The following is a 56,463-nucleotide window of genomic DNA, read 5'->3' as shown; positions in this document are numbered from 1 at the left end:
CGCCTAGACGAGAAGCTGCGCCTTCAAGCGCTTGCGGTCCAGCTTGCCGACCGCCGTCTTCGGAATGGCCTCGGCGAACACGATGCGGTGCGGTTTCTTGTAGGAGGCGATCCCTGCGGCGACGTGGGCGATCAGTTCGACGTCAGTCGCCGCCTGTCCGGCGCGCAGCACCACGACGGCGGTGACGGCCTCGACCCACTTGTCGTCCGGCAGGCCCACGACCGCGACCTCCAGCACCGCCGGATGGGTGATCAGGGCGTCCTCGACCTCCCGCGGATAGACATTGTAGCCGCCCGAGATGATCATGTCCGAGGTGCGGTCGCGCAGGTGCAGCAGGCCGTTCGCGTCCAATAGGCCGACGTCGCGCGTATGGACCTATCCCTCTGCGTCGAAGGTCTGAGCGCTCAGATCGGGCGCGTTGAAGTAACCGGCCGCAGCGCTGGGCGCGCGCACCAGGATCTCACCGATCTCGCCCGTCGCCACGTCCCGACCGCCCTCGTCCACCAGACGGATCTCGACATCCACAGCCGGTCGCCCGCAGGCCCCCAATTGTTCGCCGTGATGGTCTTCCGGCCGCAGCACGGCGATGCACAGCGGGACCTCGGTCTGGCCGAAAAACTGCCAGAACCGAGCCCGGCCGAAGCGAGCGATGGCCCGCTCGATCACGGCGCGCGGCATCGGCGAGGCGCCGTAGATGATCCGCTCGAGCGACGAGATGTCGAAGTGGTCGATGTCTGGATGCTCCAGCAGCATCTGCATCATCGTCGGCACCAGGTTTATCGCGGTGACCCGATGCTCGGCGATCGCCTGCAAAAAAGCGGCGGGCGCAAAGCCTGGAAGCACGATGTTGCGCCCGCCACGCACCCACAGCGGCAGCACGAACGTGCCGCTCGCATGGATCAGCGAGGCCGAGTGCAGCATGGCGTCGTCGGGACTGGCCGGGAACAGGTTCATGAGGATGTTCCGGCAGATCGCCGCGTAGGAGCCTTGCGTGTGCTGGGCCGCCTTCAGCACACCGGTGGTGCCGGAGGTATAGAGGGTGACGATCACGTCCTCGAGCCGGGCATCGGTCTGCGGCGCGTCGCCCGGCATCGCCTCGGCCATCGCCAGCAGGTCGTCGCCGTCGTCCAGCCGCGCTCCAAGACCCAGGCAGACGAGATCCGGCTTTAGAGCCTTCAGCTCGGCGGCGCGATCCAGAAGATCCGGACCGAACACCAGGACGCTGCATTGGGCCTCCGCGAGCATCCGGGCGTGTTCGCTGGTCGCCAGGCGGGCGTTCAGGGGCACCCGGTTCAGGCACGCCTTCACGCAGGCGAAGTCCAAGGGTACGCTGTGCACACCATTATTGGCGAGCAGCGCCACGCGGCGGTGCGGCGAAAGGCCCGCCGAGCGCATGGCGTGGGCCAGGCGATTAGCTCGCACGTTCACCTCGGCAAAGGTCAGGCTGTGACCCTCGGCGATTACGGCGATGCGGTCGGCGTGCTGGCGCGCGCCGCGTTCGATCAACTCCAGGCAGCTCGGGCCTTGGCTCATGTCGGGATCTTCCTCAATTTCCGAACTGGCCGTGACGGCCCGCGCCGCCCACGAAACGACGCGCCCCCGCGCGTCCCTCCGCCGCCACGATCGGCGCGCCCAAGCGTCCCTCCTGCTTGAGGGCGGCGTCCAGCGGCAGGTCCCATTGAGCATAGGCCGAGTGGCGATCGGCCTTCATGCAGGCCTGCGGGAAGGCGGCGATCTGGCGAGCCAGCGCCTCGGCGGCGACGCGCGCCTGGCCCGGCGCCACGACCCGGTTGGCCAGGCCCATGTCTAAGGCTTCTCGAGCGTCGACCGGGCGGCCGGTCAGGATCATGTCCAGGGCGCGCGACATGCCGATTGCCCGCGGCAGACGCACCGTGCCGCCGTCGATCAGCGGCACACCCCACCGGCGGCAGAAGACTCCGAAAACTGCGGTCTCCTCGACCACTCGCAGGTCGGCCAACAGGGCCAGTTCCAGCCCGCCGGCCACGGCGGGACCGGCCACGGCGGCAATCAGCGGCTTGGACAGGAGAAGACGCGAGGGGCCCATAGGACCGGCGCCGGCGCCGCTGGGGTCCAACTCATGCGCGCGGGTCGGATCCTCCAGGGCCGACAGGTCGGCGCCGGCGCAGAACGCGCCGCCTTCGCCAAACAGCACGGCCACATGCTGGCTCTCATCGGCCTCGAACGCCTGGAACGCCGCGCGCAGAGCTTGCGCCATGGGTCCGTCGACAGCGTTTCGCCGCTCGGGCCGGCAGAGGATAATGGTGGTTATGTCGCCGTCGACCTCGATCCGGACGCCAGCGCCCGGGCGGTCGTGTGCGGAGGTCTCCGCCGCCATCACTTTGTTCTCCCTATCTGGAATATTACAGATCACGACCAAAACATGTCATCAATGGAAACATTCCCTAAGATGCAAACGCGCTAAGGGCTGAAACATGACGCCGGTCGTTCCCCCCGCCACCGATCTCGTGCTCGACTTGCTGACCGCGGCTGACGGAAGTCGCCTGTCGGTCCAGGATCTGTGCCGCGCCGGAGCGGTCCTTGACGTGGGCGAGGGTCAAATGCGCGTGGCCCTGACCCGCCTGGTGCAGCAACGGAAGCTCTGCAAGGCCGAACGCGGGTTGTACGGCTTCCATCCCGCCTACCAGCCGATGGCCGAGGACGTGATGGGCTGGCTTGGCCGGATGTCATGGATGACGCCGTGGGCGGGCAATTGGGTCGCCGTCGTCGACCCAAAGATCTCGACCACCGATCGCACACGTCTGCGGCGGCACCGCCGGGCCCTGAGCCTGCGGGGCTTCCGCACGTGGCGGCCGGGCTTTCACCTCCGTCCCGCTAATCTGGCCGGCGGAGCTGAAAGTCTGCGGCTTCAGCTTCCCCAACTGGGCCTTGCCGATGGCGCCGAGGTGGTTGGCGTGGAGCAGCTCGATGCGGTCCAGTACGCCGAGGTTCAAGGGCTGTGGGCGATCGATGCGTTGCGCGCCAACTATCACCGCTTGCTCCAAGCTCTACTCGAGAGTGAGCGGCGTCTTGACCAGCACGAGCTCGAGGCCGCCGCTCGCGAGAGCTTGCTCGTGGGCCGCGCGGTGATCGCCGAGATCATGCACGACCCCTTGCTGCCTCCCGAATTGACCGGAGGCGGCGAGTTTTCACAGCTCGTCGAGCAGACGCGCCTTTACCAAGAGCGTGGACGGCGCATCTGGGGGCGCCTTCTGGCTGGAGAAACAGTCCGCTAAACGGGGCTACCCTTCACGGTCGATCAGCGCCTCCGGTTCAGAGGCGCGAATGCGCCACAAGCAGACCTTGGCCGCCCTCCGCAATAAGGACATTCGGCCCAGCGCTTGACCCATGCGGTCGGCCAATCGCGACGGGCATGGCATCCCATGGCGAATGACGAAGCTGAGATTTAATCGGACATCGGTCCGTGGTTTCGCTACCATTAGTCAGACAATAGACAGGGCGTTGGGGAATTTGATGATGGGCTGGTGCCTTACTCGCCACGCGGTCGGGACCGCCGTGGGCGCCAGATTCAACGACTCGCGCCCACCAAGAGATAGACGCCGCATGAAGGCGCGTTGGACGATCGCCGTGGCGGCGATCGCCATGTTGGCGGCTGTTCCGGCCGTGGCGGCGCCGCTGTCGCCGCCTACCGGCCTCGACCCGCTGGGCCACTTGCAGGCCTTGAGGCCGGCGACCGACGCGTCGTTCCGCTTCCAGCGGCTGCGCGGCGGCGTGCAGTTCCAGTTGAACGGCGTCACCAAGTCGGTGCTCTTCTATTCGCCGACGATCGTGCGGGTGAACGCCAATCTGGGCCAATCCTATTGGACCGCGCCAAGCCTCGTGGTGATCCGCCAGCCCGAGTCCGTGGCCTTCACAGTGCGCGAGACCCCGGACGCGGTGGAGCTGGTCGGCCAGAAGCTGCACGTCGCGATCGACAAGCACGCCGGCGCCCTGACCTACTATGACGCCGCCGGCCGGCTGCTCACCCGCGAGAAGCCCGATGCGCCGCAATCGATCGACAGGCGCGTCATCAGCGACGCGCCGACCTACGAGGTGGAAAACCGCTTCACGCTCAAGCCGGGCGAAGGAATCTACGGCTTCGGCTTCACGGGCGACGACGACATCAACCGCCGGGGCAAGGATCTGCTGCTCGTCCAGACCAATGTCGGCATCATCATTCCGGTGATGGTCTCCACCGAGCGCTATGGCGTCCTCTGGGACAGCTATTCGCAGATGCGCTTCAAGGACGACGACCAGGGCGCGCGGCTTTGGGCCGAGAGCGCGCCGGGCGGCGTCGACTACTACTTCATGGCCGGCGAGACGATGGACGGCGTGATCGGCGACTATCGGTGGCTGACGGGCGACGCGCCGATGTACCCCAAGCAGGCGTTCGGCCTGTTCATGAGCAAGGAGCGCTATCCGACCCAGGCGCGCCTGCTCGAGGTCGCCAAGACCTTCCGCGAGGAAGGCTTCCCCCTCGATTACATCGTGCAGGATTGGCAGTACTGGGGGAGCGACAAGGACGGCTCCTGGTCGGGCATGACCTGGGATCCGGAACGATTTCCCGATCCCGCGGGCATGACTCGCTCGCTGCACGACCTGCACCTGAAGCTGATGGTCTCGATCTGGCCCTCGGTTGGAAACGACACGGCGCTCGCCCACGAACTGGATCAGCACGATCTGCGGTTCAAGCCGCTGCACTGGATCTCCAAGCAGGCGCGCGTCTACGACGCCTACAGCCCCCTCGGCCGGGAGATCTATTTCAAGCACATCAAGTCGGGTCTGCTCGACAAGGGCGTGGACGCCCTCTGGATGGACGGGACCGAGGTCGAGGTCAGCTCGGCGATGTGGAACCCGGCCGACAACGTCCGCGACACCAAGGCGCTGGGCGGCAACGCAATGGGCGACTTCACCCGGTACCTGAACCCCTACTCCCTGCTGACGACTGAAGGGACCTACAAGGGCCAGCGCGCGACCAGCGACAAGCGCGTCTTCACCCTCACACGGTCAGCCTGGGCCGGCGCGCAGCGCACGGCCGCAGCCTCGTGGTCGGGCGACATCTATGCGAGCTGGAAGACCTTCGCCCAACAGGTCTCCGGCGGCGTCAACGTCACGATCACGGGCAACCCCTATTGGACCCAGGACACCGGCGGCTTCTTCGTCACCGACTTTCCTGGCGGCGAGAAGAACCCCGCCTGGCGCGAGCTCTACGCCCGCTGGTTCCAGTACGCCGCCTTCAACCCGATCATGCGGGTCCACGGCACCAGCGTGGAGCGCGAGCCCTATCTGTTCAAGGCGCTGGACCCGCCGGTCTACAAAGCCCTGCTCGAGGCGACGCAGCTGCGCTACCGCCTGCTGCCTTACATCTACAGCGTCAGCGCCCGGGTCACGGCGGATCGCTACACCCTGATGCGCGCGCTGCCGATGGACTTCCCCAGCGACCCGGCGACGTTCGGCATCAACGACAGTTTCCTGTTCGGGCCCTCGGTTCTGGTCCACCCCGTCACGCGGGCGATGTACAATATCCTCCCCTCCAATCCCACGTTCGTGCCGGCGCAACACCTGCGCGCCGCCGACGGCCGGGCGGGCCTGACGGTGCGGTATTTCGCCGGCGAGAACTTCGAGACGCCGCGCGGCGCGGCGCTCGATACGAAGATCGACCACACCTGGCCCGATCCGCCGCTCGCGGAGCTTCCGCCGGGCCTGACCTCGCTCAGCCACTTCTCGGCGCGCTGGGAGGGCGATCTGATCGCGCCGGAGGACGGCGAATACGAGATCGGGCTGACGGGCAACGACGGAATGCGCCTCGCCCTGGGCGGCGAGACGGTGATCGACGAGTGGACCCGGGCGGCGACCCGCACCCGCCTGGTGCGGCGCGCGCTGAAGGCGGGTGAAAAGCTTCCGGTGCGGCTGGAGTTCTCCCATCCGGAGGGCGGCCGCGTGTTCCGCTTCGTCTGGCGAACGCCCAGCGAGTTGCGGCGGGACGCCGCGGTGGTCAGCGCTCCGCGCGACCTGACCATGCGCACCTATCTGCCCAAGGGCGCGGACTGGTATGATTTCTGGAGCAATCAGCGCCATGCCGGCGGCCAAACCGTCGCGCGCCAGGCGCCGCTCGACATCGTGCCGCTCTATATCAGGGCCGGAGCGATCATCCCCATGGGGCCCGCCTTGCAGTACGCGACCGAGCGCCCTGACGCGCCCTATGAGATCCGCGTCTACCCGGGCGCGGACGGCAAGTTCACTCTCTATGAGGACGACAACGAAACCTACGCCTACGAGAGGGGCCAGTCAGCGCGCTACGAGCTCAGCTGGAACGATGCGCGGCGCACCCTGACCGTCGGCGCGCGGCGCGGCGCCTTCCCCGGCATGGTCAAGCAGCGAACGCTCAAGATCGTGGTGATCGGCGCCGCCAGCGAAAGCGCGCCCACGCCGCCATCGGCCGTTCGGACGATCTCGTACGGCGGGCGAGCCGTGACCGTGCGGTTTTAGGGTCGCCGGCGCGTAGGCAGATCACATAGGGTAAAGGCCACGCCGAGCGTCGGCCAGACTATTGAAGGCGCTCCGTACACTGATCATGTGACGCTCAAGCTCGCCGCGGCAGGGCGAGACGCCGACTTTCTCAACTTCGTCACGTCGGCGCCCCTTGCGGCGCGGCCACTCATGTAACAATTAGTATTACATGAAACGTGATAGCCGCCTGTCCGTCGCCCTCCACGTGCTCCTGCACATGGCTCAGCGCCCGACATCCATGACCTCCGAGGAGATGGCGGCCTGCGCGGGGACCAATCCGGTCGTCATCCGGCGCACCTTCGCGGGCCTGCGCGAGGCCGGGATCGTCGCCTCGACAAAGGGGCACGGCGGCGGCTGGAGCCTGGGTCGGCCGCTATCGCAGATTAGCCTCGCAGAAGTTCAGGACGCGCTGGACGAGCCCATCATCGCTCTGGGCAAGGCCGAGGAATCGCCGGGATGCCTGATTGAACAGGCCGTCAACGCAGCGCTGGACGAAGCGGTCGTGGAAGCGCGCGCCTTGTTGACCAGGCGGTTGGCGACCGTGTCGCTGGCCGACCTGTTCGGCCGCGTCGACACCACCAAGATCCCCCTCTCCAAGGACCATCATCATGTTTGACGCTGTAGTCGTGGGCGGCAGCTTCGCCGGCCTTTCCGCCGCCATGCAGCTGGCCCGCGCGCGTCGCCGAATCCTGCTTGTAGACGCGGGTCTGCCGCGCAACCGCTTCGCCGACGCCTCGCACGGCTTCCTGGGCCAGGACGGCAAGGCTCCGGGACAGATCGTGCGAGAGGCGACCTGTCAGGTCACCGCCTATCCGACGGTGGATTTTGTCCACGGAGAGGTGCTGGACGCCGAGGCGCTCCACGTTGGCTTCAAACTGGCCTTGGCCGGCGGTCGCGTTGTCGAGGCTCGGCGGCTCGTCCTGGCCACCGGGGTCGTCGATGTTCTGCCGGAAGTCGCGGGCTTGAAGGAACGCTGGGGCGCCAGCGTGCTGCACTGTCCCTATTGCCACGGCTATGAGCACCGCGATCGGCCTCTGGGCGTGATGGCGGGACTTCCGATGTCGGCCCATCAGGCCGCGATGATTCCCGACTGGGGTCCGACCACCCTGTTCACCCAGGGCGTGTTCGAACCGGACCACGAACAGCGCGCGCTGCTGGACGCACGTGGGGTCACCATCGAGCGGACGCCGGTCGTCGCCCTACTGGGCCGCGCGCCCGATCTCGAAGCCGTGGCCTTGGCCGACGGACGCACGGTCGCGCTGAACGGCCTCTTCGTCGCGCCCGCCCAGCGCATGGCCAGCCCTTTGGCCCAAAGGCTCGGTTGCGAATTCGACGAAGGGCCGCTGGGACCGATCATCCGAACCGACGCCTGGAAAGCGACTACCGCGCCCGGTGTCTACGCGGCCGGAGACGCCGCCCGCCCAATGCAAAACGCCACCCTAGCCTCGGCCGACGGAGTGCTGGCTGGTGTCGGCGCCCACCAATCGCTGATCCGCGATGCGCTGGCCGCCTAGAGTCCCTTCCAGCCTTCTAGCCCACCAGGGGCGAGTACGCGCCATTTGCTGACGTTGTCGCGCCTCCAGGAACACGACGTTCAAGGGAGGCGCGTCGGATCCTGACCGCAAGCCGGACAGACCTCTAACCGGGCCCCGACCGCAGATACGCCGTCAGCAGCCGCACCAGCTGGTCCTGCAGCCGCGCCTCGAACGCCGGCGAGGCTTCGCCGTCCAGGATCGTGCGCACCGGCCCGACCAGGGCGTGCAGCGCGATGGTCGCGGTCATGGACGGATCCTCAAAGCGCGCGTCGGGCGCCGTGGCGAGCAGGGTCCGCACCGCCGCCTCCATCCGCTTGTAGACCCGCGCGGCCGCCTCGGCGCCGCCGCGCTCGCCGGACACCGCGTACAGCGCCCTCGACTCTTCGGGATTACGCAGCTTGGCGGCCAGGTAGCCCTCGACCAGGGCCTTGGCCATGGAAGCGATCGGTCGCCCATGGTTGTCGCGGCAGACCGCTTCGACGGCCTCGGCGATTCCGGACAGGTGCCGCGCCAGCACCGCCGCGAGCATGGCGTCGCGATTGGGGTAGTACTGGTAGACGCTGCCGACCGACATGCCAGCGCGCTCGGCGATCCGCGTCGTGGTGCAGCGGTTGAGACCCTCGCGCGTCAAAACCTGAATCACGGCGGCGTGCAGCGCTTCGATCGTGGCGGCCGAACGGGCCTGGACCGGCTGTTTCCGGGGCTTGAGAACGGGCGCGGCGCTGGTCATGGAAAGCGAATTCCAAAACTGAAGGATCCTTCAGATACTCCCGTCCGCTCCACAATGGAAGGAACGGAAACCATGATCAGCATCGACACCCCCAAGATCGAACGGGCCGGAACCTTCACGCTCGGCGACCGCGTCATCCGGCGCCTGGGCTACGGCGCCATGCAGTTGGCCGGCCCGCACGTTTTCGGCCCGCCCAGGGACCGCGCCGCCGCCGTGGCCGTGCTGCGCGAGGCCGTCGCCTTGGGCGTCACCCACATCGACACGAGCGACTTCTATGGCCCCCACGTGACGAACGAGATCATCCGCGAAGCGCTGCACCCCTATGCCGACGACCTGACCATCGTCACCAAGGTCGGCGCCCGGCGCGACGAGGAGGGCGCATGGCTGCCATTCTTCGCGCCGGACGAGCTGCGCTCGGCCGTGCACGACAACCTCAAGCGCCTGGGACTGGAGGCGCTGGACGTGGTCAACTTCCGCGCCATGTTCGCCCTCACCCCGACCGAGGGGTCGATCGCCGAGCCGGTGGGCGTGCTGGCCGACCTGAAGCGCGAGGGCCTGGTTCGCCACATCGGCGTCAGCAACGTCACGGCCGCCCAGATCGCCGAGGCGCGCGGCGTCACCGAGATCGTCTGTGTGCAGAATATGTACAACCTGGTCCACCGCGAGGACGACGCCCTGGTCGACGACTTGGCGAAGGACGGTGTCGCCTATGTGCCCTTCTTCCCGCTGGGCGGCTTCTCGCCGCTGCAGTCCTCGGCTCTGTCGGCGGTCGCCGTACGACTGGGCGCGACGCCAATGCAGGTGGCCCTGGCCTGGCTGCTGCGCCGCTCGCCAAACATCCTGCTGATCCCGGGCACCTCGTCGGTGGCGCACCTGCGCGAGAATCTGGCGGCCGCCGAACTGGATTTGTCTGATGCCGTGATGAGCGAACTGGAGACGGTGGCGGCCTAGCTACCCAGCAGGCTTCGAGCGGCGTGATTTCGGAAGAACCGGGCTGGATTAGTGCTTGTCGCCTGTCGGGGCGGGCAATGCGGAGATCAGTTCGGCGGCGGCTGACATGGCGCGATCCAGCCGTTTGGCGTCCGTTGCGCCCTCGAGCCCCAGAAGCACGCGGAAGCTATCGAGTCCCACCAGGCGATCGAGGAAGGCCGCGCTGAGCTCTTGGCGTCGTCTTGCGTCGAGGGACGCGGCTTCATCTCTCTGACCGAGAAAGGCGTCGAGAGCGTCTTGGTGCGCTCCGATCAGGCCGCGATAGGCGATATCCGCCAAGTGTGGAAAGCGGAGGGTCTCAACCATCACCGTTCGGAACAAGGCTGTTGTCGCCGGGCTGGCGATCCGCTCCTGAAACATCACGCCGATGAAAACCAGGATTTCCGGCAGCGGTTTCCGGAGAGACTCATCGATGCGCGCCTGCTCGGCTTGATCGGCTGGATGGCAAGCCTGGGCGATGACGGCCGAGAACAGATCGTCCTTTCCCTCGGCGTGACGGTAGAGGGTCATGATCGAGACGCCGGCGTCCTTGGCGATCCTCTCCATGCTCGCCCCATCATAGCCATCTCTAAGGAAGGCTTCGCGAGCCGCTTCGACGATCGCGGCGCGCTTGCGCGCCATCAGCTTCGCCTTGGGATGATCTGAGGCCCAGTCCTTCACCGCTCATTGACTCCAAACGATAACGGCTATTATCGTTACGCTTGAGGATAAGATAACATCCATTATCACGACGTGTGAGGCTTCGCGAGGCCCGGCGCCCCACGAAGAGAAAGGTGAAACGAGCCATGGCCAGAATCTCAGACAGGCTGGGAGGCGTCGCGAAGACGAGGGTCGCCAAGATCGTCCTGTGGGTCTTCGCTAGCATCGGGACAGCCGCCCTGGTCGCGATCGCCGCCGTGGCGCTGACGTTCATGCCCGCGAAGCTTGAGCTTCCGGACGTCGCCGTAGGCGAACTGCCGGTCGCATCACCGCCGGCCGGCCTGTCGATCAGCGCATTGCCAACCGGAACCTACGACAGTCCGGCCGCCTTGACCTATCGCGGCGGCGCGTGGTCCGAAACGCGTCACCTCGCGGCGACGGCCCTTCTCGTCCGGCATCCCAAAGGAAACCTGCTGATCGACACGGGTTTCGGCCGGAATATTGACGAACACATCAAGCTGATCCCGCCAATGCAGCGGACGCCGCAAACCAAGGGCGTTCCGGCCGTGGATCAGTTGGCGGCCGGCGGCGTCCATCCTGGCGACATCGCCGCGATCATACCCACCCATGGTCATTGGGACCATGTCAGCGGCGTCGGCGACTTCCGTGGCGTTCCGGTCATGGAAACCGCGGCGGGAAGACGCTGGATCGCGTCCAAGGCGGAAGGCACGGAAGTGATCAACAGCCTGAAGGCGATCAACTACAGGCTGTATGACTTCGACGGCGGGCCCTATCTCGGCTTTCCACGAAGCCATGATGTCTTTGGAGACGGTTCGGTGGTCATTGTCCCGGCTCCCGGTCATACGCCGGACTCCGTCGTCGTTTTCGTAAGCCTGCCCTCGGGCGTTCGATACGCCCTGATCGGGGACCTCGTGTTCCAAATGGAAGGCGTTGATATCCCTGCGGAGAAGCCCTGGATGCTTCGCTGGCTGATCGGCGAAAACAACATCGTGGTGCACAAGGATATCGCTCTCGTCAGGGCCATCCGCGAGAAATTCCCTCAAATACATCCGCTCCCGGCGCATGACTCGCGGAGCTTTGGCGCAATTCCGGTCTTCCCCGCATCAGCTCGATAGAAGAGCGCCGCGTTCTCGCGAATACAAACGCGGCGCGGGTCGCCTGGACGGTTCAGGCGTCCGCCAAGGCTCGCTCGCGCATCGCGTCGTACTTTCTGATATCCGCCGAGAGCCGCTGTCCCCATAGCGCCACAAAGGCGACGGTGTCCGCCGCCGCCAGGTGGGCGCTTAGGGCCTGCTGGTCTCGCCAGCGCTCCATCACGAGCAGCCGCCCGCGCGACGCGTCAACCACGGCGGCGTCATAGGACAGGACGCCGTCTCGCTCCCGGGTGGCTTCGGCGAGATCGGCGAGGTCGCGGGTGAAGGCCTCCAGGTCCGAGGGCGGAACCCGCACGTAACCCGTGACGATGATCATGGCGAGCGTCTCCGGAAGCTCGAACAAGGAAAGGAGCCCGCCGCGACGAGCAGGCGCGTCGGCGTCAGACGGCGCTCAGAACGATCTTGCCCTGGATGCCGCCCTCGGCGGCGCGCTGGTGCGCCCGCGAGGCCTCCGACAACGGAAAGACGCTGTCGATGACGACCCGGACGGCCTGCCGGTCGAGTAGCGCCGCAGCCTGCGCCAGCTGCGCGCCGTTGGACCGCACCTGGGTCGACGACACCTTGATCCCCCGGCTCGCCGCGACGTCATGGCCTTCAAAGCCAAGGGGATTGACCAGGAACAGGGCTCCGCCGGGCCTGATCACGTCCAGAAACCGTTCCATCCCAGGACCGCCCACCGCATCGAGCACCAGGTCGACATCCCGGACGACCGTTTCGATGGCGGTTTTTCCGTAATCGATGAACTGGTCGACTCCGAAGTCTCCGAGCATCGCCGCGTTCTTGGCCGAGGCCACGGCGATCACCCGCGCGCCCCGCGCCCTGGCCAGCTGCGTCGCCAGATGGCCGACGCCCCCGCCCGCGCCGTTGATCAGCACCGTCCGGCCTTCAAGCTCGGCCGGCTCATGCGGGAAGTTCTGGAAGGGGTTGGGCGCGTCGTGGCCAAGCTCGATCAGGAACTGCCACGCCGTCAGCAGGGACATCGGCGCGGCCGCGGCCTGCAGATGGTCCAGTCTGGCCGGCTTGTGGGCCAGGTGCGTGGCCGGCGTGCCGACGTACTCGGCATAGGCGCCGCCGGTCATTACGCCATCGGGGAAACGCACCATGCCGAAGACCTCGTCCCCAACCTGGAAGTCGGCGACGTCGGCAGCCGTGGCCTCGACAACGCCGGAGATGTCGGTTCCCAGGATGAGCGGGAAGTCCGCGTCCGGTCGCCACTCGGGGGGCAAGGCGCGATAGCCATCACGCAGGTACCAGTCCGGCGGATTGAGGCCGACGGCCCGGACACGGACCAGCACTTCGCCCGGCCGGATTTCCGGCTTGGGCGCGTCTTCGTACACCAGGACATCAGGTCCGCCGAAGGCGTGCAGACGAACCGCTTTCATCGTCTCGCGCATGATCAATCTCCTCGCACGACGCTTGAAGGCCGATTTAGCGAGTGGCGCTGCGGTTGATAATCAGGTCAAAAATCACTTCAATAGTGCCGCCATGGAACAAATTAGCCTCGACCGCCTTACGGGATTGATCGCCTTCGCGCGGGTCGGCGCGCTGGGCAGCTACACGGCGGCCGCGCGCTCGCTGTCGATCTCCCCCTCGGCCGTGAGCAAGAGCATCCAGCGGCTCGAGCAGCGCCTGGGCGTCTCCCTGTTCACGCGCACGACTCGTTCACTGGCGTTCACGCCAGAGGGCCGCGACCTGCACGAGCGCGCCTTGAACCTGATCCGCCAGGCCGAGGAAATCGAGCAGATGGCGCTGACGGCGCGGTCGGAGCCGCGTGGCACGCTTCGGGTGGCCGCGTCCCTCCCGATCGGCCTGCACGTGATCGCGCCTGCCTTGCCCGCGTTCCGGCGGCGCTTTCCGGATCTGGCGATCGAGCTTCGTCTCGAGGACAGGACGACGGACCTGATCGACGACGGGATCGATGTCGCCATCCGCATCGGTGAAGTCCCGGACAGCCGCCTTTTGTCGCGCAAGCTCGCGCCCTATCGGCTTTGCTGCTTCGCCTCTCCGGACTACCTGGCCGCGCGTGGAGCGCCATCGCATCCAAACGACCTCGAAGCCCACGATACGGTCAATCTACGCTATCAAAGCACCGGTCAGATGTTTCGTTGGCCGTTCAAGATCGCCGATCGTGAAATCGAGATCCTGCCCAGATCCGACATCGTGATCGACGCCAGCGAGGCCTTGATGGCGACGCTGGTGGCGGGCGGCGGGATCGGCATCGGCGCCTCCTTCGTGGCCGCGCCGTATGTGGATCGTGGACAGCTGACGCCGGTCCTTTCCGCTTTCGCGGTGGAACGCCACAACGTCACGGCCCTTTGGCCGGAAAGCCGGCGCAGCAACCCGGCCGTTCGGGCCTTCATTTCCATGCTGAGCGCCACGTTCGACGACCGGATGGCGGCGGCCACTTCCAGCTTGCCATGACACTTTTCCAAGCTGCTCGGGCGGCGAAACTCATCGGCACGGCATCGCCGGTCGAGAGTAATTCAGAAAGTTTCGCTGCCGAGCGTGCGGCGGCGCGCACTGGGGCGGCGGAGCTCCAGGCGACCGCCGACTAAAGTGGCGGTCGCCGAAGTTCGAAGACTAGGTTTCGTCGTGGCTGCCAGGGGCGGGGGCGCCCGGCATCGGCGCCACCGCCATCGGGGGAGCGTCGGCGTCCTCTTCCGGAACGTCCACGATCCCGCGACCCAGGTGGCTCTTGCGATAGCCGTAGAGATAGTAGACCACGACCCCGACGACCGCCCAGCCGACGAACAGGATGATCGTCTCGCGGGAGAGGCTGAAGAACAGATAGACGCAGCCGATCGCCGAGAGCGGGCCCATGATCGCCACTGCTGGCGTGCGGAAGGGGCGCTTGCGTCCGGGATCCGTTCGCCGAAGCACGACAACGGCCAGTGACACCATCGCGAAGGCGAACAAGGTGCCGGAATTGGAGATGTCGGCCAGCACGCCCACTGGGAAGAAGGCCGCGAACAAGGCCACGAAAACGCCCGTGAGGATCGTGATCACGTGTGGCGTGCGATACTTGGGGTGGATCTTCGAGAACAGCGCCGGCAGCAGGCCGTCACGGCTCATGACAAAGAAAATGCGGGTCTGGCCGAACATCATCATCAAGATGACCGACGGCAGCGCCAGACCGGCCGCCAGGCCGATCAGGTTGCCAAGCTGCGGCCAACCGATGTTGCGCAGCGTCCAAGCCAGGGCTTCCTTGGAACAGACCACGGCCGCGTCGTGGATGGACGTACAGGCGCTGCTGAGTTCGGCGCTGCCCGGGCGCAAGCCGGAGCCGTCGGCGGCGAGCATCGGTTGAGCGCCAACGCTGCCGATGACGCCAGCGGCGACGAGGACGTAGAAGATCGTGCAGATGGCGAGCGAGCCGATCAGGCCGATCGGCATGTTCCGTTGCGGATTCTTGGTCTCCTCGGCCGCCGTGGAGACGGCGTCGAAGCCGACGTAGGCGAAGAAGATCGAAGCCGCGGCCGCCGAGATCCCGCCGAAACCCAGCGGGCTGAAGGGGTGGAAGTTCTCCATCTTCATCACCGGCACGGCGAACACGACGAACATCGTCAGGGCGGAGACCTTGATGGCGACCAGCACGGCGTTGACCATCGCGCTCTCCTTGGTGCCGATCACGAGCAGCCAAGTGATCAGCAGGGCGATCGCCGCCGCGGGGAGGTTGACAATCCCGCCATCGAAGGGGCCCCGCACCAGGGAATTGGGGATGTCGATCCCCAGCAGGTGCTCGAAGAGGCCGACAACATATCCGGACCAGCCGACCGAGACCGCGCCGGCCGCCACGGCGTATTCGAGGATGAGCGCCCAGCCGACCATCCAGGCGACGAGTTCGCCCATCACGGCATAGCTGTAGGTGTAGGCCGAGCCCGACACCGGAACCATGGCCGCCATTTCGGCGTAGCAGAGAGCGGCGATAGCGCAGACCACTCCGGCGATGACGAAGCTGACCATCATGCCGGGTCCGGCCTTCTGAGCCGCCTCAGCCGTCAGGACAAAGATACCGGTGCCAATCACCGCGCCGATACCGAGCATGGTCAGTTGGAACGCGCCCAGGGAGCGGTGCAACGACTTCTTCTCGGCTGTGGCCAGGATCGCGTCGAGTGGCTTCACCCGCCGAAAAAACATGAATTCCCCCTCGCTCGTTTCGTAGGTCGTGGATGGGGAAACTAGCTTGTCGGCGATGACGCGCAATGGGCAGTCTTGAAATGTGGGGGAACGCGCACGTCCATGCCAATTACGACGGCTCTGAACGCGCACGAGTTCGCCGTTCTTGATCCCCAGCGGATCCGTCATGCCGACTGGCTGGAGGGCATGTCCTATCGACTCTCCGGCGACGCCTGGGCGACGAACCGGGTGACGAACCGGGTGACGCTGGGCGTCGGCGGTGGGCTGCTGCTTCAGAACGGCTGGGCGCTGGTCCTGGATCTCGGCGGAGAGCTGGCCAAAGGGGCGGTCGTCGGCGACGGCGCGCATGGGGCGTCGAAGCGGTTTTAGTGCTGACTTGCGGCGCGGGGGCCTGGCGCCACCCGCCAGGCCCGTGGTGTGGTGGACAGCCTATCGACCGTCACGCTTGCGAGAAACGCCGACGGCCGCGATCGACCTGCATGCGGTGCGTTCCGGCCAGCTCGGTCGTGGGAGCCTTGATCGTGCGCAGGAACAGCCACTCGCCGGTGACGCGCTGGGGAGTGATCTGGACCATCATGTAGCCGCGCTGGCTGGTGTCGGCCCATTTCAGCTCGGGATTGGCGCCCACGAAGCCCTGGGCGACGATCTTCGGATCCGCGCCCATGTCGCCCTCCATGCCGTTGGAGGTGACGCTGTGGCCGGCGAACTCGACGCCGGCCGGGCGGCCGTCCTCGGTCAGGGCGTAGGCCCAGGCGTTGTGGCTGTCGCCCGACAGCATGACGAGGTCGGCGTCGGCGGCCTGGGCCGACCTGAGCAGGCGCGAACGGGCGGCGGGGTAGCCGTCCCAGCGGTCCATCCACATCGGCAGGCCCCGGGCCGCAGCGCGGATGTCGTCGCGATAGCTGGCGACCTTCTTGTCGGAGACGGTCGGGCGCAGCCAGTCGACGGCGTCCTTGGGCATGACGGTGCGGCCCAGGATGGTGCCCATGCCGACCAGCTGCCAGCCGGCGTTCACCTTCATCTGGTGGGCCAGCCAAGTCTCCTGGGTCGAACCCATCATGGTCGCGGAGGGATCGCGCCACGCGCCGTCGCGGAACGCCTTCAAGGCCGCCTCGGGATCGGCCGCCTTGAAGGCCGCGCCGATGTCGGCCGGGCGGGTGCGGGCCAGCAGGCGCGACTCTGTGCGGTAGAGCGTCGCCAGGGTCCCGATCGGATAGGTCTTCCACGGCTCGTCCGATACCGGCATCCACTCGCGATAGACCTGCATCGCCGCGGCGCGACGGATGTTCCAGCCGCCTTCCTTGTCGGGCTGGTGGTTCTGGGCCCCGCCTTCCCAGCTGTCGTTGGACGACTCGTGATCGTCCCAGAGCGCGACCATCGGCGCCATCTGGTGGAGGCGCTGCAGGTCGGGATCGGCGCGATAGCTGGCGTAGCGCAAGCGATAGTCGGCTATGGCCAGGATCTCGGTCGACGGCTCGGGCAGACGGCCCTGGACCAAGTCGACTTCCTTGATCGACGCCGCGCCGTATTCGTAGATGTAGTCGCCGGTGTGCAGCCACAGATCCAGGTCCGGTCGCGCGGCCGCGTGGGCGTAGGCGTTGAACCAGCCGTAGGGCAGGTTGGAGCAGGAGAAGACAGCCAGGTCGAACCGGTTCACCGGCCCTTGCGGCAAGGTCTTGGTGCGGCCGACGGGCGACTTGGTCCCATCCGGGGCGACGAAGCGGTACCAGTAGACCGTCCCCGGCTTCAGGCCGTCGACCGTCACCTTGGCGGTCCAGTCGCGATAGGGGCCGGTGCGGACGACGCCGCCCGAGACCCTTTTGGAAAATCCGGGATCCAGGGCGACCTCGACGTCGAGGCGCACCACGCCCGCCTCGGCCGAAGGGACATAACGCGTCCACAGCAGCATAGAGTCCGGCGCGGGCTCGCCGCTGGCCACGTTGTGGGTGAAGCCCGTGGCGCCTAGCATCTGACTGGCCAGCGCCCGGCCGGCGGGCAGGGTCAGGCCGGCCAGGCCAAGGCCGCCCGCGATCAGGCTGCGGCGATCGATCCTTGGAAGCATGGAAGGTCCTCGCAAAAGAAAACTCCCGCGGCCGGAAAACCGCGGGAGGTGAAGTTGGTCGGGGAAGTCTAGAAGGAGCCCTTGATCCCGATGTTCCACATCGAGCCGTAGATGCTGTACTGCTGCACGCGGCTTCGGACGTTCGAGTAGATGACGTCAGGCGCGTTGAAGATGTTGCGGCCGGCCAGCATGACCTCGAACTGACTGTTGATCTTGTAGCTGGCGCTGACGTTCCAGAGCTCGCGAGCGGCGTGATAGAGGACGCCGTTCGTCGCGGTGGTGGGCGTGTTGGCGAGCGCGCTGGTCCGATACTTGGACTGGGCGTTGCCGGTCAGCTGGACGTCGAACTTGCCGTAGCTGTAGCGCAGGCCCCAGTTGGCCGAGGTCTTGGGCAGGCTGACGCGCACGCCGTCCGGATCGATCTTGGTGACCGAGGCCCGCAGACCCAGGCCTCGCAGCGCGCCGGGCAGGAAGGTCAGCTGCTGGTCGTATTCCAGCGTCAGGCCCTTGTTGGTGCTGGTTCCCGGCAGGTTCTGGGCGCTGCGGAACGCGTAGCCGGCGTAGTCGGCGGGGTTGTAGCCCACATCCTCGGCGTCGACCGTGACGCCGGTGACCTGCATGTCCTTCACGTCCAGCTGGTAGGCCGAGATCCCGATCACGCCCGACGGCTCGAGGTAGTACTGCAGGCTGGCGAAGTACTTGGTCGAGTGCTCGGGCTTCAGCAGCGGATTGGGCACGGTGACGATCAGGGTGTCGTCGTTGACCGACACCACGCCGCCCAGGTTGCCGTAGTCCGGGCGCAGGATCGACTGGCTGAAGGCCAACTGGCCGACCAGCTTCCTGGTGAAGTCGTACTTGGCCCCGCCGCTCAGGAACCAGTCGTCGTACTCGCCGTGGCGGGTGGCGTAGGTCCCGTTGCGGTACTGGTAGAGCAGGCCGGCGACGGTGCTGGTCGACAGGCCGGCGGCGGTCACTTCCTTGGCCGGACGGATGTCGGCGACACGGGCGTCGGTCTTGGTCTTTTCGTAGCGCAGGCCAAGGTCGAACTGGGCCTTGCCGACGCGTGGCTGGACCTCGAAATAGGCGGCGTTGACCTCCTCGCCGACCTTCTTGTTGTTGTCCAGGCGGCGCTTGGTGTTGCCCACAGTGTCGGGGACGAAGTACTCGGGGTGGGCCTTGTAGATGTCGTAGACGGCGTAGTTGCTGTCGGCGCGCCAGCTCTGGTCGTTCAGGTTGCCGGCGTCGAAGCCCAGGATCTTGAACTGATAGTTCTGGGTCCAGGGGATGACCGCTTCGGGCGCCTTCTGGGTCAGGTCGCCGTTGGGGCCGACATACTGGAACTGCTGGTAGGAGCCCTCGTTGGTCTTCCAGACGTTGGTCCGGTAGGTCGCGCCGGCCAGCACCTTCAGCTGCACCGGGCCGATGTTCAGCTTCTTCTTCAGGTCCAGGTTCAGGCCGTACATCTGGTTGGCCGCGTCGGACTCCGACGTGCGGATGTTGTTGCCGATGTCATCGTCGCGATTGAAGCTGGTCGGGTCGCTCCACGAGCGGCCGGCGGTCTGGCGCAGCGTCCACGCGTTGGAGTCCTCGGACGCCCGATCCAGCGTGAAGCCGATGCGCGTCAGGTAATCGTCCGTACGCTGAAAGAAGCCCTTGGAATTGTCCCGGAAGTTGAACTCCGAGCTGGAATAGCTGCCGCGCAGCTGGGCCTCCCAGGTGTCGCCGCGGTACTCCAGCTTGGGCGCGAACAGCCACGAGGGCGTGCCGGCGTAGCGGTGCGAGTACTGGGTGTGCAGGCGGGTGTTGGTCCCGTTCGGATTGACCACGATGTGCGTCGGGGTCGAGTCCGCCGTGGTCTGCGAGGCGGTGGACGTGCCGAAGATCAGGTAGGTGTACTGGTTGAAGTACTCGACGTCGTAGAACGAATAGGTCGAGCGCAGCGACAGGGCCCACTGGTCGGTCAGCTTGTAATCGACGCTGAGGTTGGCCGCCTTGCGGTGGGTCAGCTTCGGACCCGGGCGCCACATCACCTGGTAGGGCATGACCCGGCCGCTGGCGAGGTAGGACCAGTCGGTCTGGATGCGGTCCTGCTGGACGTAGTTGGCGTTGTAGCTGGCGTTGAAGGCGACGCCCAGGCGGCCGTCCAGGAACACGTCGGCATAGCCTACCTGCGCCGAGGGGTAGATCGTAGAGTGCTTCTTGTCGTCGGGCAGGGACTTGCGCGACAGACTGCTGTCGGACGTGCCGACGCCGCCGAGCTGGAAGCGCAGCAGGCGGCTGGTGCGCTGGAACGCGTACTTGCTGCGCAGGTTGATGGCGCCGCCGGGGCTGTCGGCGTCCATGCTGGCCTGCAGGGTGTTGTTCAGCTCGATCGAGTCGACGCCGGTGATCGACATCTGCTCGAACGAGTTCTGGCGGCCGTTGTTGTTGTTCGAGGTCGCCGTCGCCATGCGGGCGCCGTCGGTCGTGAAGGTCGAGTACTTGGGGTCCAGCCCCCCGATGCGGACGGCGGTGGCGTCGACCTCGGTGTAGTCCAGCGAGACGCCCGGCATGTTCTTCATGAACTCGCCCACGTCGCCCATGGTCAGGGCGCCGAAGTTGTCGGCCGCCACGACGGTTTTGGCGTTGGTCGAGGCGCGGCGCTCCATGATGGCGGCGGCCTGGCCTTCGCGCTTGGCGGTGATGGTCACGGCCTCGACCTGGTCCAGGCTGGACAGCGGGATCAGCGAGACGTCGAGATTGGCCGTCTGGTTCGCCGCGACCGAAACGACCAGCGTCGCCTCCTGCAGGCCCGCGTACTTGATCTTGATGGTGGCGTCGCCGGCCGGCACGCCGGTCAGGCGGAACTCGCCGTCGTCCTCGGAATAGGCGGCGATCGACGCGCCCTCGACGCGGATCTCGGCGTTGCGGACGTATTCGCCGGTGGCGGTGTTGAGGACGCGGCCTCGAACGCTGCCGCTACCGACGCCGCCCTGGGGGCGGAAGGCGCTCACGGTCGAGCGCAGGGTGATGGTCTGTCCGTCGTCGGAATCGATCTGCAGCGGCGTGCCGGCGATCAGGCGACGCAGAGCGGCGCGGACGTCCATCTGGCCCTTGACGGCCGGGGTCTGGACGCCGGCCAACTGGCTGGCGGGGGCCACGATCTGCACCTGGCCTTGGCGGGCCAGTTCGGGAATGGCGCGCACGGCCGGCTGGGCCGGAATATCGAAGACGCGCTCCTGCGCCAGAGCCGGTGCGGCGATCGACATGGCGACGACCGACGCCCCGCAGGCCAGGAGGGAATAGCGAGAAATCATTGGCTGTACGGCCCCCAATCCATCGCGCTGGTCGCGACGTTGCGGGTTGAGAGCCGCCGGGCGGAGGCTTCCGCTATCTGTTGCAAAAACTTCTTATTGCGCTGCAGCAGGAGGTTGCGCGGCGCGGCTCAGCACAACCTTGTCGCCGTCCCTCTGAAGGCGCGCGTCGAACACCTTGGCGACGGCGCGGCCGAAGCCGACGGGATCGCTGGCGGCGAACAGGCCCGTGACCGGCTCGCGCGCCAGATCCGGGTCGCGGATCTCGATGGGGGTGTCGCTGTAGCGCGCGAAGGCCTGGGCCGCCTGGCCCAGAGTCTCGCCTTCGAAGGCCAGCTTGCCGTCGCGCCAGGCCAGCTCGCGCGTGACGGTCTCGGGGGCGACCGCGCGTGGCTGCTCGGCCGCGCGATGGGCGGCGTTGGCCAGGGAGAGGCGCGTATTGGCGCTCACCGCGATCGTGCGCGTGACGCCGAACAGCGGCGAGGCCGAGACCTCGACCTGGCCTTGGCTGACCAGCAGATCGACCGGATCGGCCTCCAGCTTGCGGACGCGGAAGCCGGCCTGGGCCGTGCGCAGCCGGCGGCCGTCCACCTCGACGACGAAGGGCCGCCGCTCGTCGCGGGCCACCGAGAAATAGGCCTCGCCCTTCAGCAGCACGACCTGCCGCTGGCCGTCATCGTAACGGACGCGGATACGGCTTTCGGTGTTCAGGAGCACGGTCGAGCCATCCTTGAGCGGCACCAGGCGGATCTCGCCCCGATCGGTGCTGATCACCGAGCCGGCGGCCGACGTGGCCACGCCCAGGGCGGCCAGCGAGACGGCGGCCACGGCGGCGCCCGACCAGGTCAAGGCCTGGCGACGCGACAGGCGCGCCCGTCTCGGCTCGGCGAAGGCGACGGGGTCGAAGTCGGGGCCCAGCGCCTTGGCCGACTCGCTCATCATCGACAGGGCCTGGGCGCGCAGCAGGGCGCCGCGGCGGCGTGGATCGCCGCTCAGCCAGGCCTGGAGGGCGGCTTCTCCGGTCGACGAGAGCGGCCCGCGATCCATTCGCGCCGCCCAATCGGACGCCGCCTGGTCAATGTCGCGACTGGTGTCTCGTTCGGCCATTTGGCGAGGCGCTCTCCCGGTTCGAGGTCTTAGAGGTTTGGGACCGCTTGTTTCCGCCACGCCCGAACCAATCAATCAGGAAAAGCACGCCTCGGGAGATGTGGGTCTCGACGGTGTTCTCCGAAACTCGCATTCGCGCGGCCACCTCGCGCTGGGGCAGGCCCTTGACGCGACGAAGGATGAAGGCCTCGCGAGTCTTCAGCGGCATGGCGGCGATGGCGCGGGCCAGGTGGCGCAGCTCGTCCCGGTCGATCGTGCGCTGCTCGGGCGAGGCCTCCTCGTCGGGAGGTTCCAGCCGTTCCAGGTCCTCGACGCTGTGGATCGCCACGATCCGCGCGCGCCGCACGTGGCGAGTGATCACCGAGCGGGCGACCTGGAACAGATAGGCGCGGGGATGGCGGATGCCGTCGACCGTCTCGAGCTCGGCCAGGATCGAATAGGCTTCCTGGATGACGTCGTCGGCGTCGATTCCCGGCAGGGCGCCGCGCGACAGCCAGCCCCTCAGCGCCGGCTCGTGCGGCAGGATGTTCCGAAGGAACCAACGCGTTCTTTCCCTGTCCGCGCCGCTCATCCCCGACCCGCTGGCTGCATCCGAGCCCTGCCTAGACGCCATTTGTGACAGGTTGACGTGGCGTTAGCGCGTTCCGACCGCGGACGGGTTGGGCAAGGCGCGCAGGTCGTCGGCGGTGGCGGGGACGAATGGCTTTTCCGCCTCGCCGGTCCAGCGCATCAGGGTGAGGTCGGCGGTCTGTCTTCCGTCGACCTTGGTGTTGACGGCCAGATAAGCGAGCCCGCCGCCGATGGGCTGGAAGCCGACATCGGCCTTCTGGTTCCAGCCTCGAACGCCGGTCGCCGGGTCCTTCAGGCCGTCGTCGGCCAGGGCCAGCACCTGGCCCTTTTCCCAGCCTCGGCCGTTCTGGGCGGGCACGCCGACGAGATCGCCGCGCGCGGGCCGTTCTCCTGCATCCACGGCGAATAGCGCGTAGTTGGGGAAGGCTTCCTTCCTGCCCTGGTAGACGCCCATGAACCAGCGCTTGCGGCTGTCGTCATAGGCCAGGTTCTGGACGCCGTAGCTGGTGTTGCCCGTGCGGACGAAGACCTTGGCGGCGGGCGCGGCGGGCCCCTCGTGGTGCGGAGCGGATTCGGTCAGCGGCCGGGCGTAGCGGCCCCAGTCGGCGACGTCGTACTGCAGCAGCACCTGGTGATCGTTGTCGGTCCGACCGGTGTTTCCGTAGATTCCGTAGGCCACCGTCAGGTAGCGCTTGCCGTCGGTCTGGTCGCTCACTCGGCCACCCCCTCGGCCGAACGCCGGTCCGAACGAGACCCCGTCGATTCCGGAGCAGCCGTAGCGGTGGTCCGCCGTCGTCCCGACGTCGCCGTCGAACTTGCCGTCGCCGTTCATGTCGGCCACGTAGTCCCTGGCCACCTCTGGCAGATAGACGGTGCGGAAGAGTTCGCTCTGGCTGGCTTCGACGCCCACCCGGTCCAGGCGCGCGACGTCGATGACGGCGATGTAGAACGCCTGGTCTTTCTTGTATTCCAGCGAGCCGTAGACCTTGCCATCGGCCGGATTGAAGTCGAGGTCGCCCAGGTGGCCGGTCCAGCCGACCAGCGTGCCGATCAGCCTGCCGTCGAAGTCGTATTTCGCCAGCAGGTTGGTGAACGAGTAATAGATGTAGCCGCCCTTCACATCGACGGCGACGCCCTGCACGTGCCCCGAAGCCCAGGTCCCGCCATTCTGGGTGAGCGGCGGACGCGGCGCCGACACCGCGGGCGAAGCGATCGCCAAAGCGGCGGCGGCGAGCAGGAGCAGGGACGAGCGGCGCATCTTCATCGACCGGGGCAGCGGATAAAGGCGCGCGCTTACCGGCGGTCTATTACAGCTTGAAGACACTGGCCGTCTGAAGACGCTGGCCGCCTGAAGACGCTGGCCGGTCAGCGCGGCGCCCGATGTCTCAGCGCGTCCAGCACGACCGCGAAGGCGGGCGAGGCCTGGCGGCGGCTGGGATAGTAGAGGTGATAACCCTCCCAGTAGGGGGACCAGTCCTCCAGAACCCGGACCAGCCGGCCCTCGCGCAGATGCGGCTCGGCCATGTCCTCGGCCACATAGCCGATGCCGAAGCCCGCCAGGGCCGCATCGAGCACGTGATAGATGCTGCTGAAGGCCAGCTGGCCGTCGACCCGGACCCGAAGCTCCTTGCCGTCCTTCTCGAATTCCCAGGCGTAGAAGCCGCCGTAGGTCGGCAGGCGCAGGTTCAGGCAGTTGTGCTGCACCAGGTCCTGGGGCGTCGACGGGATCGGGCGATCGGCGAAGTAGCTCGGAGCCGCGACGGCGGCGAAGCGGACGTCGGGGCCGATCCGCACCGAGATCATGTCCTTGGCCACTTGCTCCCCGAACCGCACGCCGGCGTCGAAGCGCTGGGCGACGATGTCGGTCAGGCCGTAGTCGGAGACCATCTCGACCTTGATGTCAGGATAGTCGGCCAGAGTGGCGGACAGCTTGGGCCACAGCAGCGACTGGATGACGTGGTCGGTGGCGGTGATGCGGATCGTGCCCGACGGCTTGTCGCGCAGTTCGCTCAGGGCCTCGAGCTCGCTGTCGATCTCGTCGAACCGCGGCCCGATGGCGTGCAGCAGGCGCTCTCCCGCCTCGGTCGGCGAGACGCTGCGGGTGGTCCGGGTCAGCAGCCGCAGGCCAAGGCGCTCCTCCAGGCCGCGCAAGGTGTGGCTGAGCGCCGAGGGCGAGACGCCCAGCTTGGCGGCCGCGCGCGTGAAGCTGCGCTCGCGCGCCACGGTGATGAAGGCGATCAGATCGTTGATGTTGGCGCGCGCCATTCCTGAGCCCTGCTCAAAAGCACATGTCGATTCCAGCATCTAACGGAGATGACCGGAGGGCGATAGGTTGGCGGAGCTTCACGAACGCGAAGGGACGGCGCGCATTGCTGAGCTTGGCTCACAGGCGCATGCGGATTTGCCGCCCTAATCATTCCGTAGCGGAACCGATAGACCACCGACTGGCCGCCCTTCGCGGCGTCCCCGGATTTTTTAGGAGAATACCATGGCCATCAAAGCCTACGGCGCTTTCGCCGCCGACAAGCCGCTGCAAGCCATGGACATCACGCGCCGCGCCGTCGGACCGCACGACGTCCAGATCGAGATCGCCTATTGCGGCGTCTGCCACTCTGACCTCCACACCGTGCGGTCGGAATGGGAAGGCACGATCTTCCCCTGCGTGCCGGGGCACGAGATCGTCGGCCGGGTCTCGGCCGTCGGCGGCCAGGTCAGCCGCTTCAAGGAAGGCGAGGTCGTCGGCGTCGGCTGCATGGTCGGCAGCTGCAAGCATTGCCACGCCTGCGACGAGGGGTTGGAGCAATATTGCGAACACGGCTTCACCGGCACCTACAACGCCCCGATCGAGGACGCGCCGGGCTACACCCTAGGCGGCTATTCGCAGCGCATCGTGGTCAACGACAACTTCGTGCTGAAGATCCGCCATCCGGAGGAACAACTGGCCGCCGTTGCGCCCCTGCTCTGCGCCGGGATCACCACCTATTCGCCGCTGCGCCACTGGAACACGGGGCCGGGCAAGAAGGTCGGGATCGTCGGCATCGGGGGCCTCGGCCACATGGGGGTCAAGCTGGCCCACGCCATGGGCGCCCATACCGTCGCCTTCACCACCTCCGAAGCCAAGCGCCAGGACGCTCTCGACCTGGGCGCCGACGAGGTGGTCGTCTCGCGTAATCCCGAGGAAATGGCCAAGCACGCGGGCAGCTTCGACTTCATCCTGAACACGGTGGCGGCTAGCCACAACCTCGACGTCTTCACCGCCCTGCTGAAGCGCGACGGGACTCTGTGCCTGGTCGGCGTGCCCGAGCATCCGCACCCGGCGCCGACCGTCGGTACGCTGATCTTCGGCCGCAAGGCGATCGCCGGTTCGCTGATCGGCGGGATCGCCGAGACCCAGGAGATGCTGGACTTCTGCGCCGAGCACGGGATCGTCGCCGACATCGAGATGATCGACATCGCCCAGATCGACGAAGCCTATGACCGCATGCAGCGCAGCGACGTGAAGTATCGCTTCGTGATCGACAGCGCCTCGCTCGCGAAGGTCTAGATCTCCCCGCCGATCCGCTCGACCTCTCCGGCCAGGGCCGGGAGGTCGAGGACGTGAAGGGTGCGGCCGGTCTGGCGCACGATGCCCAGGCCGGCCAGGCGGTTCAGCTCCCGCGTCACCGGCTCGCGCTGGCTGCCCAGCAGGGCGGCCAGTTCGGCATGGGTGGGGCAGGGGCTGATCACCGCGCGCTGGCCGTCGCCGCCCGCCACGCCAGCCATCCGCAGCAACTCGATGTCGACCCGGCAGGCCACCGACACGGCGGTCAGCTCGAACAGGCGGTCGGTCAGGGCCCGGGCCAGGCCCGCCATGTCCTCCAGCAGCGCCTTCATGAAGCGCGGCGATTCCTCGAACAGGCGACGGACCAGCGACTGAGGCAGGCGCGCGATGCGCGCATCCTCCAGCGCCACGACGTTGACCGAGCGGGGCAGGCCGTCGATCGCCGAGATCTCGCCGAAATAGCTGCCGGCGGCGATGCGCCGATAGCCGACCTCGCGGCCCGAGCGGGCGTATTGATTGGCCAGCAGGACGCCCTCCAGCAACAGATAGATCCCGCCTTCCTCGTCACGACGCTGAAGGATCATCTCGCCTTTGCCGTAGGTCAGGTGCTCGATCGACGGCCCCAGCGCGCTGATCTCCTCGGGCGACATGTGCCGGAAGATCCGGTTGGCCCGGTGGTCGTTCGGCGAAAGCCCGTCCGCCCCAGTGGACGAAGCGCGCGAGGATGATGGCGAAAACGTTTTCATCGAGTACGCTCCTGCTGTCGGTCGGGGGCGACGCATGGATAGTCGACAGCGGTACAGAGCCTTTATCAGCTATAGTCACCGCGATCTCAAAACCGCTGTTTGGCTGCATCGCGCCTTGGAGGCCTATCGGGCGCCGCGCGGACTGGCCAAGGGCGAGAACGATGGGGGCTGGCGGACGCTGCGCCCGATCTTCCGCGATCGCGACGAACTGAGCGCCTCGCTGGACCTGAACGAGGTGATCCGCAGCGCTCTGGACCGCTCTGACGCCCTGATCGTGCTGTGTTCGCCCGCTTCCGCCGCCTCGCGCTGGGTGGATCAGGAGGTCGACTATTTCCTGAAGACCCGGGACGCTGGCCGGATCATCTGCGTGATCGCGCCGGGACTGCCGGCTGGAACGGCGCTGGACGCGGTGCTGCCGCCCGCCCTCCGCGCTATTTTGCCGCAGGGCGTCGAGCCCCTGGCCGTGGACCTGCGCCGGGACGGCGACGGCCCTCGTCTGGCGCGCCTGAAAATCGCCGCGCAACTGCTGGGCGTGCGCCTGGATCAGCTGGTCCAACGCGACGCGCGCCGACGCCTGCAGGTGATGGCGGCGTTCACCGCCGCGGCTGTTGTCCTGGCGATCGGCATGGGCGCCATGACGGTTGCCACGCTGAAGTCCCGCCAGATCGCCCGGCAACAGCGCGACGAGACCGAGGCGCTGGTGGCCTTCATGCTGGGCGACCTGCGCCAGCAGCTCGAGCCGGTGGGGCGGCTGGATGTGCTGGACGGCGTCAGCGCCAAGGTCCTGGCCTACTACGCCAAGGCGCCGACCGAGCGCCTCGACGACAAGGCGCTCGGCCAGCGCGCCAAGGCTCAGACTTTGCTGGGCACCATCCGCGAGCAGCGCGGCGACCTGGCCGGCGCCCAGGACGCCTTCAGCCAGGCGGCGGCGACGACCCACGCCCTGGTCCAGCGCGATCCGCGCAACGGCGAGCGCATCTTCGACGAGGCCCAGAACGTCTTCTGGCAGGCCTATGTGGAATGGCGGCGCGAGGATGTCGCCGGCGCCGAGCGCGGCTTCAAGCGCTACGGCGACCTGGCCCAGACCTTGGTGGCGATCGATCCCAACCGTCCCGAGTGGCGGGTCGAGGTCGCGTACGCCAAGAACAATCTCGGCACCTTGCTGTTCGAGCAGGATCGGCCGACCGAGGCGTTGGAGGCGTTCCGCGCCGGCCAGGCCGTGTTCGAGGCGGAACGCGCGCGCGCCCCACAGGATCGGACCTTGCTGGAAGGCGCGGCCAATTCGCGGGCCTGGGCCGCCGACTGCCTGCTGCGGCTGGGACGTCCGCGCGAGGCGCTGGCCGAACGCGAGGCCGCGGTGCGCATCCTGTCGCAAGCCATCGCGAAATATCCGGCCGACAAGCGCCTGCGGGTGCGGAGCGTGGGGGCCGAACTGGCGCTGGCCCGGCTGGACCTTGATCTTGGTCGAGGGGCGGAGGCGCGGGCCAGGTCCGAGCGCAACGTCGCGCGGCTCCAAGACCTGGCCGCGCTCGACCCGACCAATGTTCGGTGGCGCGAATTTCTGATGATCGGGCGAATGGACACCCTGGAGCTGGCGATGTGGTCGGGCCGGCTCAAGGAGGCCGAGGCCGCTCGCGCCGACGCGGCCGCGATGCTGGCCCGACTGCGATCCGGCCCCAAGGCCGAGGCCTGGCGCGCCGATCTGGACGGCCGGCTGGACCAGCTTTCGATCATCCTGGCGCGGCGCGGCGGACAGTCCGCTAAGGCTCAACGGATGTCAGAGGCGCTGGCCGCGCGCATGAAGGTCACGAACTGGCGAAAGGAGGCCGATAGCGCCGCGCTCTATGGTTTCGCGGAATGGGCGGCGGGACGTGGCGGCGCCGCCGTCGAGGTCCTGGGCGCGCGTCGGGCCTCGCTCTCGCCCGCCAGCCTGGACATCCTGGCCCGCGCCTATCTCGCGGATGGCCGGGCCGACCAGGCCGCGAGCATCGTCAGCGACCTTGCCAAGCATGGATACGCCCACCCGGGGTTCCTTGCCTTCTGGCGAGACTCCACCGTAGGTGAAGCTTTAGCTCAAGCTCGGGAGGCGCACGAATGACTGAACCCACACCTCGTAAAGTCGTCGAACTGGTCATCGGCCTGGATGACAACTTCAATTTCATGAACTTCGCGGATCCGACGAAGCCGACGCGGCTCAAGCTGGATCTCAGCGAGCGCTGCGAGTTGGTCTTCGTGCTCAGCGACCAACTGATCAAGGCCGGATGGACCTTCCAGCGCCGGCCGATCAAGGTCGCCGACGACTATGGCGTCAACTTCTCCAGCTATGTCTGGGTGACCGAGTGGCCTGGCCGCGCGACGTTCGCCGAGCGCACCTGCTTCAAGGTGATCTACGAATGCGCGCGGATGGGCGTCTACACCTACAGCCTGTTCATGCTGGACGGCCACGAACAGAAGATCGATCTCGATCCTGACGTCGAGAACGGCGCGGGCCGGGTTCCCTGAGCGCAGACCCGCCGTTCGACGGTGAGGCGGTCGCCGCGCTGATCCGGCGCGGCGAAATCCTCGCCGCCTACGACATCGCCCACGCCGCGCTGGAGGGGGGCGAGGCTCCGCGCGCCGCCGCCTATGCGGCGGTGCTGTGCTTGGCGCGGGCGGGCGCCCTTGATTTCGCGCGGTCCGAATATGTCCGTCTGGGCCTGGCCCAGGACGCGGACGCCGACACGGTCGCGCTGGGCGCCCGGCTGCTGAAGGACGTCGCCCTCTCCAGCCGGGGGGCGCGCCGCGCCGCGTTCGCCAAGGCCTCGCGCCGGCGATACGAAGCGTTGTCCGAGCGGTCGGGCGGGACCTATGGCGCCATCAACGCCGCGACCATGACCCTGGTGGCGGGAGACCGCGCGGGCGCGGCGGACCAGGCCCGATCGGTCCTGGCGATGGACACCCCGCCGGGCCTGACAGGCGAGGCGGCCTATTATGTGGCCGCCAGCCTCGCCGAGGCCCGTTTCCTCATCGGCGACCTGGACGGCGCGCGCCAAACCCTGGCGCAGGGCCTGACCCTGGCGCCGCGCGCCTACGCCGCCCACGCCTCGACCCTGCGCCAGCTGGAGATGCTGTGCCACGAGACCGGCCTGGACGCCGCGTGGCTCGCACCGTTTCGTCCGCCGGTCTGCGCCCATTTCACCGGCCACATCCTGGACGTGGCCGACACGGCGTTGCGGGCGCGTATCGACGAGGCGCTGCGGACACAGCGGGTCGGCTTCGGCTATGGCGGTTTGGCCGCGGGCGCCGACATCGTCTTCGCCGAGGCGCTGCTGGACGCCGGCGCCGAGCTGCACGTCGTCCTGCCGGTCAGTCGAGCCTCCTTCGTCGAGGTGTCGGTGGAGCCGTTCGGACCCGATTGGGTCGACCGCTTCGAGCGCTGCCTCGCGCGGGCGACCTCCATCCGCTACGCCTCGCAGGACGCCTATCTCGGCGACGAGCAGGTGTTCGCCTACGCCAGTCAGTTCGCCATGGGCTGCGCGGTGCTGCGGGCCCAGACCCTTTCGACCCAGGCGGTGCAACTGGCGGTGTGGGACGGCCAGGACGCGCCCGGCCCCGCCGGCGTCTCATCCGACCTGGCCTACTGGGCGCGGGGGGATCGCCCGGCGACGGTGATCCCGATCGACCGCCCGACCCCGCGTCCGCCCCGCCTTATCTCGCCGGTCGAGGTCGGCGCGCGGGCGATGAAGGCCATGCTGTTCGCCGACGTCCAGGGTTTCGGCGCTCTGCGAGATCACCAGATCCCGGCCTTCATCGAGGGGGTGATGGGCCGTATCGCCGAGGTCGTCGAGGGGCTGGAGGCGCCGCCACGCCATGTCGAGACCTGGGGCGACGGCCTCTTCCTGGTCTTCGACCAACCGATCGACGCGGCGCTGGCGGCCCTGGCCCTACTGGAGGCGCACCGGGCGCTGGACATGCGAAGCCTTGGGCTGCCGCGGGGGCTGGGGCTGCGGATCGGCGGCCACTACGGACCCGTGCATCTGCGCACCAACCCGCTGACCAAGGCGCCGGCCGTGATCGGCGCCCATGTCGTCGTCGCCGCGCGTATCGAGCCGGACGTCGCGCCCGGCTCGGCCTATGTCAGCGAGGCCTTGGCCGGCGCGCTGGCCACCTTCCACGGCGACCGCGTGCGGTGCGGCTATGTCGGGCGAACCCAAGGGCGCAAGGGCTTTGCGGCGACCCCGATCTTCTCTCTTTCGCGCGCCTGACTGAAGCGCGCCGCCGTCTTCGCGGGGCTCAGGGCGCCTTCAGGGCGTCTTCAGGGCGACTGAGGAAAAACCGTTATTTCTCTTGATGTGAAAATCGGCACATCCAAAAACAGCTTCACCACACATGGTTCAGGCGTCGACCGGACGCGATGAGCCAGTTCCTGACCCAGAGCTTCCGGCCGCGTGAACCGAACTGGGGCCCGGTCACCGCCGGCCGGGTCCACTTTTCAAATCTCCCAAGGGACCCCGCGTCCCGAACCGAGCAGGAGCCGCGCCATGTCCGTGAACGATTTCGCCATGGCCGAAGCCGGGCGCGCGCCGGAGGCCGGCACGACCTTCCTTCGCCACGCCCTTAAGATCTGGGCTCGCGAACAGGGCGTGGCCGAAGACAGTCTGTCCGGGGTGATCGGCGAGGTCTTGGATTTCGCCCTGGCCACGATCGACGACGGCCGACAGCCCAGCGGCTTGAGGGCGTAATCCGCTGCCGTTCGGCGCGCGACCCGGCGCCGGACCCGTTCGCCGCCGCGCGCTCGCGCCAGCAAGTGTTGTTTCAAGAGGTTGTCGCCCCGGTGGGGAAATTGGGGCGGCAAGTCGACGGACTCCAGCGTCTTCAGGACGACTGGACGTCCGTCGTGGAGGACCTGGGCGGCGCGGCCGCTCGGGTCTTCACAGCGTCGCCCGCTAATCCCGGATGTAGAGAAAGACATGGTCGTCCCGCTGAGCCTGACCGACACCCCCGCCGTGATCCTCGCGGCCCAGATCCTGTCGATCGGTTTGCCGGCGGTGGTGGCGTGGCTGGCGACGCGGCTGCTTCGCCTGCGGGCGCGGCTGGCGCGGGTGAGGCGCGAGATGGCCGACCTTTCCGCCGACCGCGACGGTATTCTGGCCGAACTGGCCCAGACTCGCGAGCGCCTGGCCGAGTCGCGCCAGGCCGCGGGGCGGGCCCAGGCGGCCGCCGCCGAGCTGGAGGTCCGCTTCAAGGCCCTGCCGAGGATCGAGCGCCAGTTCGGGGAGAGCCGCTGTGAAACCGCCAACCGGGTGATTGTCGAAGCCCTGCGGGATCGGCCGCAATAAGCCAGGGGCGACGGGTCCGCGAGCCGGTTGTCCGCGCTTGGCGGCTCGTGCCATGCTGGCGAGGGTCGACGCGGGGGGCGTTGGATGTCGTCTGCTCATCAGTCCGCATTGGCCGCCTTCGCGCGGGAGGTCTTCCACTGTCCGGAGGACGTGGCCGGCGGCATCGCCGCGGCGGCGGTCGAGCGCGCCTATCAGCCGGGCGGGGTGATCATCCGCCAGGGCGACCGTTGCGCCGAGACCTACCTGCTGACCCTGGGCCGGGCGCGCGCCGCCGCCGTGGGGCGGACCGGAAACGCGATCCTGCTTTACGACTACGCGCCCGGAGACCTGTTCGGCGCCACCGTGCAGCCCGGCGCGCGCAGCGAGACCGAGGTGACCGCGCTGGAGACGGCCCGCGCGGCGGTGTTCGCGGCCCTGGACTTCCTGCGCCTGCTGGAGCGTCACAGCTGCGTGGGCCTGGCCCTGTCGCGGATGTTGCTGGCCCGACTGCGGGGGTCGACCGAGCGCATCATCGACCGCAACACCCTGAGCGCCGTGGGCCGGATCCATGCCGAGCTGCTGCGGCGCGCCGAACCCCACAACTGGACCATCAGCCCTCCGCCCGTCCTGGCGGCCCTGGCGCTGGACCTGCAGACGACGCGCGAGACCGTGTCGCGCGCGGTCAGCGCGCTGGAGCGGCGAGGGGTGATCAGGCGCACCGCCCAGGCCTTGATCATCGTCGCGCCCAAGCGATTGGAAGGCCTGATCGAATAGGGGGCGCTAGGGGCGAAGGGCGTAGGGACCCAGGGCGTCGCCGGTCAGGTTCATGATCTTGCCGACTAGGTCCGGCGGGGCGTCGACGCAGAGGGCGGCGGCGAACGGCAGGTCCAGATAGACCGCGCCGGGCGGCGTCACCGCGAGATAGGCGGTCACGATCTCGGCCCCCCGACCGATGGCGATGGTCCCGTGGCCGACGGGGCTGGCCGCCAGCCGCGCCAGACCATGGGCGCCCGCCAGCCGAGCCCGTGGGCCCAGCGCCGCGCGCAAGGCGGCCGCCGCCTGGGCCGCCTGGCCGGGCGTGGCGTAGGCGAGCAGCAATTGGCGGCCGGTCCAGGCGGGCGCGGCGACGCCGGCGGGCGCGGCGGCGAGGACACGCGACAGCGTGGCGAGGGCTTCTGTCGGATCGGCGTCCAGGGGCAGGTCCAGCGCGCAGCCCAGCAGGGCGGTCGGCGCCCGTTCTGGAGGCGTCGGCTCGTCCGCGCCTTGGGCGGGCGGCAGGCGACGAACCTCGATCAGCTGCTGGCGGCGGCCGGCGCCTCGCCAGCGCGCGGCGGCCGATCCGCTGGCGTCGGGGCGCTCGGGATCCAGCATGGCCAATTGCAGGGCTTCGCCGGCCAGGCTGGCGGCCTTGAGCACCGTCATCCCCATCGCGGTCTCGTCGGCCAGGGCGATCGCGTCTCGCGAGACCCGCGCCAGGTCGGGGGTGGTCGCCTGCACGCTGTCGGCCAGGACCAGAAGCCGGTCGTAGCGCGCCACCCAGGCCTCGCCCCACGGACGGACGGACCGCTCGCGGAACACTTCGGCGTTGGTCGGCAACACCACGTGCAGCGCCGCGCCGGCCTCGACCAGGGCCTCGGCGATCAGGATGTCGGCGCCGGCGGCGATCGCGCCGTAGCCGAACGCCACCTTCTCCTGGCCAAGCACGTCGGCGATACGGCCGGCCAGGCCTTCGTCGGCCGACAGGGCCATGTGGCCAGTGAAGTGCAAGGCGCGGGGCGGGGTCAGCACCGAGAGCCAGTCGTCGCCCTGGCCCTGTTCGGTCAGGATCAGGCGGAACTGCCGCAGGGTGACGGCGTGGTCTTCCCAGGCGCGAGGCGCGCGCGACACCGCCTCGGTCAGCGCGGCCTTCGCCTCGTCCGTCCGTCCAAGGACGAGCAGGGCCTCGGCCCGCGTCGCGCCCTGATAGTAGGGCGTGTCGTTGTCAGGCGCATCGAGGGCGGCCAGGGCGTTGGCGCGCGCCGCCTCGATCTCCCCCGCCAGCAGGGACAGGGTGGCGGCGTTGATCAAGGCGTAGGCGCCCTGGCCCCGTTGCGCCGCCTGGCGATAGGCGGCCGCGGCCTCGACGAACAGGTCGCGACGCGCCTGGCCTCGCGCCGTCCGCGCGCGGTCCTTCAGCAGCCGCCCTTTCAGCGTGAGGGCGGCGGGATCCTGGGCGGCGGCCAGGCCGGATTCGCCAAACAGCCGCCAGGCCTCCTCGACCGCGCCCGTCCGGGCGAGGGCCATGATGTCGACGAGCGGAGAAGATTGGGACAAGCCGGTACTCGCTGGAACTGGAACGCATGGAGCAAAACGTCCCGGAAGCCTCGCGGCTTCCGGGGGCGATGCGGGCTAGGGAAAGTTGTTGTCGGCGTCGTTCTTGATGTCCGGGTCGAAGATCACCGGCAGGCGCGCGCCAAGGGCGGCTTGGAGGAACTCGGTGTGGAAGTTGAAGAGTTCGCTCGGCAGGTCGTTGGCGTCGTTGGAGTCGCGCGCCCCGCGCCGAAAGACGCCGAAGTAGAGAACCTGGCATCCGTTCCTGTCGACGGGATCGCCTGGTTTGCCCAGTTGTCCAGGATAGACATGACGCAGGTAGCAGTTGCGATCGTTTGTGTCGCTCTTTGTCGTGCAGCCGAATTCACCGAGTGCGAACTGCCAATTTTCAATACTTGGATCAAGTTGTAGAATAATCCAGCATTGTTCGCTGACGACGATATCGTATTGCGTATTCGGAAGAAATTGAACCGGCGAGGATTTGCCATGTTCGTATGCGCCGAGAGCATAAGCTTCGAGTTCTTTATCGCTTTTATATTTGAAAGGGCTCCCCTGCGGCTGCAGGACGTTGAACTGTAAGTCTCCCGGTTTGGATAGATCCATGGTCAGAAAGACATGGAAGACCTTCTTGGGGTTAAAATCGACGGGCCTGTTGCCCGAAATCCTGCCGAACTTATTCTCTTGGCTGAGAAGGCGGGTTGGATTGCTCATTTCCGATCTTCCTTCGCTTGTTGGTTGAAGTAGGTGAGTCTGGCGTCGATCTGGGCCAGCAGCTTCTTGGCGCGCTGCCGGTCGGTGTCGTCCTCCAGGAGGGTGACGGCCGTCGGTCGCACGTCGTTCAGGCGCTTGAGGGCGCCGGCGCGATCTCCGGCGGCGTAGGCGAGGCTGGCCAAGCCCTGCTGTAGGGCGATCCAGTCGGCGCGGGTGTCCAGGTCCTTGGGGCGCTCGGCCAGGAGGGCGGCGAGGATCTTCTCCTGCGCCTCCCGCTCGGCCATGGCGCCGGTCAGGTCGCCCTGGCGTTGGCGGACGTCGGCCATCCAGGCATGACGATTGGCGACGTCGGACGCGGCGGTGCGCCGCAACTCGACCGTGCGGTCCTCGATGTCGCGCATCGTCCGCAGCGCCCGGCCGCAATAGTCCAGCGCCGCGGGCGTGTCGCGCATCCGCAAGGCCACCGAGCAAAGGTTGCCCTGCGCGTAGCCGATCTCCCGGCGGTAATCGAGATTGTCGGGCCGGAGCGCGATCAGGCGTTCGGCCAGGGCGTTGTAGCGCCGGTAGCCGGCCTGGGCCGTCTTCCAGTCCGCGCGGATGAACGCCACCTTGCTCGCATAGGCCTCGTTCTGGGCGTGGTTGAAGACGTAGGCCGCGTTCTTCGGCGCCGCCTCGCTGAGGCGCGTGGTGGTCCTGAAGGACTGAGCGAACTTCATCATCGCCGCATCCAGATCGCCGCTCTCTTCGAAGATCGCGCCCCGGGCGGTTTGCAGCCGGGCGAGCTGGGCTGTCGCGGCCGGGGGCAGTCGGCGCTGACCGGCGTAGTAGTCGAGCGCGCGCTGGTTGACGGCGCTGCGCACCGCCAGCCGTTCGCTGCCTTTCAACTTGTCGCCCAGATCGGTCAGCATGAACTCCACCATCGCCATGGCTTCCAGTCGTTGGTCCTCGGCCTCGGCGCGGGCGTCGAGCGCGACGGCGCGCTGACGCCGGGCTTCGTCGCGCGCCCGCAGGGCCGAGGCCCTTTGCCGTTGCGCTTCGTCGCGGGCGTTCAGGGCCAGCGTCCTCTGGGTCCGCGCCTCGTCCAGAGCCGCCAGGGCCAGGCCCCGCTGTCGCTGGGCCTCGTCCCGGGCGCTCAGGGCGAAGGCCGTAAGCAGACCCATGGCTAGCACCGCCGACAGGGACAGCGCCGTGACGGCCGTCACGGACCTCAGACGACGTTGCGCATCGCGTTGGATCAGTTCGTCCAGCCCGACGCCGGCCATGCCCGCGACCAGCTTCAGCAGGGCCAGCCGCTCGCCGTCGCCGGCCGGGCGGAAGTCGGCGGCCAGGGGTTCGGCGTGGTCGCGCAACGGAGCGGGGAAGGCCGTGTCCGGTTCTCCCGCGATCAGGGCCGCCAGGATCGGCCGGTCCGGGTGCAGGGCGCGGAACAGCTCGATCTCGCGCGCCACCCAGGGCGAGGCGGCCGCGTTGGGCGAGCAGATCACGATGAGGGCGTTGGAGACCGAAAGCGCCGCGCGCACCTCGGTGCTGAGGTCGTGCGCGGCGGGAAACTCCTCGCGATCGCGGAAGATCGGCGCCAGGCGGCGAGGCGTGCGGCCGCGCGGCGTGATCCGGCCGACGAGGCGCCGCGGGAGGACATAGCGCTCCAGGCGCCCATGCAGCCGCCGGCCGCGCGCCGCGTCCCTGTGACTATAGCTGACGAACGCCCAATAGCGCGCCGCCGCGGGCTGATCCGCGTCCATGGCGCCCCTCGCCTAAAAACCAAGGTTCCCCGAACGGAGACTGGCAGACACCGCACGCGGGCACAACGTCATCGTGCACGGAGTGGGCTCTTCTCTCTCAGCGCGTGACGGCCGTCACGCGGCGACGCCCCGCCGCGGGCCTAGCGTGACCGTATTCCGCTCACCGTCGCGCTCTTGCGACCTGACATGGAGAGGAACGATGAGCCTCAACAGTCTCGCCCGTCGCCACGCCGACAATCGCTCCATCCGCGGCCCGGCTCATGCCCCAGGCGGTGGTCAACCGCCCGGTCCGCCCCCCGCGGGCGAGAAGGGCGACGTGTTCGAAGCCCTGTCCCGCTATCTGCCGGCGGAGACCATCACCCTGTTCCTGGCCGGGATCGCCGCGGTCGCGACCATGACGCATCCGCCGGAACGATTGGGTCTGTGGCTCTATGCCGGCTTCGCCGTCCTGACTCCGGTCATGTATCTGGCCCTGGCCTACGCCAAACAGCGAGAAGCCGAGCGCGCCACCGGTCAGCCGCCCGCGCCGTTCACGCCCCATCCCTGGCCGCCGACCGCCGCGACCATCGCCTTTCTCGTCTGGGCCCTGTCGATCAAGGGCGTGCTGCCCGAGGCGTGGATGACGGCCTGGGGCGAACTGGTCGGTCTGGCCGCCATCGTGGTCTCCGGCCTGCTGGCCCTCGCCGACCGCGTCTTTGGCCTCGACGCCCCGGCGTGAGGCGTCGCCCCTCAGTCCGAACTTCCTTCAAACAGGAGATCATCATGCCCAATCGATCCAAGAGCGGGTCAGGCTCCCGTCTTCGCGCGCTGGCGCGCGGCGCGGCCTGGCCAATGACGCTCATGCTGGCGTGCCCGACCGCCGCCTGCGTACATGCGCCCAATTTCGAACTGATCCGCTATAAGCTGCCGGAGACGGCCGTGTCGGCGAAGATCTCGCTGACGCTGAAGTCTTGCGCCGATGATCCCTCCGTGGACGCCGAAATGGCCGTGGTGGGCGAGGCGGCCGGATCGAATGCGGAGTTTCCGCTGACCACGAGACAGCTGAAAAGCAGCATTATCAAGCGCCAGCTGAAGCTCACCCTGCATGACACCGGCGCCATCGCCACCCTGGGCAGCAGCAACGAGAACCGCCTGGGCGCGATCGTCGGCGATGCGATCAAATTCGCCGCTCAGGTCGTCGGCGCCGCGGCGGGCGTTGGGCCGGCGTTCACACCAAGCCGGGGCGACGAGCCCGCCGCCCAGAAGCTACCCGCCTGTTCGCCGGAGGCGATGGACGCGCTGAGGCGTATCGAGAAGATCGACGCCCGACTCAAGGAATGGCGGGATAAGGCGATTCCCGCTGATCCTGCCGCCGCCAGCGCTCAGAACAAGGCGATCGATCGCCTGCTGACCGAGCGGTCCACGTTGCGCGCCGGAATCCTCCACGCCGACATCTCGAAGAGGTTGAAGCTCGCCGACCTGAAGGAGGGACCTGTCGGGTCCAGCGGCAAGCGCACATACACCGCCCAGGCGACGCTGGACCTGGACAAGCAAGACCTGCCTTGGCTGGCCGAGAATAGCCCGCCCCGGGTGTTCGAGGTCGAGTGGACCGTCACGCCGCCTGCCGGCGTGACCCCCCCTTCGACCGAGACGGCCCAGGCCGAGATCTGCAGGCAGAAGCTCGCGCCGGCCGGGAAGGACGAGAAGAGCGTTCTCGGCGTCTGCCTGCCGCGTCCGGTCTATGTCGCTGTCGAGGCCGGGTTCATGGCGCCCAAGTCCGGCGCCGGTGGCGGGAAGGTTCTGGCCACGGCCGCCAAAACCCTGCCCATGCCGCAATGGGGCGTCGTCGAGTTTCTCGACCTGAAGGGCGGGGACCGCGACGTGAACCTGAGCCTCGACAAGTTCGGCCGGACCTCCGAGGCCAGCTGGACCGCGAAAGCGCGGGCAGAGACGATCGCCGCCGGCCTGGCGGGCGCGGCCGAGCAGGCTGCCGCCTTCGCCGCCGCCAATTCCACGACGGCGCGCCAGAAGTCCGAGATCGACGCGCTCACCACCCAACAGACGCTGAACCGCCTGCGCGCCTGCCGCGAGATCCTGGCGGCCGGCGGTTCGGCTTGCCCGGCCGAGGCGACCATCGATCAATCCGTAAACGGAGGAAATTGAGATGTCCGAGCAAAGAACTTCGGCCGAGGATAGGCCGATGTGCGCCCAGCCGCCGTCGATGGCCCGTCCGTTGCCGGCCGACCTGGCCCCCGGGCGCGCCTTCGCCATCCGGCGCAGCGACAACAAGTGGATGAACGGAACAGTGCTGCGCTACTGCTTCGTCGTCCGCGAGGACTGGAACTGGCCCGAGGCGCAGAAGGCCGTGGTGCGCGCCGCCTTCGCCCAATGGAAGACCGTGGCCCCCGGCCTGACCTTCCGCGAGGAGCCCAAGGAGAGCGAGGCCGAGATCCTGATTGGCCGCTGGCAAGGCGACGGCAGCTGGTCGTGGGTGGGCACGGCGATCCTCAAGAACCGCGATCGCGACCGCAACATGAACTTCGGCTGGGACCTGACGACGGCGTGGGGCGGCGCCACCGCCCTGCACGAGATCGGCCACGCCCTGGGCCTGGAGCACGAGCACCAGAACCCGCTGGCCGGCATCGTCTGGGACGAGGAGGCGGTCTATGCCCACCACCTGGCCAGCGACGGCTGGGACCGCAAGACGACCTACGACAACATCATCGCCAAGCTGCCGTCCAACAGTGTCGACGGCTCGGCCTGGGATCCGGCTTCGGTCATGCACTATCCGTTCCGCAAAGGGCTGATCAAGGCGCCGGCGCCCTATGACGTCACCGGCGTGGGCGAGAATATCGTGCTGTCGCCCACCGACCGGACCTGGGCTGGTCACTGGTATCCGGCCCTGGCGCCGGCGGCTCCGATCGCGGCCATGTCGGTGACGCCCCTGCCGGCGGCGGCGGGCGCGCAGCGTGACTTCGTCTTCCAGCCCGACGCCACGCGCGACTACACGATCCAGACCCTGGGGGCGTCGGATGCGCGCATCGTGCTGTTCGAGGAGCGCAACGGCGAGCCCCGCCATCTGGCCTCGGCCGACGATGCGGGCACGTCCGACAACGCGGCCATCCGCGCCAAGCTGATCGACGGCCAGCGCTACGTCATCCGCACCCGGGTGGCCTATGCGGACGGCGGCGAGCCGCTGGGCCTGCTGCTTCAGTAAGCCGAGCCGAAGGGGTTCAGCGCTTCTTGCGGGCCTTGATCTCGTCGGGCGAGAGCTTGCGGATCGCGGTCACGGGATAGCGCTGGATCCCGATCGGCCCCGGCACGATGATGGTGGCGTCCAGGCCCGAGCAGATCCACGAACTCCCCCGCGCCTCGATCCCGATGCGCAGGGTCCAGTCGATGTCGGGCGAGGGCGAGAACAGGGTCAGGCGATAGACGTCCTTCACCCCGACCGAGACATCGACGGTCTGCTTGTCGACGGCGTTAAAGCCGTCCACGTCCTCGGCGCGGAAACAGGTTCGCTCGGGCTTGGCCTCGATCTTGTTGGGGGTCTTTTCGGGGGCCTTGTCCGGTGATTGGGCGAACGCCGGCGAGGCGAGGGACAACGCGCAAAGCGCGGCGAAACCGATCAGGTGACGCATGGTCGTCGAACTCCAGAAAAACACCCGCCATCGATATCCTCGCGCCAAAGCGCGGCCGGCTCAAGCGTCCTTGTGGGCGCACGCGGGCTTGGCCAGGCGCAGGATCACAAGGCCCAGAAGGGCCGAGGCCAGCGAGCCGGCCAGGACGCCGATCTTGGTCTCGTCGATCAGCTTCGGTTCGCCGAACGCCAGGCCGCCGATGAACAGACTCATGGTGAAACCGACGCCGCACAGGACCGCAACGCCATAGAGCTGGGCCAGCGAGGCCCCGGCCGGCGGACGCGCCCAGCCCAGGCGGATCAGGCCGAAGGCGACGCCGAAGACCCCCAGCTGCTTGCCGAGGAAGAGGCCGAGCGCCACGCCCAGAGGTACGGGGTCCAGCAGGGCGGCGAGGCCGACGCCCGCGAAGGACAGGCCGGCGTTGGCGAAGCCGAAGATCGGCGTCACCCCGAAAGCGACCGGCTTGTGCAGGGCGTGCTCCAGCCGATGCAGCGGGCAGCGGTCGTCGGCGCGTAGCGGGATGGTCAGGGCCAGGGCGACGCCGGCCAGGGTGGCGTGGATCCCCGACTCCAACACCAGGAACCACAGGACGAGGCCCAGCAGCAGATAGGGCCACAGGCTCAGCACCCGCAGGCGGTTCAGAACCACCAGCAGCGTCAGCACCGCGCCGGCCCCGGCCAGGGCCAGCAGGTGCAGCTGCTCGGTGTAGAACAGGGCGATGATCACGATCGCCGCCAGATCGTCCATGATCGCGATGGCGGTCAGGAAGATCTTGAGCGAGGTCGGGACCCGCGGGCCCATCAGGGCCAGAACCCCCAGGGCGAAGGCGATGTCCGTGGCCGAGGGGATGGCCCAGCCGGCGACGCTGTCGGGGTGGCGCAGGTTGAACGTCAGATAGATCAGCGCCGGCAGCGCGACCCCGCCAAGAGCCGCGGCGCCGGGCAGCAGCACGTCGGCGGGCCGCGACAGCTGGCCGTCCAGCACCTCGCGCTTGATCTCCAGGCCCACCAGCAAGAAGAACAGGGCCATCAGTCCGTCGTTGATCCAGTGCAGGACGCTCTCGTCCAGATGGACGGGCCCCAGCGCAAAGCCGAGATGGATCTCCAGCGCCTTGAAATAGCCCGGGGCCAGAGGCGAGTTGGCCACGACCAGGGCCAGGGCCGCGGCGGCCATCAGTACGTAGCCGCCGGCCGCCTCGTTCTCCAGGAACTGGACCAGCGCCTGGCGGGCTCGAAGGCTGATCGCGCGCAGCGCCATGGTCAGAGGCTCTTCAGAAAGCGGTTGGCGAAGAACAGGCCGATCAGGCCCAGGCCGCAGGCGACGTAGGCGCCGCCCGCCAGGAACTGGCCCCATTCGACGTCCAGCCGGGTGAACGACTTCACCAGCAGCAGGGAGATGCTGCCGATATAGCCGAACGAGTCGGCGACATAGATCAGAAAGCCGGCCGTGCCGACCTTGCCGGTCGCGGCGATCATGCGGTCGAACAGCATGGCGTTGAATGGGGTGTAGCCCATGTAGAGGCCGGCCCCGGCCAGGATCATCCACCAGACCGGCGGCAGGACGCCCAGCTGGTAGGCCAGGGTCGAGGCGCCGAGCAGGGCAAAGCCCAGGGCCACGAAGCCGAGGTTGAACGCCACGGCCCGGCGGTTGTCCTTGACCCCCATCAGCGCGGCCAGGCCGATCAGCACGATCGCCGCCACCGGCAGCTCCGACAGGGTGAAGATCGAGGCGGCGTTCTTGAAGCCGAGCTCGGCCCAGATCTCGGCCGAGAAGTTGTCGCGGAAGTCGCGGAACGCCGTCAGGATCACATAGACCGCGATCAGCAGGATCAGGGCGGGGGCGTGGGCGGCGAACAGGGCGGCCCGGTCCTTGGCGTCCATCGGCGCGCGGCGCACGCGCTCGGCCTCGTCGGCGGCGTTGGGCGGCGGCAACTGGGCCAGGGCGGCGACGGCCACCAGCATCAGCGGCGCGAAGATCAGGCCGGAGACGGCCGGCATCCAGCGCTCGTCGACGTTCGACAGCAGCAGCGTCTTGCCGACCGACTTGGCCACGCCCGAGGACAGGATGAAGCTGGCGCACAGCATGGCGCCCAGCACCTCGGTCAGGCGTCGGCCCTCGAGGAAGCCGAACACCAGGCCCCAGATCATCCCCAGGCACAGGCCGTTGAGATAGAGCGCCAAGGGGCCGGCGACGGCGGGAACGGCGCCGAACAGCAGCAGCGACAGCTCCGCCCCGGCGATCAGGGCCAGGATCGCCACCGCGCGGCGGCTGGCTCGCATCTCGGAGATCACCTTGACCCCGATGAACTTGGCCGTGGCGTAACCGGCCACCTGGGCGATGACGAGGGCGATCTTGAAGTCGAAGGCGAAGGGCCAGCCGGCCTCATGAGCGTAGGCGGCGGCCGTGAACGGCTTGCGATAGCCGAACATGGCGAAATAGACGGCGAACGAGGACAGGCCACCGTAGAGCGCGAACACCCAGGGCGGGGCCGAGGCGAGGAAACGTGTCACCGCGCCGCCTGGCGAAGGGGCCTGGGCCGTTGCGTCCATGCGAAATCTCCGGCTGCGCGGCCTTCAGCTAGCCCGCTTCGTTCGTCGCGGGCAATCGAAGACGGCGGGCGTCGGCCACGCGGGACGCGGACGTGTCCTTGAGGTCCAGCCAGTCGGTGTAGGGCAGGCCATAGGCGCGGTCGAAGAACTCGGCCTGGAAGCGGAAGGGCAGGCCCGCGTCGCTGTTCCACAGCATGACGATGCCCGTGCGGGTCGCCGGGTCGAACATCATGGTCGAGCGATAGCCCGAGACGCCGCCGCTGTGGCCGATCAGCCTGTGGCCCTTATAGGTGAAGCTGCGCATGCCCAGGCCATAGCCGGCATGCTTCAGCTCGCGCGCGATCGGCAGGCGGCCATAGGGACTGGCGGTGGCGACGCGCGGGCGCTGCACCGCGTCCAGGACCGGGGCGGGCAGCACGTCGGGCCGCAGCCCCATCTGCGCCTGCATCCAGGTCGCCAGATCGACGATGGTCGAGTTGACCCCGGCGGCGGAAGGCAGGCGGTAATAGGCCTCAGACAAGGTCAGCACCCGGCCCTCGCGATGTGGGCGCGCCCAGTGGCGAGCGTGGATCAGTCCGCCCGAGCCGATCGTGGCGCCAGTCATGCCCAGCGGCGCGAACAGGCGGCGCATCACCGTCTGGTCGTAGCGCTCGCCGGTGCGGACGCCGATGACCTCGGTGATCGTGTCGTAGGCGATGTTCTGGTAGGTGTGGCAGACGCCCGGCGCGCAAGCGACGGGTACCTCGCCGAGGGCGTGGCGGATCGCGACAGGGTCCTGGCCATCCTCCAGCCGGTCGTCGTAGGCGTTCTTGGGCAGGCCCGTTCGTTGCGACAGCAATTGCTCGACGGTCAGGCCGCGCTGGGCGTCGCGCGGCAGGCGCAGACTGGTGTGGAAGACCTCCAGCGGATCCGACAGCGACAGCAGGCCGTCGGCCGCCAGCCTGGCGGTCAGGGTTCCCGACACCGTCTTCGACAGCGAGGCCCAGCGGAATACGGTGTGGGCGTCGACGGGCTCGCCGTCCTGGGCCGAGGTCAGGCCATAGCCACGCACGAACGACAGCCGGCCATCCTCGACCACGGCGACCGCCAGGCCTTCCATCGAATGGTCGGCGGTCATGGCCGCCAGGCGCGCGTCGAGGGAGCGATAGTCGATGCGCCCGCGCCAGTCGGCGGGCTCCGTCGGCAAGGCGACTGGAATGGGGGTGGCGGCGAGGGCGATCTTCGGGGGAGAGGCCTTGAACTGGACCGCGAGCGCCACGCCCAGCAGCGTCAAGCCCAGGGCTCCGGCGGCCATCCATTTCAGACGCGACGGCTTAGGGGCCGGGATCTGGGGAGCGGGAGGCTGGTCCTGGATCGGCAAGGGCGATCACTCTCGAATACGGGTTACGCGGCGCGCCTCCTTATGGGCTTGCTCGCCCCGGATCGCCAAGGCCAGCCAGCCAAATAAAAACGCCCCTCGTGAGGCGAGGGGCGTTTTCGTGTCCGCGAACCCGGAAGATTGGGATCAGGCGGCCTTGACCAGCGACTTGGTCAGGATGCCGATCGCGGCTTCGCGGTCGATGCGCTCGATGGCGGCCACTTCGCGGGCCATGCGGTCCAGGGCCGATTCATACAGCTGGCGTTCCGAATAGGATTGTTCCGGCTGGTTCTCGGCGCGGTGCAGGTCGCGGACCACCTCGGCGATCGAGATCAGGTCGCCCGAGTTGATCTTGGCTTCGTATTCCTGGGCGCGACGCGACCACATGGTGCGCTTCACGCGGGCGCGGCCCTTCAGGGTGGTCAGGGCTTGGGAGACGGTGCCGCCTTCGGCCAGAGGGCGCAGGCCGGCCGTCTTGGCCTTCTTGGTCGGGACCCGGAGGGTCATTTTCTCGTGGTCGAAGGTGATGACGTAGACTTCGAGCGACATACCGGCCACTTCCTGGGTCTCGACCGCCTGAATGGTGCCAACGCCGTGCGCGGGGTAAACGACGTGGTCGCTGACCGAGAATTCCAGACCGCTCTTGCTCATGTTCGTCCTCATCAATGCGGACCCGCCGGGTCCGAACACAGTCTTAACTTCCAAGCCAAAGGCGACAGCTTCCCGCTCCGCGGAAATACTGGTCGCGGGGCCAAGCCTGTCAGGATTTGGAATAGACCTCTAAGACACCCTTCGCCTTCGGATCAGGCGAGCCGGCCAAAATTGACTTCTGGAGCCGGCTACTTCGACAAGACGGACAGTCGCGATGGGCCGCAACCGTCACGTCGACTGCGACAATAGCATAAAATTCAGCCGGAAGAAAGGGTTGCGTCCAGGCATGCGGGATCGCGCCGCCAAGCTTTCGCGTGTCGGCGGGCGTTCGGCCTCTAGAAATCGCGGTGGGGTCAGGAGCCCTTGCCGGGCTTCTCGCTGAAGTACTTCTCGAACTTGCCGGTCTCGCGCTCGAACTGTTCGCGGTCTTCCGGCGGGACACCCTTGACCGTGATGTTGGGCCAGACCTTGGCGTAGTCGGCGTTGACGCGCAGCCACTTGCCGTCGGCCTCGTCCTCGGTGTCGGGCTTGATGGCGTCGACCGGGCACTCCGGTTCGCAGACGCCGCAGTCGATGCATTCGTCGGGATTGATGACGAGGAAGTTCTCGCCTTCATAGAAGCAATCGACCGGGCAAACTTCCACGCAGTCCATGAACTTGCAGCGAACGCAGGCGTCGGTGACGATGTAGGTCATCGAAAACTCGAATGAGGTCGGACGGAGTTAGGCGCGGGCGTTTTCGAAGTCTGGGGCCGGCTTGTCAATGCGGCGTGATCGCGTAGGGGTCCAGGAATTCTGATGGCGTGGCCAGGGCGCCCGCTCCCCAAAGTCGCCTGGACGCCGCCAGCGCCGGTTGGGAACCATTTCTTATTGAACGACCGCGAGTATGCGGTCCCTGAAACGTCCAATAAAAACAACGTCGGAAAGCCGACTTAATGAAGATTGACGCCTTGGCGGTCACGCACGGCATCGAGGTCGGAAGCCAGGCGCACGCCTCCGCGAGGGCGCGCGCGCTGGCGTTCGGCGCGTTCGCGCGCGAGGCGCCGTTCGCCGCGGCCCTGCTGGATCGCGACCTGACCCTGGTCGCCGTCAGCCGCGCCTGGACGGCCCAGGCCGTCGCGCCCGCTCTCCTGATCGGCGCCGACGCCAGCGGGCTGGTCGCGCCCGCGGACCGGGCGGCGCTGCTGGCCTGCGCGCAGGAGGGAGCGGATTTCTCCCGCTACCTGCCCTCCCTGGCCGACGACGGCGAGCGGCGGGTATGGCGCACCGAATTCAGCGCCTGTCGCGACGACGAGGGCCTCTATGCGGTGATGGTCACTGTCCGCGACGTGACCGGCTACGCCGAGAGCGTCCTGCGCGCCGAGCGCGACGAGCAGCGCCTGAAGATGGCGCTGGAGCTGGATGACCTCCTTGTGCGCGAATACGACCTGCGCACCGGCGAGATGTTCTTCTCCGACACCGCGCCCGGCCTGCGGAAGTGGTGCGTGTTCAAGGAGGATCCGCTGGAGATCGTCCATCCGGACGACCGCCAGCAATGCGCCGACGTCATCGCCTCGCGGCGGATCGGCGAGGCGCGGGTGTTCGAGTTCCGCCTCAACCGCGACGACGGGGTCGAGACCTGGATCCGCGCCGTCGGCAAGGTCTTCGTCGACAAGGACGGGCAGCCCGAGAAGCTGGTCAACCTGTTCAAGGACATCACCGACCGCCGCCGCCAGACCGAGGCTATCGAGACCCTGGCCTTCAAGGACCCGCTGACGGGCCTGCCCAACCGCGCCCTGTTCCAGCATCGCTTCCAGGAGGCGGTGACGGCGTCCGAGACGCTGGGCGAGATGTTCGGCCTGATCATGATCGACGTCGATCACTTCAAGGACATCAACGACACCCTTGGGCACGACGCCGGTGACGCCTTGCTCAAGCGCTTGGCGGGCATGCTGCAGCGCGCGTTCCGCTCGGGCGACACGGTCGCGCGGCTGGGCGGCGATGAGTTCGCGGTGATCCTGCGCGGCCTGCACGGCGAGGCCGACATGATGCGGCCGATCCAGACCCTGCAGGAACTGCTGCGCCGTCCCATCGAGCACGGCGGGCGCAGCTTCACCGCCAGCGCCAGCATTGGCGCGGCCCTGCACGGCGACCCGGACGCCGACCCCGAGCACATGATCAAGAACGCCGACATCGCCCTCTACCGGGCCAAGGAGTCGGGCCGCAATCGCAGCATCGTGTTCGAGCCGTCGATGCGGTCGGAGGTCGAGCGGCGCGTCGAGTTGCTGCGCGACATCCGCGCGGCCCTGGCGGGCGACGAGTTCATCCTGTTCTACCAGCCGGTGGTCGATATCCGAGAGAACCGGGTCGCCGGCTTCGAGGCCCTGATGCGTTGGGTCCACCCCGAGCAGGGCGTGCTGGCGCCGTCCCATTTCATGGTCGCCTTCGAGGACCAGGACTTGTCGCTGCGCCTGGGCGACCTGGCCCTGGAGCAGGCCTTGCGCCAGATGCGCGCCTGGCTGGACCAGGGCGTCGAGTTCGGCCGCGTGGCGGTCAACATCTCGGCCGCCCAGTTCCGCAGCGGCCGCCTGGCCGAGGAGATCCAGGAACGACTGGCGCGCTGGGGCGTGCCGTGCGAGCGCCTGACCATCGAGGTCACCGAGAACGTCTATATGGGCTGGGGCTCGGACCTGGTCAGCGACAATGTCCGGCGGCTGCACGAGGCCGGGGTGATGATCGCCCTGGACGACTTCGGCACCGGCTACGCTTCGCTGGCCAACCTGCGCCAGTTCCCGATCGACCGGCTGAAGATCGACAAGTCGTTCGTCCAGAACGTCGAGGACGAGGCGATCGTCAAGGCGGTGATCACCCTGGGCTCCTCGATGGGCATGAAGGTCGTCGCCGAAGGCGTCGAGGACCCCGACCAGCTGGCCGCCCTGGCCCGCCACGGCTGCGACCAGATCCAAGGCTTCCACTTCGGCCGGCCGATGCCGGCGGTCGAGGTGGCGGGGTTTCTGGAGGGGTTCGAGGGCTGAAGATGCTCCCCCGTGATGCGGGGGAGCTGTCGCGGAGCGACTGAGGGGGCTAACACGGCCCATGTCCAGCTGGCCCCCTCCGGCCCTCCGGGCCACCTCCCCCAAGCGGGGGAGGATCTTCGGCGCTACCCTCCACCGCCTCGTACAGCCCCCTTGCCTCGCTGGCCGGGCCACGGCGTTCGCCGCAGTCCAGCACGCGCACCGCGATCAGCCGGCCGGCCAGGCCGAACACCAGCACGTCGCCCGGCTTGACCGTTCGCGACGGCTTGTCGATCCGACTCTCGGCGCCGGTGCGGGTCAGGCGGATGCGGCCTTCATCGACGAACCTGGCGGCCAGCGAGCGGGTCTTGAAGAAGCGGGCGCGCCACAGCCAGACATCCGCTCGCACGGCGTCGCCCAGGGGAGTTGGCGTCGCCTCGCTCACGACGCGACTTTCCGTGGGGCGGCGAGTTTGCGGCGGCGGGGACGCTTGCGGCGCGCCGGCGGAGGCGGCGGTTCAGTCAGTTTGGCGAGCGCCGCGAACGGCGAATCCGGGCGCGCCTTGACCGGCTTCTGGTCAAGCTTGGCCGCGCCACGACGCTTCCAGACGATCGGCTGGTCGGGCTTGGCCCGGATCGCCGGGGTGTAGTCGAGCGCCCGCAGCACGGTCGAGGCCTGCTTGGCCGTCCAGCCCAGCGTCTCCAGCGCCTTGTCTGTCAACACCACGCCGCCGTGCTGCTGCTCCGCGCGCAGCAGGCCGTCCAGAATCTCCAGCGCCTCGACCGGAACGCTGAAGCCGGCGACGGCGCGCAGGCCGCTGGCGGCGAGCTCCCGGGGCGAGGGCGGCGGTGAAGGCAGAGGCTCCAGGGTGGTCAGCGCCCCGCGCCAGCCGGTCGGATTCAGCGCTCGCGCGCAGGCGACGGCCTCGGCCTTCAACACGCCGGGGCAATAGAGGCTGAACGCCCCGATCCTGACGCCCAGGCTCTTCAGCGTGCGCCGCTCGGCCTGGCTCAGGGCCTTCAGCTCTGGATCGACCGGGCGCTTGTCCAGCACCCCGCCCGCCTCCAGCAGGCGGTGGGCGATGCCGCGCGGCAGGCCGCGAAGCTCTCCGCCGGCCAGGGCGCGCTCCAGCTTGCGCAGCGGCGCCAGGTGCCGATCGACCTCCGAGGCGAGGAAGGCGTCCAGCCGCCGCTCGGCGCGCTCGCGCACCGCGCCGGGGCCAAGCTCGCCCAACAGACGTGCGCGGGGTGACAGCAAGGGCAGGTCGCGGCGCACGGCCCCGGCCGCCTCGCCGCGCCACAGGATCGTCCCGTCGGGGGTGAGGGCGAAGGCGTCGTCGGCCTCGCTGGCCAGGACGCCCAGGCGCCGGGCGATCTCGGGGCCCACCGCCCGCTGGGCGGCGTTGCGCAGGGCCTTTTCTTCCAGTGGCGAACTCGCCTTGGCGGGGGTGAAGGCCACGCCCGAGAGGTGGCCGACCACGTGGCCCTCGACCGTCACCTCGCCGTCCTGACCGACGCCGGCATACAGCGTCTCGCGCTCGCCCAGTTGCTTCATCAGGACGCTGGTGCGTCGGTCGATGAACCGAGCCATCAGCTTTTCGTGCAGGGTGTCGCTGATCCGGTCCTCCAGCTGGCGGGTCAGCCCCTGCCAGTGAGCGGGATTGGCCACCCAGTCGGGCCGGTTGGCGATGTAGCTGAGCGTGCGAACGCCCGACAGCCTCGCGGCCAGGCTGTCGATCTCGCCGTCGACGCGGTCCAGGGCCTTGTACTGGCCGCCCACCCAATCCTCGGGCAGGCGCTTGCGGCCGGTGGTCAGGTCGTCGAACAGGGTGCGCGCCATGCGCTGATGGTCGTCGTCGGTGGTCTTGCGGAAGTCCGGCGTCTGGCAGACGTCCCACAGACGCAGCAGGGCCGAGCGGTCGGCCTTGCAGCGGGCGACCACGTCTTCCTGCTTGGCCAGGGCCCGCAGGGTGCGCTCGTCCAGGGCCTCCTGCGACAGCGACAGGCCATTGCGCTTGGGCGTTTCGGCCAGCGAGCGCAGCAGGCCGGGCAGCGAGCCGAAGTCCAGCCGCGCGTTGCGCCATTCGGCGGCGACGATCGGTTCGAAGGTGTGGCTCTCGACCGCCTCGACCAGGTCCTCGTCGATCTCCTCGCAGTCGCCGGTCACGCCGAAGGTGCCGTCGCGGGTATAGCGACCCGCGCGGCCGGCGATCTGGCCGACCTCCTGCGGATAGAGCCAGCGCGTGCGCTTGCCGTCGAACTTGCGCAGCCCCGCGAAGGCCACGTGGTCGACGTCCATGTTCAGGCCCATGCCGATCGCGTCGGTGGCCACCAGGAAGTCGACTTCGCCGGACTGGTAGAGCGCGACCTGGGCGTTTCGGGTGCGGGGGCTCAAGCTACCCATGACCACGGCCGCCCCGCCCCTCTGCCGGCGGATCAGCTCGGCGATGGCGTAGACCGCGTCGGTGGAGAAGGCGACGATCGCCGTGCGCCGGGGCAGGCGGGTCAGCTTCTTGGAGCCGGCGTAGGAGAGGTTGGAGAACCGCTCGCGCGAGACGATCTCGGCGTCCGGCAGCAGGCGGCGCACCAGCGGCGCCATGGTCCCGGCGCCCAGGAACATGGTCTCGAACTTGCCGCGCGCGTGCAGCAGGCGGTGGGTGAAGATGTGACCGCGCTCGGGATCGGCGCAGAGCTGGATCTCGTCGACGGCCAGGAACTCGACCTCGCGGGCCAGGGGCATGGCCTCGACCGTGCAGACGAAATAGGCCGCCCGCGCCGGGACGATCTTCTCCTCGCCGGTGATCAACGCGACGGCTGCTTTGCCGCGCAGCTTGACCACGCGGTCGTAAATCTCGCGCGCCAACAGGCGCAGCGGCAGGCCGATCATGCCCGAGGCATGCGCCAGCATCCGCTCGACGGCCAGGTGCGTCTTGCCGGTGTTGGTGGGTCCCAAGACCGCGGTGAGCTTGGAGGGGGCAAGGCCCGTCGAACGGTCGCTCATGGCCCGAAGGTGGGGTGGGAATCGAAGGGGGGCAAGCGCCAGCGTGCCTGCGCCCCCCTCGCGCTCCCGACGGCCGGCTACGCCGTGACCGCTTCCATCGCCAACCGCATCCGGCGGAAGGCGGTGTTCAGGCCGGAGGTGGCCATGGCCAGGCGGCTGCCGTTGCGAAGGCGGCGGTTGGCCTCGGCGTATTCGCCGCGGTTGATCAACTCGGCGACCTCTCCGGCGGCCTGGTGGAACTCGCGGTGCGCTTCCACGCAGTTGAGGTAGGTGTGATTGCCGGCCCACCGTTGCTGGGTGGGGCCGAACAACCAACGGCCGGTGTTGCAGTGCCGGTCGGAGCGGATCGTGGCCGCATCGACGGTCGTCTTGTCGCCGACGGCTTCGAGCAGGTGATCGCAGACCTGGGCGTGCGCGTGTGTCTCTTCAGTAAAGTCCATGACTAACCCTAGGGTTGGCCCCCATCCGTCCCCATTTTTGAAAAGCCTGGTTTCCAAAGCGTGAGTGGGAATCCTTAACGACCAGCAAGATGTGGACGTCCGGGGCGGCGCCTGTGGATGACGCGTTTCACCGCGCGAACGCCACCTTTCCGTTCACCACGGTCAGCACCGGCTGGGCCGTCAGGATGTCCTTGGGTTCAACGGTCATCAGGTCCTTGTCGAACGCGGTGACGTCGGCCTTCTTGCCGGCCTCCAGCGTGCCCAGCTCCTTTTCGCGGAACACGGCGTAGGCGGGCGCCAGGGTCAGCATCTTCAGGGCCTGGGCGCGGGTGACGGCCTCCTCCAGATGCCAGTCGGCGTTGGCGAAACCGTCCAGCGAGTGGCGATAGACGGCGGCGTAGAACTCGATGCGCGGATCACCCACCTCGACGGGGGCGTCCGAGCCGGCGGCCACGACCACGCCGGCGTCGAGGAAATCCTTCCAGCGATAGCCCTCGTGCAGGCGGTCCTTGCCCAGGCGCGCGGGGGCGAAATAGAGGTCGCCGATCGCGTGGCTGGGCTGCATCGAAGCGATCACGCCCAGCCTGGCGAAGCGCGGCACGTCGGTGTCGGCGACGATCTGCGAGTGCTCGATCCGCCAGCGGGCGGCGGTGTCGCCCGCGAGCGCCTCTTCGAACCAGTCGAGCGTCATGCGGTTGCCGCGGTCGCCGATGGCGTGCATGGCCACCTGGGCGCCGACGGCCTTGGCCTTCTTCATCAGGTCCAGACCCTGGTCGCGTGGGGTCAACTGCAATCCAAGCCCCTCGGCGTCGCTATAGGGTTCGAGCAGGGCCGCGCCGCGCGAACCCAGGGCGCCGTCCATGTAGAGCTTGATGCCGCGCACCCGGATCAGGCCGGTCGGGTCGGTTGACGGACCCTTGGCCAGCACCTCGGCCGCGCCGCTGGGATCCATGTAGTTGTCGACGCGGATGTGGAAGGCTCCCTTGGCGGCCTCGTCGCGCAGCAGGGCCAGGTCGCCCTCCATGACGCTCATGTTGTCGAGGCCCGTCCAGCCGCGCGAGGCGTAGAGTTCGCCGGCCTTGCGCAAGGCCTGCCGCTTAAGCGCTTCGCTGGGCGGCGGGATGACGCCCTCCACCAGCGACTGGGCGTGGTCGATCAGCATGCCGTCCGGCTGGCCGTCCGCGCCCTTCAGGATCTGGCCGCCGGCGGGCGCGGCGGTGGCGGCGGTGATCCCCGCCTTGGCGAGGGCGGCGCTGGAGGCGACGCTGGCGTGGCCGTCCGAGCGGCCCAGCACCACGATCCGCCCCGGCGCGGCGGCGTCCAGGTCGGCCCTGTTGGGAAAGCGCTTCTCGGGCCAGTGGGTTTCGATCCAGCCGCGGCCGTAGATCGCGCCCTCGGGATGGGCGGCGGCGTAGGTTTTCACGGCCGCGGCCAGTTCGGCGACGGACTTCACCTGGTCGAGGTTCAGGGTCAGCTCGCGCAGGCCGATCCCCGTCAGATGGGCGTGGGCGTCGACGAAGCCCGGATAGGCCGCCGCGCCCTTCAGGTCGATGTCGCGGACACCCTTGGCCGCCTTGGCCTTGGCGGCGGCCAGATCGCCGACGAACAGGATCTTGTCGTCGCGGATCAGCACCGCCTGGGCGGTCGGCGCGGCCTCGACCCCTGTATGGATAGGGCCGCCGTGGATCAGCAGGTCGCCGGCCTTCGCCGTCGCGAGGGGAGCCGTGGCGGCCAGCAAGGCGGTCAGAACGAGGCGGCGCAAGGGTGATCTCCAGAGCAAGTTCCGGAAATCGTAAGGGCGACCCCTCGTCAGCGGCAACAGGCCTGCTATTTTTTCGACATGACCGCCCAGGGTTTCGCCCTTTTCGACGCATCCATCGGTCGCTGCGGCCTCGCCTGGGGCGAACGCGGCCTGATCGGCGTGCAGTTGCCGGAAAGCTCGCCGGGCGCGGCCTGGGCGCGACTGCGCCGCCGCTTTCCCGGAACGATCGAAATGGACCCCCCGCCGGAAGTCGAGGCGGTCATCGGGCGGATCCAGGATCTGCTGGCCGGCGGCCGGGACGATCTGGCCGACGTGGTCCTCGACCTCGACGGCCAGCCGGCCTTCAACCTGCGGGTCTATGAGATCGCCCGCGCCATCGCCCCGGGCGAGACCTCGACCTATGGCGAGGTGGCCAGGGCCATGGGCGAGCCCGGCGCGGCGCGCGCGGTGGGCAAGGCGCTGGGCGAGAACCCCTGGCCGATCGTGGTTCCCTGCCACCGGGTGCTGGCGTCTTCCGGCGGCATGGGCGGTTTCTCCGCGCCGGGCGGCGCGGAGACCAAGGCGCGGCTGCTGACCTTGGAGCGAGCGCGGACCAACGCGGTCCCGACCCTGTTCGACCTGGAGTTTTCCGTCGCCCCGCCGCGCGGGGGATAGGGGCTCCGCCGCACCCCTTAACGCGCGCTAACGCTTATCCGAACAGGGGCGAAACGAATCATGACCGAATCAGCGACGTTCGCCGATTCAGTTTTTGTTCCCTACAAGCTATTGTAGCTCAAAACGCGTTAACCACAAATGGACGGAACGCGCGGCGGCTATTTCGACGCGGTCAGCTCGGCCGGACATTCGGCCGACACGCGCTTGGCGGTCATCACCCCGGCCAGGGGCAGGCCGTTGATGGTCTTCATGTGGATGTTCAGCTTGAAGCTCTCGGGCGTGTAGGCGCCGTCGGCCGTCACCGGGGCCACGCGGTCCTTCTTGTCGGTCCAGGTGCCCTTCAGCCGAATCTTGCCGTTGGAAACGACGTTGGTGGTGTAGTCGCAGCGGTACTTGCGGGTGCAGATGCCGCGCGAGAACTGCTCGACGTCGGCGGGCTTGAGGCACTTGCTTTCGCCGCCGGCCGGGATCGGGCCGATCCGGTAGTCGTACTCCCAGTGACCCGGCAGGATCGTGCGCGCCGACGCGGCCGCGGTTGGACGGGCCTGGCTGGCGGCCAGCGGGAGGGCGACGGCAAGGGCCAGGGCGGAAGCGGCGAGGGCGAGTGGACGCATACGACGGGTCTCCTTCATGCGGCTCCATATATAGAGAGCCGGATGAACCGTGCTTGAAGGCGGCCGCGAGGCGCTTGGTTCCTTCGCGACCGCGAACGGCGATGGCCAGACAGCCTTGACTCGGGGGCGGGCCTTCGCCTATATCGCCCGCTCTCGCGCGGCCGACCTCTTCGGATCGTGCGTCCGAATTCATATCTTAGCGGGGCCGGGCTCTTACGGGTCAGGTGGCTTCGCCCAAGCCAAGGTAACCACCATGTCGCGCCGTTGCGAACTTACCGGTATCGGTCCGATGGTCGGCCACAATGTGAGCCACTCGAACATCAAGACCAAGCGCCGCTTCCTGCCGGCTCTGTCGCCCGCCACGCTCCAGTCGGAGTCGCTGGGCCAGAGCTTCAAGCTGCGCATCAGCAACGCCGCCCTGCGCACCCTGGACTTCAAGGGCGGCCTGGACGTGTTCCTGCTGGGCGCCAAGGACGAGCAGCTGTCGCCGCGCGCCCTGAAGATCAAGGCCCAGGTCAAGGCCAAGGCCAAGGCCGCCGCCCAAGCCGCCTAAGCGGCTTTCGGTTCAAGGCTGAAGAATTCGAAGGCCCGCCGGGATCGCTCCCGGCGGGCTTTTCGTCGTGGATTGGGCGTGACGCGCTTTGGCAACGATCTCTGCCGAGGGCGGGGCCCGCCGCCGGAGGCGTGGGAGGGGAGAGGTTTCACCGCTTGCCGGAGAATCCCAAGCCCTCCCACTGGGCGCCCTATAGGTGGGTCGCGGACGCCGCCGACTGGATAGCCGACGCCTCGAACCTAGACCAACGCCATCGCGCTGGACGCTCGGAAGCCGACGCAGCCAGCTTCACAGAAGGGTGGTGAGCGGACTTAGGCTTCTTGCGCCGTATCTGCGGAACGAGCGACTAGCGTCAAAATTCTCTCTCGCAGCGTCCATGCGCCAACGATAGAGAAGAAGAGGGTTGCGGTTCCCGCAACCTTTCTAACAGAAACACCTTTGCCGCAAAGGGCGATTTCAAAGGCTTCTGCCGCCTTCCAGACGCAACCGATAAACAAGACGCCGCCAGCGAACCGCAACGCCATACTCGGGAGGTTTTCATTGCTCGCAGCATCGTCTCCGAAAAGCAGCTTGCATGCTGCCAGGACGAGGGGCGTCAAGACGAAAGCAATGCTCCAGCTGGCAGGCACACCAAGCCGCGAAGTTGCGAGGGCATAGATGGACCAGAACCAGAGAAAGCCTAGAGCAATGAAGGCGAAGAAGGCGATGGCGACCAGTGCGCGATAGGCAAATGGGTCGTCGACTTTCGACGTAAACACGCCAAAGAAAAGCGACCCGGCGATGGCGATAGTGGTCAATAGCGCGGGGTGGACCGAAGCGACGCGTTTCTCAAAGCTCATGCTGCCCCCAGGTTGTGCTCCTCGATAGCTGACCTGGGTAGTGTCAGCCAAGGGTCGAAAGCCGTCCTCCCAGCCCCCAAAAGCAAAACCCGCCGCGACTGAGCCGCGGCGGGTTTGGAAGCTTGTACTGTAAGCGGGTACTGGAACGCGGGTACTGTTACGCTTGGTACTGAAAGCCTTGTCGCTTAGCGCGCGACGACGGCGCTCGAGGCCGGGTTGGCGGCGTTGTAGGCGTTCAGGGCCGGGTTGTTGATCTTGGCCACGGCGTCATTGACCGAAGCGCGGATGCAGGCCGGATACAGATAGCCGGCGAGGGCTT

At 68.0% G+C, this 56,463-nt stretch carries 51 protein-coding genes and 1 pseudogene; 21 read left to right on the top strand and 31 right to left on the bottom strand.

Going from position 1 to position 56,463, the window contains the following annotated elements; all coding sequences use genetic code 11:
* Window positions 1-3: 3 nt before the first annotated feature.
* From VJ655_RS13350 to VJ655_RS13340, 3 genes are read right to left on the bottom strand one after another with little or no spacing between them, the layout of a single operon-like run.
* On the bottom strand, window positions 4-351 hold the full coding sequence (locus tag VJ655_RS13350; RefSeq protein WP_324111825.1) for a class I adenylate-forming enzyme family protein: 348 nt from the start codon (window positions 349-351) through the stop codon (window positions 4-6).
* Between the two features lie 24 nt (window positions 352-375).
* Window positions 376-1,533, bottom strand: a complete 1,158-nt coding sequence (locus VJ655_RS13345; RefSeq protein WP_324111823.1) for a class I adenylate-forming enzyme family protein — start codon at window positions 1,531-1,533, stop codon at window positions 376-378.
* Window positions 1,534-1,546: 13 nt separating this feature from the next.
* Window positions 1,547-2,356, bottom strand: a complete 810-nt coding sequence (locus VJ655_RS13340) for a crotonase/enoyl-CoA hydratase family protein (protein ID WP_324111821.1) — start codon at window positions 2,354-2,356, stop codon at window positions 1,547-1,549.
* 97 nt (window positions 2,357-2,453) lie between these two features.
* Here VJ655_RS13340 and VJ655_RS13335 point away from each other — a divergent pair, with 97 nt between their 5' ends.
* From VJ655_RS13335 to VJ655_RS13320, 4 genes are all read left to right on the top strand, one after another.
* Window positions 2,454-3,254 (top strand): hypothetical protein, encoded by an 801-nt coding sequence (locus VJ655_RS13335; protein ID WP_324111819.1) that lies wholly within the window; start codon window positions 2,454-2,456, stop codon window positions 3,252-3,254.
* 328 nt (window positions 3,255-3,582) lie between these two features.
* A complete protein-coding gene (locus VJ655_RS13330; RefSeq protein ID WP_324111817.1) occupies window positions 3,583-6,507 on the top strand; it encodes a TIM-barrel domain-containing protein in 2,925 nt (974 codons plus the stop codon).
* Window positions 6,508-6,697: 190 nt separating this feature from the next.
* Complete coding sequence (locus VJ655_RS13325) at window positions 6,698-7,144, top strand: Rrf2 family transcriptional regulator (RefSeq protein WP_324111815.1); 447 nt, start codon at window positions 6,698-6,700, stop codon at window positions 7,142-7,144.
* Window positions 7,137-8,042, top strand: a complete 906-nt coding sequence (locus VJ655_RS13320; RefSeq protein ID WP_324111814.1) for an NAD(P)/FAD-dependent oxidoreductase — start codon at window positions 7,137-7,139, stop codon at window positions 8,040-8,042. Before VJ655_RS13325 ends, VJ655_RS13320 begins: the two co-directional genes overlap by 8 nt.
* 124 nt (window positions 8,043-8,166) lie before the next feature.
* On the opposite strand, the gene VJ655_RS13315 is transcribed toward VJ655_RS13320, so the two are convergent.
* The gene (locus VJ655_RS13315) at window positions 8,167-8,793 is read right to left on the bottom strand and encodes a TetR/AcrR family transcriptional regulator (RefSeq protein ID WP_324111812.1); all 627 of its coding nucleotides are present in this window, start codon (window positions 8,791-8,793) and stop codon (window positions 8,167-8,169) included.
* A gap of 72 nt (window positions 8,794-8,865) precedes the next feature.
* Here VJ655_RS13315 and VJ655_RS13310 point away from each other — a divergent pair, with 72 nt between their 5' ends.
* Window positions 8,866-9,744, top strand: a complete 879-nt coding sequence (locus tag VJ655_RS13310; protein WP_324111810.1) for an aldo/keto reductase family oxidoreductase — start codon at window positions 8,866-8,868, stop codon at window positions 9,742-9,744.
* Window positions 9,745-9,792: 48 nt separating this feature from the next.
* Here VJ655_RS13310 and VJ655_RS13305 read toward each other — a convergent pair whose 3' ends face one another.
* Window positions 9,793-10,443, bottom strand: a complete 651-nt coding sequence (locus tag VJ655_RS13305) for a TetR/AcrR family transcriptional regulator (RefSeq protein WP_324111808.1) — start codon at window positions 10,441-10,443, stop codon at window positions 9,793-9,795.
* Between the two features lie 113 nt (window positions 10,444-10,556).
* Here VJ655_RS13305 and VJ655_RS13300 point away from each other — a divergent pair, with 113 nt between their 5' ends.
* Window positions 10,557-11,558, top strand: coding sequence for an MBL fold metallo-hydrolase (locus VJ655_RS13300; protein WP_324111806.1), 1,002 nt, complete (start codon window positions 10,557-10,559; stop codon window positions 11,556-11,558).
* A 52-nt stretch (window positions 11,559-11,610) separates the two neighbouring features.
* On the opposite strand, the gene VJ655_RS13295 is transcribed toward VJ655_RS13300, so the two are convergent.
* Window positions 11,611-11,913, bottom strand: coding sequence for a putative quinol monooxygenase (locus VJ655_RS13295; protein WP_324111804.1), 303 nt, complete (start codon window positions 11,911-11,913; stop codon window positions 11,611-11,613).
* Window positions 11,914-11,977: 64 nt separating this feature from the next.
* Window positions 11,978-12,991 (bottom strand): NADP-dependent oxidoreductase, encoded by a 1,014-nt coding sequence (locus tag VJ655_RS13290; RefSeq protein WP_324111802.1) that lies wholly within the window; start codon window positions 12,989-12,991, stop codon window positions 11,978-11,980.
* On the opposite strand from VJ655_RS13290, the gene VJ655_RS13285 reads away from it, so the two are divergent.
* Complete coding sequence (locus VJ655_RS13285; RefSeq protein ID WP_324111800.1) at window positions 12,990-14,018, top strand: LysR family transcriptional regulator; 1,029 nt, start codon at window positions 12,990-12,992, stop codon at window positions 14,016-14,018. The genes VJ655_RS13290 and VJ655_RS13285 overlap by 2 nt on opposite strands.
* Before the next feature lie 159 nt (window positions 14,019-14,177).
* Here the strand turns inward: VJ655_RS13285 and VJ655_RS13280 are convergent, their stop codons facing one another.
* Window positions 14,178-15,734 (bottom strand): amino acid permease, encoded by a 1,557-nt coding sequence (locus VJ655_RS13280; protein WP_324111798.1) that lies wholly within the window; start codon window positions 15,732-15,734, stop codon window positions 14,178-14,180.
* Window positions 15,735-15,836: 102 nt separating this feature from the next.
* Between VJ655_RS13280 and VJ655_RS13275 the strand changes: the two genes are divergently transcribed.
* Complete coding sequence (locus tag VJ655_RS13275; RefSeq protein ID WP_324111796.1) at window positions 15,837-16,103, top strand: hypothetical protein; 267 nt, start codon at window positions 15,837-15,839, stop codon at window positions 16,101-16,103.
* A 70-nt stretch (window positions 16,104-16,173) separates the two neighbouring features.
* Here VJ655_RS13275 and VJ655_RS13270 read toward each other — a convergent pair whose 3' ends face one another.
* From VJ655_RS13270 to VJ655_RS13245, 6 genes are all read right to left on the bottom strand, one after another.
* Entirely contained in the window at window positions 16,174-17,796 is a 1,623-nt protein-coding gene (locus VJ655_RS13270) for an alkaline phosphatase D family protein (RefSeq protein ID WP_324111794.1), read from the bottom strand.
* 68 nt (window positions 17,797-17,864) lie between these two features.
* Window positions 17,865-21,092 carry an outer membrane beta-barrel protein gene (locus VJ655_RS13265; RefSeq protein WP_324111792.1) on the bottom strand — a complete coding sequence of 1,076 codons (3,228 nt, stop codon included), beginning with the start codon at window positions 21,090-21,092 and terminating at the stop codon, window positions 17,865-17,867.
* A 93-nt stretch (window positions 21,093-21,185) separates the two neighbouring features.
* Complete coding sequence (locus VJ655_RS13260) at window positions 21,186-22,196, bottom strand: FecR family protein (RefSeq protein ID WP_324111790.1); 1,011 nt, start codon at window positions 22,194-22,196, stop codon at window positions 21,186-21,188.
* A complete protein-coding gene (locus tag VJ655_RS13255) occupies window positions 22,165-22,767 on the bottom strand; it encodes a sigma-70 family RNA polymerase sigma factor (protein ID WP_324111788.1) in 603 nt (200 codons plus the stop codon). Before VJ655_RS13255 ends, VJ655_RS13260 begins: the two co-directional genes overlap by 32 nt.
* 63 nt (window positions 22,768-22,830) lie before the next feature.
* Window positions 22,831-24,024, bottom strand: coding sequence for a hypothetical protein (locus VJ655_RS13250; protein ID WP_324111786.1), 1,194 nt, complete (start codon window positions 24,022-24,024; stop codon window positions 22,831-22,833).
* Window positions 24,025-24,131: 107 nt separating this feature from the next.
* On the bottom strand, window positions 24,132-25,031 hold the full coding sequence (locus VJ655_RS13245) for a LysR family transcriptional regulator (RefSeq protein WP_324111785.1): 900 nt from the start codon (window positions 25,029-25,031) through the stop codon (window positions 24,132-24,134).
* A gap of 223 nt (window positions 25,032-25,254) precedes the next feature.
* Between VJ655_RS13245 and VJ655_RS13240 the strand changes: the two genes are divergently transcribed.
* Complete coding sequence (locus VJ655_RS13240; RefSeq protein ID WP_324111783.1) at window positions 25,255-26,310, top strand: NAD(P)-dependent alcohol dehydrogenase; 1,056 nt, start codon at window positions 25,255-25,257, stop codon at window positions 26,308-26,310.
* Here the strand turns inward: VJ655_RS13240 and VJ655_RS13235 are convergent.
* Window positions 26,307-27,053 carry a Crp/Fnr family transcriptional regulator gene (locus tag VJ655_RS13235; protein ID WP_324111781.1) on the bottom strand — a complete coding sequence of 249 codons (747 nt, stop codon included), beginning with the start codon at window positions 27,051-27,053 and terminating at the stop codon, window positions 26,307-26,309. The two genes, VJ655_RS13240 and VJ655_RS13235, sit on opposite strands and share 4 nt — an antisense overlap.
* Before the next feature lie 115 nt (window positions 27,054-27,168).
* On the opposite strand from VJ655_RS13235, the gene VJ655_RS13230 reads away from it, so the two are divergent.
* From VJ655_RS13230 to VJ655_RS13205, 6 genes are all read left to right on the top strand, one after another.
* Window positions 27,169-29,151 carry a TIR domain-containing protein gene (locus tag VJ655_RS13230; RefSeq protein WP_414646979.1) on the top strand — a complete coding sequence of 661 codons (1,983 nt, stop codon included), beginning with the start codon at window positions 27,169-27,171 and terminating at the stop codon, window positions 29,149-29,151.
* The gene (locus VJ655_RS13225) at window positions 29,148-29,555 is read left to right on the top strand and encodes a hypothetical protein (RefSeq protein WP_324111778.1); all 408 of its coding nucleotides are present in this window, start codon (window positions 29,148-29,150) and stop codon (window positions 29,553-29,555) included. Before VJ655_RS13230 ends, VJ655_RS13225 begins: the two co-directional genes overlap by 4 nt.
* Window positions 29,552-31,297, top strand: coding sequence for a tetratricopeptide repeat-containing protein (locus VJ655_RS13220; RefSeq protein WP_324111848.1), 1,746 nt, complete (start codon window positions 29,552-29,554; stop codon window positions 31,295-31,297). Before VJ655_RS13225 ends, VJ655_RS13220 begins: the two co-directional genes overlap by 4 nt.
* Window positions 31,298-31,573: 276 nt before the next feature.
* Window positions 31,574-31,774 carry a hypothetical protein gene (locus VJ655_RS13215; RefSeq protein WP_324111776.1) on the top strand — a complete coding sequence of 67 codons (201 nt, stop codon included), beginning with the start codon at window positions 31,574-31,576 and terminating at the stop codon, window positions 31,772-31,774.
* A gap of 228 nt (window positions 31,775-32,002) precedes the next feature.
* A complete protein-coding gene (locus VJ655_RS13210) occupies window positions 32,003-32,371 on the top strand; it encodes a hypothetical protein (protein WP_324111774.1) in 369 nt (122 codons plus the stop codon).
* Between the two features lie 84 nt (window positions 32,372-32,455).
* Window positions 32,456-33,124: a Crp/Fnr family transcriptional regulator gene (locus VJ655_RS13205; protein WP_324111772.1), complete on the top strand. Its 669-nt coding sequence runs from the start codon at window positions 32,456-32,458 to the stop codon at window positions 33,122-33,124.
* A 6-nt stretch (window positions 33,125-33,130) separates the two neighbouring features.
* On the opposite strand, the gene VJ655_RS13200 is transcribed toward VJ655_RS13205, so the two are convergent.
* From VJ655_RS13200 to VJ655_RS13190, 3 genes are all read right to left on the bottom strand, one after another.
* Complete coding sequence (locus tag VJ655_RS13200; protein ID WP_324111770.1) at window positions 33,131-34,663, bottom strand: tetratricopeptide repeat-containing protein; 1,533 nt, start codon at window positions 34,661-34,663, stop codon at window positions 33,131-33,133.
* Between the two features lie 75 nt (window positions 34,664-34,738).
* Complete coding sequence (locus tag VJ655_RS13195; RefSeq protein ID WP_324111768.1) at window positions 34,739-35,371, bottom strand: nucleotide synthetase; 633 nt, start codon at window positions 35,369-35,371, stop codon at window positions 34,739-34,741.
* Window positions 35,368-37,113: a TIR domain-containing protein gene (locus VJ655_RS13190; protein ID WP_324111766.1), complete on the bottom strand. Its 1,746-nt coding sequence runs from the start codon at window positions 37,111-37,113 to the stop codon at window positions 35,368-35,370. Before VJ655_RS13190 ends, VJ655_RS13195 begins: the two co-directional genes overlap by 4 nt.
* A 199-nt stretch (window positions 37,114-37,312) precedes the next feature.
* Between VJ655_RS13190 and VJ655_RS13185 the strand changes: the two genes are divergently transcribed.
* The 3 genes from VJ655_RS13185 to VJ655_RS13175 are packed head-to-tail and all read left to right on the top strand — an operon-like array spanning window position 37,313 to window position 40,309.
* Window positions 37,313-37,831 (top strand): hypothetical protein, encoded by a 519-nt coding sequence (locus VJ655_RS13185; RefSeq protein ID WP_324111764.1) that lies wholly within the window; start codon window positions 37,313-37,315, stop codon window positions 37,829-37,831.
* Window positions 37,832-37,875: 44 nt separating this feature from the next.
* Window positions 37,876-39,255, top strand: coding sequence for a hypothetical protein (locus VJ655_RS13180; RefSeq protein ID WP_324111762.1), 1,380 nt, complete (start codon window positions 37,876-37,878; stop codon window positions 39,253-39,255).
* A 1-nt stretch (window position 39,256) separates the two neighbouring features.
* Window positions 39,257-40,309, top strand: a complete 1,053-nt coding sequence (locus VJ655_RS13175; protein ID WP_324111760.1) for a M12 family metallopeptidase — start codon at window positions 39,257-39,259, stop codon at window positions 40,307-40,309.
* A 16-nt stretch (window positions 40,310-40,325) separates the two neighbouring features.
* On the opposite strand, the gene VJ655_RS13170 is transcribed toward VJ655_RS13175, so the two are convergent.
* The 6 genes from VJ655_RS13170 to fdxA form a co-directional block, all read right to left on the bottom strand.
* Window positions 40,326-40,733, bottom strand: coding sequence for a DUF6491 family protein (locus tag VJ655_RS13170; RefSeq protein WP_324111758.1), 408 nt, complete (start codon window positions 40,731-40,733; stop codon window positions 40,326-40,328).
* Between the two features lie 60 nt (window positions 40,734-40,793).
* Window positions 40,794-41,996 carry a Na+/H+ antiporter NhaA gene (nhaA, locus tag VJ655_RS13165; RefSeq protein WP_414646980.1) on the bottom strand — a complete coding sequence of 401 codons (1,203 nt, stop codon included), beginning with the start codon at window positions 41,994-41,996 and terminating at the stop codon, window positions 40,794-40,796.
* Complete coding sequence (locus tag VJ655_RS13160) at window positions 41,993-43,282, bottom strand: DUF5690 family protein (RefSeq protein ID WP_324111754.1); 1,290 nt, start codon at window positions 43,280-43,282, stop codon at window positions 41,993-41,995. The genes nhaA and VJ655_RS13160 overlap by 4 nt, the downstream gene beginning before the upstream one ends.
* A gap of 28 nt (window positions 43,283-43,310) precedes the next feature.
* Window positions 43,311-44,576 carry a serine hydrolase domain-containing protein gene (locus VJ655_RS13155; RefSeq protein WP_324111752.1) on the bottom strand — a complete coding sequence of 422 codons (1,266 nt, stop codon included), beginning with the start codon at window positions 44,574-44,576 and terminating at the stop codon, window positions 43,311-43,313.
* A 210-nt stretch (window positions 44,577-44,786) separates the two neighbouring features.
* Window positions 44,787-45,290 (bottom strand): CarD family transcriptional regulator, encoded by a 504-nt coding sequence (locus tag VJ655_RS13150; RefSeq protein WP_125155284.1) that lies wholly within the window; start codon window positions 45,288-45,290, stop codon window positions 44,787-44,789.
* A 353-nt stretch (window positions 45,291-45,643) separates the two neighbouring features.
* Window positions 45,644-45,985 (bottom strand): ferredoxin FdxA, encoded by a 342-nt coding sequence (gene fdxA, locus VJ655_RS13145; RefSeq protein ID WP_099443031.1) that lies wholly within the window; start codon window positions 45,983-45,985, stop codon window positions 45,644-45,646.
* Between the two features lie 239 nt (window positions 45,986-46,224).
* Here fdxA and VJ655_RS13140 point away from each other — a divergent pair, with 239 nt between their 5' ends.
* The gene (locus VJ655_RS13140) at window positions 46,225-48,303 is read left to right on the top strand and encodes a putative bifunctional diguanylate cyclase/phosphodiesterase (RefSeq protein WP_324111749.1); all 2,079 of its coding nucleotides are present in this window, start codon (window positions 46,225-46,227) and stop codon (window positions 48,301-48,303) included.
* Between the two features lie 49 nt (window positions 48,304-48,352).
* On the opposite strand, the gene VJ655_RS13135 is transcribed toward VJ655_RS13140, so the two are convergent.
* From VJ655_RS13135 to VJ655_RS13120, 4 genes are all read right to left on the bottom strand, one after another.
* Window positions 48,353-48,703: an RNA-binding S4 domain-containing protein gene (locus tag VJ655_RS13135; RefSeq protein WP_324111846.1), complete on the bottom strand. Its 351-nt coding sequence runs from the start codon at window positions 48,701-48,703 to the stop codon at window positions 48,353-48,355.
* A 20-nt stretch (window positions 48,704-48,723) separates the two neighbouring features.
* A complete protein-coding gene (locus tag VJ655_RS13130; RefSeq protein ID WP_324111748.1) occupies window positions 48,724-51,282 on the bottom strand; it encodes a helicase-related protein in 2,559 nt (852 codons plus the stop codon).
* A gap of 77 nt (window positions 51,283-51,359) precedes the next feature.
* On the bottom strand, window positions 51,360-51,722 hold the full coding sequence (locus tag VJ655_RS13125) for a CZB domain-containing protein (protein ID WP_324111745.1): 363 nt from the start codon (window positions 51,720-51,722) through the stop codon (window positions 51,360-51,362).
* Between the two features lie 127 nt (window positions 51,723-51,849).
* Window positions 51,850-53,484, bottom strand: a complete 1,635-nt coding sequence (locus tag VJ655_RS13120; protein ID WP_324111743.1) for an amidohydrolase — start codon at window positions 53,482-53,484, stop codon at window positions 51,850-51,852.
* Between the two features lie 78 nt (window positions 53,485-53,562).
* Between VJ655_RS13120 and VJ655_RS13115 the strand changes: the two genes are divergently transcribed.
* On the top strand, window positions 53,563-54,138 hold the full coding sequence (locus VJ655_RS13115) for a methylated-DNA--[protein]-cysteine S-methyltransferase (protein WP_324111741.1): 576 nt from the start codon (window positions 53,563-53,565) through the stop codon (window positions 54,136-54,138).
* 158 nt (window positions 54,139-54,296) lie between these two features.
* On the opposite strand, the gene VJ655_RS13110 is transcribed toward VJ655_RS13115, so the two are convergent.
* A complete protein-coding gene (locus VJ655_RS13110; protein ID WP_324111739.1) occupies window positions 54,297-54,752 on the bottom strand; it encodes a DUF3617 domain-containing protein in 456 nt (151 codons plus the stop codon).
* A gap of 253 nt (window positions 54,753-55,005) precedes the next feature.
* On the opposite strand from VJ655_RS13110, the gene rpmB reads away from it, so the two are divergent.
* Window positions 55,006-55,305, top strand: coding sequence for a 50S ribosomal protein L28 (rpmB, locus tag VJ655_RS13105; protein ID WP_066684724.1), 300 nt, complete (start codon window positions 55,006-55,008; stop codon window positions 55,303-55,305).
* Between the two features lie 311 nt (window positions 55,306-55,616).
* On the opposite strand, the gene VJ655_RS13100 is transcribed toward rpmB, so the two are convergent.
* Both VJ655_RS13100 and VJ655_RS13095 read right to left on the bottom strand, forming a co-directional pair.
* Window positions 55,617-56,195, bottom strand: a complete 579-nt coding sequence (locus tag VJ655_RS13100; protein WP_324111736.1) for a hypothetical protein — start codon at window positions 56,193-56,195, stop codon at window positions 55,617-55,619.
* 134 nt (window positions 56,196-56,329) lie between these two features.
* Window positions 56,330-56,463: pseudogene (locus tag VJ655_RS13095) on the bottom strand (hypothetical protein); the annotation flags it as partial.

It is taken from the genome of Caulobacter sp. (assembly GCF_035254145.1).
Classification (GTDB): Bacteria; Pseudomonadota; Alphaproteobacteria; order Caulobacterales; family Caulobacteraceae; genus Caulobacter.
The sequence above is the reverse complement of the archived record's forward strand: the minus strand, read 5'-3'. Positions and strand labels throughout refer to the sequence as shown.

Coding starts and splice junctions, on each gene's coding strand:
- VJ655_RS13260 (WP_324111790.1), bottom strand. CDS start 22,196: ATGGCCGAACGAGACACCAGTCGCGACATTGACCAGGCGGCGTCCGAT.
- VJ655_RS13115 (WP_324111741.1), top strand. CDS start 53,563: ATGACCGCCCAGGGTTTCGCCCTTTTCGACGCATCCATCGGTCGCTGC.
- VJ655_RS13125 (WP_324111745.1), bottom strand. CDS start 51,722: ATGGACTTTACTGAAGAGACACACGCGCACGCCCAGGTCTGCGATCAC.
- VJ655_RS13155 (WP_324111752.1), bottom strand. CDS start 44,576: ATGGCCGCCGGAGCCCTGGGCTTGACGCTGCTGGGCGTGGCGCTCGCG.
- VJ655_RS13325 (WP_324111815.1), top strand. CDS start 6,698: ATGAAACGTGATAGCCGCCTGTCCGTCGCCCTCCACGTGCTCCTGCAC.
- VJ655_RS13250 (WP_324111786.1), bottom strand. CDS start 24,024: ATGCGCCGCTCGTCCCTGCTCCTGCTCGCCGCCGCCGCTTTGGCGATC.
- VJ655_RS13190 (WP_324111766.1), bottom strand. CDS start 37,113: ATGGACGCGGATCAGCCCGCGGCGGCGCGCTATTGGGCGTTCGTCAGC.
- VJ655_RS13240 (WP_324111783.1), top strand. CDS start 25,255: ATGGCCATCAAAGCCTACGGCGCTTTCGCCGCCGACAAGCCGCTGCAA.
- VJ655_RS13175 (WP_324111760.1), top strand. CDS start 39,257: ATGTCCGAGCAAAGAACTTCGGCCGAGGATAGGCCGATGTGCGCCCAG.
- VJ655_RS13195 (WP_324111768.1), bottom strand. CDS start 35,371: ATGAGCAATCCAACCCGCCTTCTCAGCCAAGAGAATAAGTTCGGCAGG.
- VJ655_RS13280 (WP_324111798.1), bottom strand. CDS start 15,734: ATGTTTTTTCGGCGGGTGAAGCCACTCGACGCGATCCTGGCCACAGCC.
- VJ655_RS13310 (WP_324111810.1), top strand. CDS start 8,866: ATGATCAGCATCGACACCCCCAAGATCGAACGGGCCGGAACCTTCACG.
- VJ655_RS13340 (WP_324111821.1), bottom strand. CDS start 2,356: ATGGCGGCGGAGACCTCCGCACACGACCGCCCGGGCGCTGGCGTCCGG.
- VJ655_RS13180 (WP_324111762.1), top strand. CDS start 37,876: ATGCCCAATCGATCCAAGAGCGGGTCAGGCTCCCGTCTTCGCGCGCTG.
- VJ655_RS13335 (WP_324111819.1), top strand. CDS start 2,454: ATGACGCCGGTCGTTCCCCCCGCCACCGATCTCGTGCTCGACTTGCTG.
- VJ655_RS13140 (WP_324111749.1), top strand. CDS start 46,225: ATGAAGATTGACGCCTTGGCGGTCACGCACGGCATCGAGGTCGGAAGC.
- VJ655_RS13215 (WP_324111776.1), top strand. CDS start 31,574: ATGTCCGTGAACGATTTCGCCATGGCCGAAGCCGGGCGCGCGCCGGAG.
- VJ655_RS13210 (WP_324111774.1), top strand. CDS start 32,003: ATGGTCGTCCCGCTGAGCCTGACCGACACCCCCGCCGTGATCCTCGCG.
- VJ655_RS13330 (WP_324111817.1), top strand. CDS start 3,583: ATGAAGGCGCGTTGGACGATCGCCGTGGCGGCGATCGCCATGTTGGCG.
- rpmB (WP_066684724.1), top strand. CDS start 55,006: ATGTCGCGCCGTTGCGAACTTACCGGTATCGGTCCGATGGTCGGCCAC.
- VJ655_RS13315 (WP_324111812.1), bottom strand. CDS start 8,793: ATGACCAGCGCCGCGCCCGTTCTCAAGCCCCGGAAACAGCCGGTCCAG.
- VJ655_RS13345 (WP_324111823.1), bottom strand. CDS start 1,533: ATGAGCCAAGGCCCGAGCTGCCTGGAGTTGATCGAACGCGGCGCGCGC.
- VJ655_RS13150 (WP_125155284.1), bottom strand. CDS start 45,290: ATGAGCAAGAGCGGTCTGGAATTCTCGGTCAGCGACCACGTCGTTTAC.
- VJ655_RS13265 (WP_324111792.1), bottom strand. CDS start 21,092: ATGATTTCTCGCTATTCCCTCCTGGCCTGCGGGGCGTCGGTCGTCGCC.
- VJ655_RS13235 (WP_324111781.1), bottom strand. CDS start 27,053: ATGAAAACGTTTTCGCCATCATCCTCGCGCGCTTCGTCCACTGGGGCG.
- VJ655_RS13255 (WP_324111788.1), bottom strand. CDS start 22,767: ATGAGCGGCGCGGACAGGGAAAGAACGCGTTGGTTCCTTCGGAACATC.
- fdxA (WP_099443031.1), bottom strand. CDS start 45,985: ATGACCTACATCGTCACCGACGCCTGCGTTCGCTGCAAGTTCATGGAC.
- VJ655_RS13130 (WP_324111748.1), bottom strand. CDS start 51,282: ATGAGCGACCGTTCGACGGGCCTTGCCCCCTCCAAGCTCACCGCGGTC.
- VJ655_RS13275 (WP_324111796.1), top strand. CDS start 15,837: ATGCCAATTACGACGGCTCTGAACGCGCACGAGTTCGCCGTTCTTGAT.
- VJ655_RS13285 (WP_324111800.1), top strand. CDS start 12,990: ATGATCAATCTCCTCGCACGACGCTTGAAGGCCGATTTAGCGAGTGGC.
- VJ655_RS13170 (WP_324111758.1), bottom strand. CDS start 40,733: ATGCGTCACCTGATCGGTTTCGCCGCGCTTTGCGCGTTGTCCCTCGCC.
- VJ655_RS13245 (WP_324111785.1), bottom strand. CDS start 25,031: ATGGCGCGCGCCAACATCAACGATCTGATCGCCTTCATCACCGTGGCG.
- VJ655_RS13225 (WP_324111778.1), top strand. CDS start 29,148: ATGACTGAACCCACACCTCGTAAAGTCGTCGAACTGGTCATCGGCCTG.
- VJ655_RS13270 (WP_324111794.1), bottom strand. CDS start 17,796: ATGCTTCCAAGGATCGATCGCCGCAGCCTGATCGCGGGCGGCCTTGGC.
- VJ655_RS13320 (WP_324111814.1), top strand. CDS start 7,137: ATGTTTGACGCTGTAGTCGTGGGCGGCAGCTTCGCCGGCCTTTCCGCC.
- VJ655_RS13185 (WP_324111764.1), top strand. CDS start 37,313: ATGAGCCTCAACAGTCTCGCCCGTCGCCACGCCGACAATCGCTCCATC.
- VJ655_RS13290 (WP_324111802.1), bottom strand. CDS start 12,991: ATGCGCGAGACGATGAAAGCGGTTCGTCTGCACGCCTTCGGCGGACCT.
- VJ655_RS13205 (WP_324111772.1), top strand. CDS start 32,456: ATGTCGTCTGCTCATCAGTCCGCATTGGCCGCCTTCGCGCGGGAGGTC.
- VJ655_RS13110 (WP_324111739.1), bottom strand. CDS start 54,752: ATGCGTCCACTCGCCCTCGCCGCTTCCGCCCTGGCCCTTGCCGTCGCC.
- VJ655_RS13160 (WP_324111754.1), bottom strand. CDS start 43,282: ATGGACGCAACGGCCCAGGCCCCTTCGCCAGGCGGCGCGGTGACACGT.
- VJ655_RS13295 (WP_324111804.1), bottom strand. CDS start 11,913: ATGATCATCGTCACGGGTTACGTGCGGGTTCCGCCCTCGGACCTGGAG.